Below are 40,769 nucleotides of genomic sequence, written 5' to 3' on the forward strand. Positions count from 1 at the left end.
AGGGATTGAACCTGTGACCCCCGCCGTGTGAAGGTCAGGGTTATTTTTACCTATCTTATTGTTTTTGCTAATAAGTTTTATGAGAAAGCCATTTTTTGCACGGAATTTGCTCATTTCTCTTTTTGCGCTGCGTTCAACCAGTTGTGTATCTCAACGCCGTAACTGTCTGGCATTTTTTTTGCGTAGCGCGTCACCATGGTGATCGTGCGCCAGCCCCCATCTTCTTTCAGTTTAAGCAAGTCTTTGTGTAGGCAGTAATGCCAGGTTGCAAAGGTGTGGCGTAGGCAGTGAGGAGTTATGTCCGGCACAAACTGGATTTTCTGTTTTTTGCTTCCTTTGGGCACCCATACGCGTTCGTGCCCAGGTAGTCCGGCTTTGCGGCATGCTATGGCCCACGCTGTCTTTATTTGCCCTCCACCAGTCCGGCCCGTATTATAATAAGAGTCTCCAATGACTTTGCCTCGGAGTGCCCCTGGTGGTTTCCGGCTACGGATTGGACGAAATACTCGCCCGGTCTGGGGTTCTATGTTTGCCAAAGCTTCAACCACAACCGGCGGTAGATCTATATGCCTTTCATCGCCTTGCTTTTGCCAAACCACCGCCCGTTGGCCTGTTAAATCAACGTCTTTCCATTCCAGTTCGAGCGCTTCCGACATGCGTGCGCCGGTGCCTATCAAAAATATAAGTAGCGGTTGAACGTGTGGCGCAGCTGCTTGCACCAACGCCGTGGCTTCCGCCGGACGCAAGAAGTGCATGCGTACTTGCTGGACTTTAGGGCGAGCAAACGCGGGTTTTGAGCACCAGCCACGTATGGCGGCAAACTCCAACACAGACCTAAGTGGGGTAAGCACTGCGCGAATTTTGGTAGCACCGCTGGCCATGGCCCCGTTGGTCAGGATGGCCTTGTATGCTTCATCCAGTTCCTGCTGGCCAATATGATCCAGTTTGGCAGTGCCAAAGTGCTCTAATAAATTCCGTAAGTGCCTAAGAGTGGTTGGTGTACGGCGCTCAGCCTCAAGATAGGCCGTAACTGCATGGGCAAATGTTACGACCGCCCGCTTACCATAGACTGACTCCGCCCAGAGGTCCGCTTCACGCTTGGCCCGGTAGGCTTCGGCTTGCTGGGGGTCAGTAGTTCCAGTGCTCTCATATACGCTTTGTCCGCGGACGGTGCCGCGAACGTAGAGCGCTGCCCCACCTTTGCGGCTGACGACTTTGAGTGACATTCAAAACTCTCGAGTAAGCGTTCATAGTCTCCTGCACGGAAGACAATCCTGTTGCCAAAACGACGATGTGTGGGGCCTCCCGCATATTCTGGCACTTGCTGCAAATGGGCGGTCAGCTTGCTGCGCCCTACAATGCCTTTCAGCCGTTCTAATACATCGGCAACGGTCAGAATTTCTTCCCTGCCCATTACATTAAGCCTTGTGCGTACAGCACAAGCAGGGTCACACCGTCTGCCCACGCCCCCAAAAGCCACCATCCAATTTCTGTGCTGCACAACAGAACAGAGCCAAGTGCCAGAAAAGCAACAACACGGGCCACTTCACCCACCATTGTTTGGGAGAGGCTTGCGTAAATGGCAGCCACGCGACCAGCTAGTGATGCCACGCTAATGAGTAACTTCTCGGCAGCAAGGGCTATAGGCGCATACTGGAAGTAGGCTTGTTTGAATGTTTTCATGAGCGTTTTCCTGTTATTTTTTCGGCCTTTACGGCAAATGCTTCAGCTTCAATCAGGTATATTTTGGCTATGCGCTGCCAGCAGGCGGAGCCTTCCGGGTTGTTGCTGGCGGCACAGGCACGGCTGAATTGCTCAATGCGTTCTGCTGCCACAAACAGCGTATCTGCCTGCGCGTGCAGTTGATCTGCCCGGTTTATGCGGATTTGCGTGGTCATGCTGTCACCTGTGGGGACTGTTTTTTAAACGCCATGTTTTTGGTGAAGTGCAGACGCTGCCCATATGGCAGGTTGCCTGTGCGAGTGTTCAGATGGGTGCGCAGCGTTTTCAGGTCAGCAAGCACGAGCTGAATATCAGCCGTGGCCATAGCCTCCAGATCCAGCTCAGTAGTGCGGGCGTGGCAGGCCCGTAGGAGCGAGCTTGTCAGATCAAAAATTTTGTTTCGAACGCGCGTTTCTTGTGACGGTGAATGGTCAACAACGCGCCGGATAACCCGCAAAAACGCTTTATTTTCATCCACGACTGTCACGTACCGCTGCGGCTTCTGGGCCTGTGTTGCTTTCACCCTGCATCTCCATCACGGGTTATGATGGGCTTATGTCACCTACACTAACATTAGCAGTCAACAAAAATGTTTGTATAGGTGACATTTTATTTCTCCAGTTGAAGTTGCCTGCAATCGCATACTAGAACAAAAAGAGAACAATCTGGAGGCTAAATTATGGCTCAAACGCAAAGAATTGTGTTTGTCCCCTACACGTGGAGGACAAAGGGAAAGGCTAGGTACCTTGAGCAGGGTGCGGCATTGCCCTGTCGCAGCGAGAGCGACGCCTTGAATAAGTTGGAAAAAATCCGTGCAGGCGTCATGACGGCAGCGGGTGGCCGAGCTTTTAAAATGCTGGTGGATGAAGCCGCAGGTGATTACGGCGATCCTGAGATTTTAGGTGAAGTGGGTGAAGTCCCGAGTCTGCAAGAGGCTTAATATGGCCTCTGTTCTAAATGCCGCTCAGTCCGAAGAACTAGGCAACATTGAGGCGAACAGCCTTCTCGATCATAGACAAAAGCAGCTCCCGTTGGCCCTCGTTCATCTCACGCCACAGCTCAATGAGAGCAAGCTCTTCTGCCGTATACGGTGCCTGACAATTAATATTCGTGCTCAAAATAGTGGAGGTTTCTGCTCTGCCCGAAAAAAGGTAGTCCAAGGAAACGTCGTAAAACTTCGCCAACTGAATAAACGTTGAGAAGCCCGGATCAGCACCAAGTTCAACTTGGGTTATGTGCGATCGGCTGACATCTAAAGCCGCAGCAACATCGACCTGCGTCAAGCCTTTAGCTTTTCGCAATTCTCTTAATCTGCGGCCCATGGAGTTCTTGTCAGTCATCATGACATTGTGCCGCAAAACGCCGAACTTTGAGTTTTGTATACTGACATTTTTGATTGACCAATAATGTTAGTATGTGTGACATTGCCCGCATGAAACCGTCTGAGCTTAGAAAACGTGTGGGTGGGTGCAAGAAGCTGGCCGAGGGCATAGGCCTTCGCTCGCATTCTGCCGTTCTGAAATGGAGTAAGATCCCGGACAAGCACATTGTAGCGATTGAGGAAGCGTTCGGCATCCCGCGTGAAGAACTGCGGCCAGATCTATACAGGCGTCCAGAGCAGGGAATGGCAGCATGATGTCTCATTTTGAGAAGCATGCTGCGCATCACAACGCATGTCAGGCGAATGATGTTCGGTGGGAAATTACTCCGAGTGAGCTCAATTTGGTCTCGAGCCGCCAGTATTTGAGAGAGCAATGCTTGCAGCATGCACAAGAGCCTGTCCAATTTCCTGCGCTTGTTGCGGCGTCATCATTAACTGGTCTGTCTTGTCCCCATTGGGAATATGCTGAAGGCCAGTGGCAGAAACAACTTGCAAAAACACCATCATATTGCCGGCAACGCTGGTGGAATAGCCTGTTACATTGCTTGCATCGACGGTACCGTCGGCTTTCAACTTTAATTTGGTCTTATGTCCAGACCTTAGAATCTCCATTGTGTTGTGTTGACAGGAACAGAATGGACGATGGCGGGCGGTGCGGCAACGTACCGCCCGGGGCCATAGGCGGCAAAGTTCCTGAACAAAAAATCAGGAGCTGCTGAATGATTCTTCCTGAAAACAAAAAAGCAATAGTGTCCGGGAGCTGTAATGTGCCTGCTAGACGCTCAAATTATACGCTTATTTGCGTAGAATCTTGGTTCGATCTAGCAAACGGTGCTTCTCGGTTAAGAATTTGTATTCCGGATCCTTACGGTCTGGAGGCGTTTGACGTTGCTCTAATCCCTGGCGATGCAACACTTCAGGTACGTTTTGAATTTCTGACCACTATCCAAGGCCGAAACATTTTTGAAGCAACTGCATTACATCGTGAGTGTGGTTCAGGCCAACCTTCACCAGTTCCGTCATGCCGGCTTTTAGGGCCGTTTCAGGGAGGGCGTCCAGTTGCTTCCTAATCAACCCTTTTTCTTCTTCGGGGGCATCGGACTCTTCAAGTTTGTTCGCAATCAGCGCTTTTATCGTATTTGCTTCAAACCTTACCGTCACAACATCAAGAATAGCGCCCAACCCACCGTCATCTGCCAGAAAATCAAGGCCTTTTGCCGTAATGCGTGGAGGGTATATTTCCATTCCGGCCATACCCATTTCTCCGAGCGTGTCGGTTTCACAAAGTCCGTGTTCTTTAAGGTACATTACGTTAACAACAGTATGTTTGTCTCCGCGGTCAAAGCCTTCAGGGAAGTCGCACAAAACTTGTGGGTAAGCATCGGCCATAGCATGGAGGAGAACGCGCTGCGCCTCCCGATCAATTTTGGCCGGTTTGTCCCATCCTGTTCGCATTTCAAATCGTCTCCATTTGGTGTTGTGAGAAAACAGAGAATGGACGATGGCGGGCGGTACGGCAACGTACCGCCCAACCCCTTGCAAAAACACAAGACTGAACAAGAAAAAATCGGTGGTCGCAATACTACTGAATACGGGAGCAAAAGATGATCCCGGTTTATTCTCAGCGGTTTCTGGGGGCTATAAAGTCAGCCACAGTGCAGGTTTTGTCGGTCATAGGCTGGAACCTGCAATCTATTGCTGACTCTACGCGTGTGGAAAAAACTCAACTCCATGCTTACCAGGACCGCAATAAGGCGAGCGTGATACCGTTGGATGTTGCCATAGATCTGGACAAATTGGCCCAAAGGCCAATTTTGCTGACGGCATTTGCGCACGCTCTTGGGTATGAAGTGATACCCAGTGACATCGGCCCCGGCCATTTTGGCCGTGATATGGGTGACTTTGCGCTTTGCGCGGGTGATGTCATGAACACCGCCATGCGTATTTGGGCAGACCAGACCATAGACCCGCATGAAGCAGATGAAATTAGCCCAAAGATAGCGCATGCCATTCATGTTTTGCGCCGCTCTCAGGCTGTCATCAATAAAGTTCAGAAATCAAAGCAGCCCTACACAGTCAGCACTATTGGTGGCCGCCATGACTAACGCTGCGCGATATTTTGGGGCAACCGTGCTCCTGCATACACAGCCCAAGCCGGTACAAAGGGGGCACTCATGACAAATAACCGCCCACAACTGGCGAGGTTTGACCAAGGGGCTGTAACACCTCTCAAAATGCTGCGCTCCATGCCAGCAGAACTACGCGGCGTTGTGACCAACCTGCATGAAGCGCTGAAGGAAATACGCTCCTGCGTGTTTCGGGCTGGAACTCTGGTGCTGACGGATGAGCAGGTGGCGCTTCAGGCATGGCTGGACGGAGCAACGCTGAAGCGTACTCTGCCCATTATCATTCAGGCAGGCTTCATGGCGCGGGATGATGCCGGAGCACTGTTTAGCCCGCACCTGTATGACCGCCTGTTGCGAAAGGAAGAGCGGGCGGCCCGTAAGGCGCAGGCGGAAGCTGACCGCGCCCAGTGGGTTGCTGAGGCTCAGGACCGTGGGGATGCACCACAGGGTATGACGCCAAAGCAGATTGCCAGCATCATCAATGGCCGCAAAGGTGGCCGCCCGCGTAAAAATCCGGCCCCGGCAGTTGGGCAAAAGAACATGCCGTTTTATGGCGTGGTGGGTGGCACGGAAAAACCCGAGCAAAAAAATAACACGTCTTGGGTTATGGAAAACGAGCTTACGGGTTCCGTGGGTTCTCTAGAAGAAGAGAGAATATATACTAACTTAAATAATACTCTTTCTTCTTCCTCTAACTCTAGAGAACCCGAAATCCCGAAACCTGACACAGCCGAGGTCAGCCACATTGCGCAGAAGGCGAGGGAAGCAGGCGGCATAGGGGCAGACCAGCGCACCTATGCCGAGAATTACGTTCGGGACTGGCTGCGGGCCGGGGCGGATGAAGCGCTGATTGTGCGGACTATCGCGCCACTGCACGGGAAAGCACACAAATTTGTCTATTTTGATGCCCCGGTAAGGCAGGCCATCCAGCAGAAAGCCACCGAACCTGCAGCAAAACCCGCCATTCCGAAGGATGAGGCCGAACAGCAGGCGCAGGCAGTATGGAAACGCGCCCAGCCTCTGTGGGCCAGAATGATGCAGGAAACGCGGGATTTAAGCGCAGTGGACCGAAAATGGCCCTCTGTTGCGCAGGAGCATGACTTGCCCAACTGTCCGCCGAGATATGACGCTTACGTGGCGTATTTCAGGCAGCAGGCCAACGGCACAAGGGCTGCGGCATGAAGCCGGGCAGGCTGAGCATGCTGGTGCGTAACCTTCGCTTGCGGGCAGAAGGCCAGCCAAACCCCATTGATGCGATGGAAAGCCTGAAGGCCGCACTGGCCCAGGAACAAAAGCGGCGCGCAGAGGCTGAATTGGAAGTCACCACCCTGCAGCGCCGTTTGCATGCACACGAGAAACCCCGTGACGCCAATGGACGGTACACGAGAACAAACGGGGCAGCAACGTGCGTGAGATTAAACCAACACCGGAAAGACTGGCCAAAGGCGACGTAACGGAAGTTTACGTTGAAGAGCAGAAGGGACAGCCGCCACAGAGGCGGTTTCGTTCATCCGGGGCACTGTATGCGCTGCGCCGGGCTGGTACCATTACAGACGCTCATGTGGCGGCTGCGGAGCTATGGGCGCGGGACTATGAGACCGGCGTGCTGGGCGCCAGAGACCCGGAAGCAGGCCGCAAAGGCGGCGTAGCAGACCCTCACACCATCATGCTGGCCCGCGCTGCTGCCGTGCGCCGGTGCGAATACGTGCGGAAAGCCCTGGGCTCAACAGGAGAAACCCTGCTGCGCCGGATGATGCTGGACGGCATGAGCGTGCAGGCTATTGCAGAGGCTCAGACCACCCATAAACTGCGCGTTTCAGGCGCTTTAGAAATGCTTTTAGACCAGTTGATTGAGGTATATGATCTGATGCCAGGTCTGTTGTGGATGACATAGCCCTTTCACTCATAATTTTTGGTGCGTATTGCTTAAGCAATAATGCCATTGTTGCGTTTTTTTCATGAAAATCGCAATTCATTGCTTCCCATTCCGGATCTTCATCGAAGTCTTCATCGAAGCGTTCTAATCTATATAGAGTCATCTTATGGAGAATATCTTTTGGATTATTGAGTATCTCAAAATCATCAAAGGAAAATAGAAAAATAGATCGTTCATATAAAGCCTGAAAAATCAACAAATCATTAGTAATTTCATTTTTTTCTTTGTATTCATTAGCAACAATTTTGTTATAATATTCTTGATATGCGTTGAATACATCAAATCTTTTATCAAAAACATCTACCTCTAATTTTGTTTGAGCAATTTTTTTTTGTTGTTCAGAAATCAGTCGCGCTTTTAAAGCTAGATTAAACGTAACTATAATACCTGCTGTAGAGATCCCGGCGGAAATTACTGCCGTGATTAAAGGGGCATATGGTAGAATATGCTCCCAAACTCCATGTTTCTCTTGAGAAACAGTAATCTGATTCAAAAACGGCAAATCCGGGCTGAATAGCTGCCAAGTCATATCTAAATATCTCCGAAGCGTAAAAACGCGCTTCAAAGCATGATTCGGTTTTTCGGACTAACGCTAAAAAAGAAGAGGGCCTAAGCCCCCTCATGTGTTGCATAGGTGACCACCACGGCGTTTGAGCCGTCGGGGGAGGGGGTGACTTCTTTCTCCACCATATGGAAGCGGCGGGCTGCCGCCTGTTGGGAGCTTTCGCCTTTGCGGGGTCGGCCGCCGAGTGATCCGTTGTGGCGGGAACTGATGCGGGTTGCAGGGGTGGATTGGCGCTGGCCTGCTGGCTCGTTCGGCAGGACACCGGGCGGGAGGTCCAGTGCGGCTTCCATTAGCATCCGTACCGCCTGCTTGCGGGGCATGGGGAAGAGCGGGCCGAGGGTTTGCCAGTCTTTCCGCGCGGCGTCCTCGCCCAGAGTGTCCCACAGGCACAGGATGCGGGCGAAGAGCGTGAACCACTCCTGCGGCCTGGTAGGCAGGCCGTAGCTGCCGGTTTTACGAATGGCGGGCAGCACCTCGCCCGTCACCCACTTGCGGAACCGTCTGGCCTCCGGTTTCCGGCTGGTGAAAATGAGGTTGTAGAGGCCGCTTTCATTGATGATGCTCATTTCCTGCCGGCCGCCAAGGGTGTCGGTAGTAACGACACCCTTTTCATCTTCGTCTAGCCGGTTGGACGCATCGCGATTGTTGGCAATATCCAACACACTGCACACATCAACCAGCACGAACCACGGCTCATCGTTACGGGTCAGCGCTCTTACTGCATGTCCATCAAAGCTGAATGGAATGACGTTGCTCATGCCGCGTTCCCCCGCACTAGATCCCGCGCCAGCGAGAGAACAAGCTGCGTCTCTCCGTCCATTTCGCTAGTGCGCAGGCGCTCCGGCAGAAGTGCTAGAATGATTTCGGCCTTCAGGCGCTGGCCCTGCGGGGTGAGGGCGGGAATGGCCGCCAGTTCTTCCAAACGGTCACACTCTTCAAGCACCAACGCATCAAACCGCGCCTCGCAAACATCGGCCTCCGGCGTGTTGCCGGTCGGCTCAGGCTGATTACTCATTGTGCGCACAGCCGAATACGCGGCCTGAAACCGCTGATGGCTGGCAAACAGCGGCGCATCGCCCAACTGGGCGGCGGCTCCGGCTGGCGTGATAGCCAGCAAAGGTGCAGCCATGATTCCGGTAAGCACACAGCGGCGTTGTGTGATAGATAAGGCGTTAGCCTTTGGCATGGGGTTCTCTCCCTGCTTGAGGTTAAGGCCGGTTGGAAGTTGGCGCTTCCTTCCGGTCTGCTTTTCTGGTAACCGATAAATATGAACGCGTCAATAAATGGTAACCAGAAAAAAAGAGGCCGTCCCGCAACTGGGGAAAGGTCACATATTGCTGCACGTGTAAGCGAAGAGGAAATAAAGGAAATTGATGAATGGGCCGCGAAGCGTGGAGTGACGCGAGCTGAGGCCATTCGGCAACTGCTCCAGCTTGGGCTCAAGGTTGAGCAGAAGTAGGCATGCTCGTAGATCAAGTCTCAAAAGGCGAAAAGGGGCCGTTTAGCAGTTGGGAGAGAGCTGATAGTGAGCGCGAGAAACTAGATCGCGATCACGATTGGACTCCGCCGACACCGTAAACAGCAGAACTGTTTCAGTGCACTGGGAACATCAATACTGAATAGCCAGTGCACTGATTTTTTAGATTGGCCGCTTAGAGTTTGATAAGTAAAGATCTTTTTTAATAATCGATTCAAAGAAATCTTCATTTAAAAATTTAAGTAAAACCCTCAATTTCTGCTTGTCTTCAGGAATTAATATTTTTCCTTTATCATCTATATTTATTTCTACTTTATATTTTTTTGCATCGGCGCATATATTTTGAACATTCAAAGTCCCTAAATGTCCAGATTTTAAGATTTCGGTTATTTTTTTTCTAATAAACTGATTGTCTATAGCGAGAAATTTTGCCTGATCAGCAATAGAAAAAGCTTGGATATTAGCAAATTCGGCCATTTGGTCGTTAGTTGCTTCTACAAAATATTCTGACATATCAAAGACTTGCCTTACAGAGTGATAACTCCGAAACACTAGAGAGGAATCTGGCTCAATAGCAGCGCAAATATTGTCGTCAATAGTAATAGCATCGTCATTTGATTTAACAAATGTATCTCCAGAAAAAAAGAACATGTACTTCTTTGTTTCTATAACATTTTTCTTATTAAATTTCTGTATTAATATGCGGTTATTTTTTGTTGAGCTGCCACAAAAAATGGCTTTTATTTCTGAAAGGTTATGTAGATTTTTGTCGTAGAGAGGAAAGCTCATTGGTTGTTTAATGGCTTTAGGTAGATCGTAAAGTGTAGAAAACTGATCTATAGTGAATGCTTCATCTGCTTCAGCTTTCCATGCGCCGCAAAAAGGTAATAACTCTTCAATTCGATTAAAAAAATCGGCCTCTTGGCGATTAAATTCAGTCTCTAAATTTGTTTGAAGATCTGCACTCAATGGAAGTCTTAAAATGTTATCGGATGAAGCATGAGTAATTGCAAAGAGATTCATTTTTAGAAATATTCCTTTATTATAGTTCTAGAATTCCGTATTCGCCGATTTGTACAACCTGATTGATTTGCTGGACATTAGAGATTCGCTTTTTTGTAATTAAAACATACCCTACGCCACTTCCTGAGTCGACTTCGTAAAAATGATAGCCAAGAATGCCTAGAACGGGATTAGCGGGCATTGCATCAGTGGTCCAGAGAACAACAAATAAAATCAAGGAGGCAACCAGCCAAGTTTCAATATTTGAAACTGAATTTGCTCTAAAAATTATAGGTAGTGCATATGAAATACAGAAACTTATAACTTCTTTATCTGTTGTTTTTGCTTTTGTTATAGTTATTGGTATTTTTTCAAGTTTTTCTTTTGATTTTTTTATTACGCATTTCGCAAAAAAAACCACAACAAAAAATAAAAATAAGAAGAAATAACAGTATGTATGTTTTCCATTTTTAAATTCGATATAGGCAAGCGATATAAATACTGGGCATACAGCAGTCAGCGAGAGCATAACTCTAAAAAACCGACCAAGCACTGTAAATCTCCACTTTTCATAAAACTACATTAAAGACATTTTTTTAGACAAAAAGGATCAAACACAAGGCTCATCGTTTGGTTGCCCACATATATACAGTATGACCAGTTAATATGAAAATTAGTGCTCAACGGCTTATGTCTTGACGCTTACCCCCAACCCACAGTAAACAGTCAAAATCTTCAAAGTCGTGTGTCCAATAGGGCCCACGGCTTTTTTTATGTCTCCAGAAAAGTGAAGAAGCATGAGCCATCATGAGCAGCCCGTCTGCTGTGGGGCCGTTGTGCTGCGCGGAAAATGGCCGGTCCTTGTGGTGGCTGTTCGCGGTGCGTTGTGTGCGGTGGTGCCACTGGCAGCGCCGTGCCTGCCGCATCACCGGGCAGATGTGCCGTTGTCGGGCTGCTCTGCCGTGCGTGGTCACATCGCCCGTTGCGGTGCGCCGGTTCTTGTCGGGACAGGGAGCCTTACCGGCATTCTCGGCACAGTGAGCGCGGAGTGCCTGCACCGGGTGGATGCCGCTCTGGCAGCGGAACAAACGGCCCGCCAGTTAGAGCGCCTGCGTCCTGGCGTGGTCCGCTGCGCTCTAGCTCGTGGGTATCGACCCGGCAGCAAAGGTCGCAAAGTCGGCGGCGCACCCCACGCAGAATAACGGCCCCCATGCCGGTTAAAACCGACATGATAACGCAGAGTTATCGGACACGGTCTATCCGGCAAAGTGTCAGATAACCCGCAAACACCCCCTCAAACCCGTCAGATAATGTCTGTTATCTGACGCTTTTTGAGGGGTAAAATACACCCTATAACGTAGGAAATTCAAATGGTTAGCGGTGATCAGCCCAGATCGACCGCGCCAGCAGTGCCAAATGAGGCGTTTGTACCAGCCGATATTATGCTGGTCAGAACCTGGCTCCATAACCGCAGCGAGAACACGGTGCGGGCCTACCGTGCAGACGTTGCGGAGTTCGCCCGCTTCACCGGAAAGCCGATGGCTGAGGTGCAGCTTGCCGACCTTCAGGAGTGGCACGACAGCATGAGCGGTGCGTCAGACGCCACGCGACGGCGGCGCATGAGTGCGGTCAAATCCGTTCTTACGCACGGCGCAAAGTTGGGCTTTCTGCCGCATGACGCGGGTGCCGCGTTCCGTCTGGAGCGTGGGCGCGACAGTCTGAACGAACGCATCCTCTCGCGCCCGCAAGTGCTGGCCATGCTTTCGGCGGAGAAAGACCCGCGCCGTCATGCATTGCTGGCGCTTCTATACGGCACAGGTCTGCGGCTTTCCGAGGCATGCGGCCTGCGCTGGCGCGACATGACACGCCGCCAGTCGGGCGGCATAGCAACGGTATTCGGCAAGGGCAGCAAGACCCGGCATGTCCAGGTCTCTGCGTCATTGTGGAAAGAGATCGTGGCCGTGAAGGTCGATGGCGGGCCAGATGCGCCCGTAATCCCCGGCCATGATGGCGGTCCGCTTCACGTTCGCGCTGCTCATCGCGTGGTGAAGCGGGCCGCGAAGCGTGCGGGATTGTCTGATGATGCTTCAGCGCACTGGCTCCGCCACGCTTTTGCGTCTCACCAACTGGATGCCGGGCAGCCGGTCCATTGGGTGCAGGCGCAGCTTGGTCACAGTTCGCTGGCCACCACGACACGCTACAGCCACGCCAACCCGGATGCGGTTGGCGCGGATCTTCTGGCCTGACGCAACGTGCGCGGGCAACCCTGACAATGACGGAGAATGACGATGCAAACCGTGCCTGACGGTTTCATGATGGACAGTCGCGGGCGGTTGGTACCGGAAGCCAATGTGCGCCCATCTGACAAGCTGCAAGATGACCTTGTGCGTCGCCTGCACCAGCAGGGCGACCCGGTGCGTCAGTTTATGCGGGATTTCAAGAAGCTCTGCTTCACGGAAGTTCATGCGTTTCTTGAGCTGGTGGCCGACCAATACGGCACCAAGATTGGCGGCGAGAAAGGCAACGTCACGTTGTCGAGCTATGACGGAACGCTGCGCGTCACAGTGGCTGTGGGCAACTGCATTTCATTCGGCCCCGAAATTCAGGCGGCCAAGAGCATCATTGATGGCTTGCTGACCCGGTGGTCTGAAGGTGCCAATGCCAACCTGAAAGCCATCGTGCTCGATGCGTTTGATGTTGGGCAGGCAGGCAAGCTGCAAGCAGCGAAGATCCTGGCATTGCGCCGTCTGGAAATTGATGACGCGGAATGGCAGCGCGCCATGACCGCCATTTCCAACAGCGTGCGGTTGGATGTGACCAAAGACTATGTGCGCCTACACAAACGCTCAGGTGCGGAAGACAAATGGGAACTTGTGTCTTTCGATATGGCTAAGCTGGACACATGAGCCGCAAACAAGCTGCCCTGACGTGCCTGAAGCCGCTTGTAGGTTCTTTGGACACAAGCATAGCCAAGGAGCCACCAAAGCGCGCTGACAGCTTCTATACCGGCCCTGAGTGGCGCGCTCTGATGAAAGAGATCAGGGCAGAACGGCCAAACTGCTGTGAGCGGTGCGGCCGTGACGGCACGCGCCTGTTCGGGGATCATATCGTGGAACTGAAGGACGGTGGCGCTCCTCTGGACAAGCAGAACGTCCAGCTTCTGTGCGGCTCCTGCCACACGGCCAAAACAGCGCGGGAGCGGGCGAGGCGGAACGCGGTAGAATACTGAAAAACGGCAGTTTTCCGTCATTATTCGACTGCATGCACACCGGTGGTAGGGGGGGTGTCAATCTTGAGATGAGATCAGGCACCGGAACCGCACCAGTCCCACGCGTGAAAAATTTTCCGTTTCTGAGTTTTTGAAGTGCGCACTTTGAGCGCAAGGGGAGGGGCTATTGGCCAGAAAAACCGCTATCAACTGGGCAGCGGTCGAGACGGACTTTCGCGCTGGACGTCAATCAAACCGCCAGCTTTCGGAAAGATATGGTGTCTCTGAAAGTGCCATCCGCAAGCGCGCCAGTGCAGAGAAATGGGTGCGCGCCAAAGCGGGAAAAGTGCGCACTTCCACGCAAAGTGCGCACCATCCCGTGCGCACCACCGCGCCATCCCCCGAAAAGCCCCGTTCCACCCCGACTGAACCTGTCGATCATTTCCTGAATGAGCGCATGAGCGCCCTGGCATCGCGCCTGCTCGGTGAGCTGGAAGATACGACAGCCCATCATGGGGAAATTGCTCAGGTCATTGAGTCTGAAACGGCAGATGACAATAGTGAGCGCCGCCGGAATGCCATGCTGAAAGCCATCAGCACCAAAGACCGTACAGAGACGCTGCGCACCCTGAAACAGATCCAGCAAATGGAGCAGGGCAAGACTGGCAAAAAAGGCGTGAAGGAAGAGCGGAAAGAGGCAGCTGAAAAGGCTGCATCAGGCCGCTTTGCTCGCATGTCCTCTCCCAAACTAGTTGTGAGTAATGGTAAGTGACACGCCAAAGGAGCCTGTAAGGGCTCGCCGTAAAGCTGCAGTCACCTCCAAAACCAGCAAAGCCGCGCCACGCAAGCGCACATCGACGGCCAAAACGGAGAAAACCGCTGGTCCGATATGGACCACAGCTTGCCCTGACTGGGAAAAACGCATCAAGGCCGGAGAGAGCCTTGTACCCTGCAAACCGCTGTTTCCTGCGGCGGCAGAGCAGGGCATGGCGGTGTTCAACGCGCTCAAAATCGTGGACGTGCTGCATGAGCCGACTATCGGGGAGTCCTGCGAGGACTGGCTGAAGGACTTTGCAGCGGCAATTTTCGGCTCCTACGATCCGGATACCGGTACACGCCTGATTACAGAGTTCTTTCTGCTGGTCAGCAAGAAGAACACCAAATCGACCATCGCAGCCGGTGTGATGCTGACGGTGCTGATCCTGAACTGGCGGCAATCCGCTGAGTTCCTGATTCTGGCACCGACCAAGGAAGCAGCAGACAACGCCTTCAAGCCTGCCCGTGACATGATCCGGGCAGATCCTGAACTTGAAGCCCTGTTCCATGTGCAGGACTACACGCGCATCATCACGCATCGGGAGACCGGGGCGACGCTGAAGGTCGTGGCGGCTGACGGATCTTCCGTGGTCGGCAAAAAAGCCACCGGCATTCTGGTGGACGAGTTGTGGGAGTTCGGGAAGAAGCCCGCAGCGGAAAACATGCTGATGGAGGCCACAGGCGGCATCGCCTCGCGTCCGGAAGGGTTTGTAATCTACCTCAGCACGCAGGCGGACGAAGAGCCAGCAGGGGTATTTAAAAGCCGTCTGGATTATTCCCGCTCGGTGCGGGATGGGAAGATCATCGCGCCTAGGTTCTTGGCTGTGATCTATGAGTTTCCCCAGTTCGTTCTGGATGAACAGGGTCAGCACGATCCGGACAACTGGTACATGACCAACCCAAACCTAGGGGTGTCAGTTTCGGAAGAATTCCTGCGGGACAAATATGCGCAGGCCAAGGAGGCCGGTGAAGGCGTCCTGCGGGTCTGGATGGCCAAGCATCTGAATGTTCAAGTCGGCCTGTCCCTGCGGGAAAAAGCATGGGCCGGGGCCAAATACTGGGAACGGCGGGGCGATAAGGTTCTGACGCTGGAACTGTTGCTAGACTGCTCTGACCTGATCGTTTGCGGCATTGATGGCGGTGGACTGGATGACTTTCTCTCTCTGGCTGTCCTTGGCAGGTCTGAGGAAAGCGGAGACTGGCTGCACTGGCAGCGCAGTTGGGTCTTTCATGATGTGCTGAAGGACCGGAAGGAAGAGGCTCCGCGCTATCTGGACTTCGAGAAAGAAGGTGATCTCGTCATCCTTAAGGATATGCGGGAAGACAACCAGCAGTTGGCGGATGTGGTGAAAGAGATCGACCAGACAGGCAAGCTCTGCATGGTCGGTCTGGACCCGGCAGGCGTGGCGGAAATTGTCTTTGCCCTGCATGCCGCAGGCATTGAGCAGGAACGCATTTTCGGCATCAGTCAGGGCTGGAAAATGACCGGTGCCATCAAAACTCTGGAGCGCAAGCTGGCGGATGGCACGTTTTTTCATGGTGGGCGGCCCATCATGGCTTGGGCTGTTGGGAACGCAAAAGCGCAGGCCAAGGGCAACAATGTGGAAATTACCAAGCAACTGGCTGGCGGCAAGAAAATCGACCCGCTGATGGCTCTGTTTGACGCTGTGTCCTGCATGGCCCGCAACCCGGAGCCACCCAAGCGCAGCATTTATGATCGGGAGGAATTATGGGAGTCCTGAACAGGCTGTTTGGCAGCACGCAGGCCCCGCGCACGGAACGCATAGAGCCGAGGTTTGAGGCTTCTGGAAATCTGGAAAACCCCACGACACCGCTGAGCGAGATCAACAGCCTTTCGGAATTTCTCGCTCAGGGGCAGGATCATCAGGACTGGGCGCCGCGTGTGACAGAGCAGACGGCAATGGCCTGCTCAGCCGTCTATCGGTGCGTGACGCTTGCAGCCGGGGTAATTGCAGGCTTGCCGCTGAAAATCTGGAAGCGGGAGAAAGACGGGCAGCGGGTGGAACAGCCAAACCACCGGTTGGCTCCCTTGCTAAACGTCATTCCCTATCAGGGCCGGTCTCTGACGGCTTTTGCGTGGCGGGAGCTGTGGGGCATAAATGTCCTGCTGTCCGGAAACCATTTCAGCGCCATCCGGTATGACGGCGCGGGCAGGGTGGTCGGGTTTGAGTGCTTCCAGCCATGGCAGGTGCAGGTGGTGCGGGTGCCCAGCATCCGGGGCGTGAATTTTTACGTCTGCACCCATCTGGACGGCACAACCGAGACCTTCACGCAAGACGAGATGCTGCACATTCCCGGTCCCGGCTTTGACGGAATCAAGGGTTTGTCGCGCATTCAGGCGTTTGCGCGGGGCTCCATCGGTCTAGCGCGCACTATGGAAGAGCGCACCGGCCGCATGCACCAGAATGCGGCCCTCCCCAGCGGGGTGATGCAGGTGCCGGACAAAATGAGCGACCCCGCCTTTCGCCGTATGCAGGCGCAGCTCAGGCAGAATTATGCGGGTGTCAGCAACTGGGGCCGCACCATTATTGTGGACGAAGGAGCGAAATATACCCCGTTCCAGCTTAGCCCGCAGGATCTGCAAACCATTGAGGCGCGCGGGTATCAGGTGGCGGATATTTCCCGCTTTTTCGGCACCCCGCTCCATCTTCTGAACCAGACGGAGAAAACAACATCATGGGGCACGGGCCTTTCAGAAAACACGCTGGCCTATCTGATTTTTACGTTGGATGCAGACCTGAAACGGACTGAGGCGGAACTGAATGCAAAGCTGTTTGCCGGGTCTGCCTGCTATGCGGAGTTTGACCGCGAAGGCCTGCTGTCCATGGACCCGCTGAAGGCAGCACAGGTTACGGCGCAGGAAATCAGCAGCGGCCAGATTACCATTAACGAGGGCCGGGCCAAGCGCAGCCGGCCGCCGGTTCAGGGGGGCGATACTGTGCTGGTCAACAGTACCAACGTTCCGCTGGAGCAGCAGGCGGTTAAGCGACCAGAGGCAACACCAAACGACTGAAAACGACGAAGCCCCCGGCTGTGGAAGCAGCGTGGGGGCTTCTTTTATTCACCCCTGAAAAGAGCAGGAATGAACGTGGCAGAAAGTAGCAGGGACACGATGCGCCTGTACAGTAAAAACTTTGGAATCAGCTTGGTAAGTCAATTCTCGAAATGGGAAAGATTTTGTTTAGGAGTAGCCGTTTTACTCGTGGCCGTGGCTGTGCTGATTGGCGTAGCCACCCCGCTTATTGCGTGTTTGTGCCATTATGGACTTATCAGCCGGTGAGATTTTTATCTCATTTATGCGATCGTTTTTAAGACCTTATCGGTTCCATCAATAAGGTCCGTGACTTGCTCAGCTGTAGGTTCTTTTTGCTTGTTATGGTCGCAGAGGTTTCTGTAATCGCCCAACAAGGTAATGTGACGCCACTGCGGGACTTCAATGATAGCATTCTCCTTGAGCAAGTTGTTCAGATCTGAGATTCCCGGATGTTTCTTTACAATTTTAATTTTATGATCCTCGCAAACCTGCCGAAGGTGCTTTTCTAAAACAACACCAGTAATAGCACCTGCTGCGCGGAAAAACTTATTCTTCAATAACTCACGAGCAGCATCAAGTTCGCTATCAAACAAATCAGCTTGAACAATTTGTTTGATCTCGAAAAGTGAGCTTTTAAAACGTCTTTTCGCTGCAACCAGGATTGCTATTTGTTGCCGAAAATGAGGAACGGCAGCTTTAGAATCAACTACTATTTCTCCAAGTCCATTTTTAATAATTGCGCCTTTAAGAGCATCGGATATTCGATAAGACGTAAAAGATAGTGATTTTCTTCCTTGCGGAATTTCAAAATGACTTTTAAAATCTTGAAAACGATCGGGGAGAAGTTGCTTTACCACAGCCAATGCTTCCGAGTACCACGACTCATAAGCAACATCGAACCATGGAAGATCATGAAAGAATTTTGCGGTCCGATCGTCAGGTATTTCAAAAATTTCTATTGTTTTTTCTTTTCCATAGGCTTTGAAAAACAAAGCCTTTCGCAAATCCTCTCCTTCATCAACAAGTATTTCCAAATCGGTTTCAAATTTTTTCATATTAAGAGACATAATTAAAACACCTTATTTACAAGAATGGGAACGTAAATATTTTTCCCGGAAATCAATTGCATTCTACATCAAGTCCCAACTGAATAAGACGGCGAACAGCTTCTGAACGCGAGACACTATAGCGTTCAGCCCATTCTTCGACAGCCACGATCATTTCAGCAGGAACTCGACCTGCCAGCATCGGGTCTTTACCCGTTGCCGGTCGACCTCTTTTTTTAGGTATAGCCTTTTTTATTGACGCGCTCATATTATGGGTATACCTAAAAAAACAGACCGAAGCAAGGTAGCAGCCTCGCTTCGGCCCTAACCATAAGCCGGGAGATCACCCCATGCCTAAGGCTAATGCCTTATCTAGCACACATCGGCGCACTTTGTTTACTAGTGCAATAGCCGCTTCAATTTTTTCTATGGCCTTCACCAGCAGCGCGCAAACCGCAGCAAATAAGGATTCAAAGATCCTCTTCTTATGCGAGCAATATTGGTATTTGGATAAGGCGTTGTTTTCTGCCGAATGGGAGCAAAGCGGAGAAACCGCAGCACAAGAGTCAATAATAGAACAGAAGATTAACGATATTGCTAACAACAGATACGCCGTTATTGATCAGATAACTGCATGCGCGGCATCAACAATGGCTGGGTTTCAGGCCAAGGCCAAAGTTATAAAAAGCATTCTACCCGGTTCTGTTGATGCATTTAATCTTACGAATGACAGTGAAGAAATCCGGCTTGTCATGTCCCTGATGAATGATCTGGCAAAGGGGTGCACAGTATGACCGAAAACCTTATTCCCTTCAGCTTTGAAGGAACCGAAGTACGGGTTCTTGATCGGGACGGGATTCCTCACTGGATTCTGTCTGATGTGTGCAAGGTATTGGAAATTGCCAACGCTCCACATGCAGCAAACCGGCTTGATGATGATGAAAAGGCGACTATCGTTAATAGCGATAGTCACGCCGGTAGCGGCGCTCAATCCTATACCATCATCAATGAATCTGGCCTCTGGTCTCTCGTACTCACCAGCCGTAAGCCAGCGGCCAAGCGGTTCAAGAAGTGGATTACGTCAGAGGTCATTCCCTCCATCCGCCAAACAGGCGGATACATGGCAGCCACGCCCGAAGAAACGCCAGAAGAACTAGCACTGAGGGCCATGACCATCCTGCAAGCCACGGTGGAGCGGCAAAAACTGCAACTGGCCGAGGTATTGCCGAAAGTAGAGGCTCTGGAAAAAATAACCGGAGCGGAAGGTTCTTACGCCCCAACGGATGCCGCCAAAACGCTTGGCATTCGGCCCACTGTTTTGTTCAAATACCTTCGTGGGGAGGCCCGCTGGCTGTATCGTCGGCCCGGCATGTCTGAGGATATTGCTTATCAGGAAAAACTTCAGCGGGGCCTTATGGAGCACAAAATAACAATAGTGCAGCGTTCGGATGGGTCGGAAAAAACAATCACCCGGGCACGCATCACACCCAAGGGCCTGTGCGCTCTGGCCCAGATTTTTAACGAACCGGCTGCATGACCGTCCACCAGTTAGGCAGGGAATTCGTCCAGATATGGGAAGGACGGCTCCCAGAAACCGGAGAAGTTCGGTGGCTCCTCGATTGGCACATGGCATCCGGCGGCGTGATCACGATGTCTGACCGCGCAACCGAGGCAGAAATTGAGGCAGACGCCAAAGAGTTCGGCCTTCCTATCGTCAGGAAGCAGCCGGACTACTAAGCGGCGCAACGCGCCCTCCCGCACGGGGCACAGGCTCCGTGCGGTTTCAAACAACAAGGTCAACTTTGCATGTATCGCTACAATGCACAGGGCGCACGGTTTTCCAGCCGTGCGCTTTTGGCGTTTGCCCAAACTGGGCTGGCGCAAACGCTGGAGGTGCGCCCACGGGCCGCCAGTCAGCCAGCGGAACTCCTGCTGTATGATGAAATTGGGCTTTGGGGTGTAACCGCCAAAGCCTTCACGCAGGCGCTGGCCACAGCCGGGCCGGGGCCGCTTACGCTCCGCATCAACAGCCCCGGCGGTGATGTGTTTGACGGCTTGGCCATGTTCTCGGCCCTTAAACAGCATGATGGGCCAGTGAACGTTGTTGTGGATGGGCTGGCGGCCTCGGCAGCCTCTTTCCTCGCGCTGGCAGGAAGCACCATCAGCATGGCCCCAAATGCCTTCCTGATGATCCACAACGCATGGGGCGTGGTGGTTGGCAACAAGTCAGATATGGCAGACACAGCAGGCGTCCTGACCAAGATTGATGGCCAGCTTGCCAGCCTTTACGCGGGTAAAACCGGGCAGGGGACGGATGTCATTGCCCAGATGATGGATGCCGAGACATGGTTTACCGCGCAGGAAGCCAAGGATGCCGGGTTTATAGACACCATCCTGCCTGCCAGCCAGAACAAGTCCGCCCCAACGCTGAAAGCTGGGGTTTTTGAGCACCAGCCAAAACCGCCCGCCCATACCCTTTCCATTCCGGACATTGCGGCCCGCCGCCGCACACTCCGACTGGCCGAAGCCGAAGGCTGACGCCGCTTTCCATTCCCGGAAAGTACCCCCACTTTTTCCCTCACCGGAGACAATTTGATGACTTCCAAGGAACTGCGCGCCAAACGGGCGAAGCTGATTGAAGACGCACGCGCCCTGACCAGCGCTGAGAGCATGACGGCCGAACAGGTGACCCAGTTTGATGCCATGATGGCTGAAGCCAGCCAGATCATGGCTCAGATCACTCGTATGGAGCAGGCAGACAATGCGGCCAAAACACTGGCTGAAGGCATTGCAGCCCGTGCGGAAGAGGGCGGCGTAAGCCCTGATCAGCAGGAAAGCGAAGAGCGGCAGCAGGAGCGCGTGTTTGTCGCATGGCTGCGGGGCGGTATTGATGCCTTGAACACGGAAGATCGTACCATCGCCATGCAGCGCGTACAGGCCTATCAGGCCAGCTTCCAGAACGACATGGGCACCGGTACCGGCCCAGGTGGCGGCTACCTCGTCCCGCCAGCGTTTTCCGGGCAGTTGCTTGTCGCGCTGAAAGAGTATTTCACCGCGCTCAATCTGTTCGACATGATCGAAACCACCTCCGGTGCAGATCTGCCCTGGCCAACCAATGACGACACGGCCCGCCGCGCCAAAATCATTGGTGAAAACCAGCAGATCAGTAAGGGTGATATGAACTTCGGGCAGGTCAGCCTGAAAGCCTTCCTGTACGCGACTGATGCCATTCTGGTGCCATGGACGCTGTTTCAGGACAGTTTCATGGATCTGGACGGGTTCATTCGCAACGCCATTGCCACGGCCTTTGGCCGTACTCTGGCGGATGACCTGACAACAGGCACCGGTGTTGGTATGCCGCAGGGTGTTCTGACAGGTGCCGCTGCAGGCCCGACCTCCAAAGCTGCTGATCTGGTTTATGATGACTTTGTCGAGCTGATCCACAGCGTGGACCGCGCCTACCGCACCGGGGCCACGTTCATGATGAACGACAACACGACAAAGGCCCTGCACCTGCTGAAAGACCAGATTGGCCGCCCTCTCTGGGTGCCCAGCCTTGTCACAGGGATGCCTGACACGTTCGCCGGGTATCCGGTCACAGTCAATGAGAGCATGCCGGACATTGCAGCCGGTGCTACGCCTATCCTGTTTGGCAACCTGAAGAACTACAAGTTCCGTATGGTAAAACAGGTTTCCGTAGTGCGCCTGAACGAGCGGTATGCGGATTACCTCCAGACTGGCTACTTCGGTTATGCCCGCTTTGGCGGCGGCTTGCCGACAGCGGCCGCACCGCTCAAAAAACTGGTCATGGCCGGCAAAGCAGGGGGCTAATAGCCTGTGATCAGCCTCTCTCTTGATGGTCCTGCCGATGCGGTCCCGCTGGCCCTGCTGGCGGACCTCAAGGCAGATCTTGCTATCTCTGACAGTAGCAGTGACGGGCGGCTGGCACGTCTGCTGCTCGATGCCTCCAGTATGGCGTTAGCTTTTATAGGCCAGCCCATCCTGTTCGGGTTATGGACAGAAGAAATCGTAATCGAACGGGCGGACCACCTGCGGGAAATCGTATTGTCTGCCCGACCACTTCTCTCCATTCAAAGCCTGAAACGTAATGGTGCAGACTGGTCAGCGGAACAGCTTTCTGGCCTCATCCCGGACTGTAAGGCAGGCCTTCTGTCCTGCCCGCAAGTGGGGTCACAGAACTGGAAATCTGGCCATTATGTGCTGACATACAATGCCGGCTATGTGCCACCGTCCGTTGAAACCGCAGGCACAGTACCACCCATCATCAGCAGGGCCGTTATCTTAACCGCTTCCGCTCTTTGGGCGGCAGGAGATCGAGACCCAAACCTCAAATCAGAAAGTGTGCAGGGCGTTGGGTCAACCAGTTGGGCCACCGCAGCAGGAACAGGCGGCATGCCGCAAAGTGCGGCGGACATGCTGGCACCGTTCAGGGGGTAATAATGGGCTGGATCACAACATCACGCCGCCGCCAGATCCGCACCAAGGGCCGCCAGATGATTTTGGAGCACAGCGGCATCAAGGTGCCTCTTTTGGCTTATGCCCCGCCACCCACTGCTGCAGACATCCAATCGGGGGTGGCGCAGGCCTCGTTTGTAGCTGAAATTCAAGCAGATGAGGTGCAGGTCGCAGGCATTACGCCAGCCGCCAGCATGGAAATTGTCGATGGCAGCAAGTTCTACACGCTGACAGATGCAATCCCGATCTATGACCGGCAGACTATTTGCGGCTGGCGGCTGATTGCCGCAGGGGGGCAGTAATGACCTCAGAAGCTGCCTGGAATGATACATTTGCCCGCGCAAAGAGCGTTTGCCAAAGCACGGGCCTCCAGTTGATTGACCCACTCATTGCCTCTGTTGATGGCAGGCCAGACTGCTATTGGGTGCTCGATATCGCCAGCTCCACAGACGACCGGCTGGGTATGGGTGAAGCAGAGCAGGAAGAAACCGGGCAGATCATGCTGCACCTGATGGTGCGCAGGGCCTCCGGCATAAACACACCTAGCGCGCTGTCTCATCTCAAAAGCATGAGCAACGCATTCCGGGCAGAAAAAGTCGGACAGACCCCGCAAAACTGGCCTTCTGGTCTGTTCTATCGGGGTCAATCCACAAACCCGCCTAATCTTGATGATGCAGGCAACTGGTACGTGTTCACGCTTATGGTGGACTACACCTATCAGGATGCCATGGAGCAAACCCCATGATGAAATTCTATCCTCTTGTTGAAACTGCCGCCGGCTCTGGCAAATTCATGCTGTCGAGTGGTGCGCCGGTACAGACCGCCAATACCAGCGCAGCCTTGGCTCTCATTGCCCCAACGGTCGGTGCAGGCCTGCGCTTTGGCGCATGGCTGAACCGGGAAGTGGCGGGAATGCCAGAGTTCAGCCCCGCGCCCGCAGCGGAAGTCGGTAAAAGCTACTCTGTTCTGATTGAAATGGGTGGTGCAGACCAGCCTTTCACGCTGAGCCAGTCCGTGCAGGTCTCCATGCCGTTTGATGCGTCCCTGCTGTGCCTTGCTATGCAGCAGGGGGCCAATATCCGTTACGGCCTCATGACCCTGGGCCAGCAGCCTGTACCTGCAAAGCCGGAGACGCCTGCGGCAGTAATCAGCGCTGGTTCATCTTCAGCAGATACCGCAGCAACTCTCAGTAGTGGCTCTGTGTCATCCGGAGGCAGTGCCACGGTCACGTCTGGCGGCCTTGCGGGGTAACTCCCAGCCCACACTTTCACAGCCCTGTCAGCAGGGTTTTCACTAATTCAGCCGCCGTATGGGCGGCTTTTTTTATGGGGTAAACCATGGCGTTTACAGGTGCCACATCCGGCCTTGCTGCTGGCGCACAAACTAACGATACCGTTCTGGACTACGCGCAGGAGGTCAATTATGGCGTGCCGCCATCTGGCAATTACCAGCTCATGCGCATTACAGGGGAAACCCTGACTAGCTCCCAGACAACCGCCCGTCCGGATGAAATCAATCCGGTCAAGGAAGTGGCGCAATCTGTTGTCACTCAGGTACAGGCCTCCGGGTCTATTTCCGGGGCGCTGTCCAGCCAGACGTTTGATGATATGCTATCAGCGGTTATGGGGAATGATACGGGGAATATTCTAAAAAAATATCTACCAGCAAACGAAACATTTGTTCTTGTATCTAAAGATGCTGGGAATTCCGGTCAGGACTCGGTCTGGTGCGGAAATTCGACAAGTGGCGCAGTAAATGGTTTTTTCTCAGAATACAATGCTGGTAACGCGGTTGCGATAACTGATGCAAATTCTGGGAAAGTCTACTCGTCAGTTATAACCCAGATATCAGCGGACGGAGCTACTGCCCTATTTTCTCCCGGATCATTGGGGCTGGATAAGTCGGTTACGTTGTCGGGAAATTCCACAGTATCTGTTGCTGGAATTGTAAACGGCAACATTGATAAAACATACACATTCCGCAAAAAACTGCTGAGTGGCTGGCTGATGTATTCTGGCTCCTTGGTCACGCAGGTGCAGATCCAGCTTCAGCAGGGGCAGTTCGGAACGGTCAGTGTTGATGTCACCTCTAAAAGTGAAACGCGCTCAACCTCGGATGTGTCTTCTGGGAGCCTGCCTGCTCCAACCGGTATCGTTCACAACACGGTAAAAAATTTTCTTGGGGTCACGATTTTTGGCAAGGTCCCGGCAGGGTGTGTCACGAACTGTTCCATTACACTTGCGCGGGACGGTTCGGGAAATGATTACGGGAACGGTCATGCCGATGCCTGCGGCGCTCGCTCCGGCTCGTTCACAGCCAGCGGCTCCATCGAATTCTATTTCCGCACATGGGATGAGTACGATGCCATGCTGGCGGGGACTCAGGGGCCTATCGTTATCAAGTCTGTCGATGATGATGGCAACGGCTATGCCTTTACGTTCCTGAATGCAGCTTTGCGAAATGGCAAGGTCAACACAAGCCAGAAAAATCAGACTGTGAAAGCTACCTTCGATATTGAGGGCAACCCTCTGCCCGGTGGCACCACGTTTGCAATTTCGCGCATCACGCCTGCGGCCTGATTTTTCATCGCTTCCACACAGGGCCGCATTGTGCGGCCTTTTTTTGTTTCTTCTTTCCATATTCTTGAAGGGTTTTTCCCATGGCACGTCTTTCCCGCTTTACTCGTGACGGCAACGCTCTGAACAATGGTCAGGCTATTCTTGTCGGGCCGGAAGGTGAGCAGTTCACCATCACCACACGCGGGTTCACAGCGGATTATGCTGACCGTCTGGCCGCTTTGCAGCGTGCTGCTGCAATCAAAATCAACACGGGCTTGACCCCGGCCTCTCCTGACCGCGTTACGCCCGATACGCTTCCGCCGTCTGTCGCAGACAAATGCCAGGCGCAAGCTCTTGCTGAGAAATGCATTCTTGGCGTCACCGATCTTGTAAATGATGACGGTTCGGAAATGACGGTTGAGCAGTTCAAGGAAGCTGTCCAGCAGCGGGAAAATACCGGCCTGCTCATTATGGCACTTCAGGCCGCAGGCAGTGTTGGTCTGGCCCGTAAGGCTCTGGTTGAGGATGCGGAAAAAAACTTACCGCAGCCCTCAGTTGGCTGATTGATGATGCTCCCGTTGTTGCAAAATACAATGGGTGCCCCATCCCAGAGTGGGATTGGCCTGCTGTCGATGCTCAGGCCCGCTATGTTGAGGTGCTGCCGTGGCTCATCACGCCATGGCGGTGCTGGAATGACCTAGCGGGGGAGCGGCTCCATCAGCCGGAAGTCATCGGCGCTGGTATGGGGGCCATACGCGGCTTTACCAAGCCTCAGCCGCTTCCTTATCGCGCCATACAGGAATGGTGTGACCGCAACCGCCTGAACGGTGAAAACCGGGAATTTGTTGTTGAATGCGTCAGCATTCTGGACCGGACCTACATCAGCCTGCGCAATGATCAGATCAAGCAGGATCTCGAAACAGCATTTAGAAAGTAAATCGCATGGCACGGCAGCGCATGGCTGAAGTCTTGTACGGTCAGGTTGCAACGATCCGTGCCAACACGCTGTCTTCTCCGGAATTGCGGTCTATGGCAGCAAATAGCTGCCGTGCCATGCGTGACAGCATCATTCAGGATGGACGCGCCTCATCCGTCTATATGACCAGCGTGGATGGACGCTTTAGGGAGCGTGAAGAGACCGTCCGGCTAGACGGGGGCATGGTCCGCTATGTCTTCTCCTATCTTGCGCAAGCAGCGGCCTATGCTCTGGCTCACTGCCAGGACCGTTCTCCAGCCCGCAGCGGCGCTTTTCGTAAAGCATGGGTTGTGCGTGTGAACGATAAGCTCTGGACCCGTCCACTGGCCGCAATACAGCCGGGGCAAAAGGTCGAAATCGTCAACACCATGCCCTATGCCCGCAAAATCGACACAGGCGGCCAGATCACCAGTGTGCCGCCTGGTATTGTAGAGGCGGCCCGCCAAGCAACCCTACGCCAGTTCTCCACCCTGTCAGTGCAGCGCAAATTCATTGTGTTGACCGAGGGGCAGGACGCACGTGGCGGCGCGTTGCCTTACATATTGAAGGCTCAGGGCATTGATAGCGGCCTAAGCTTCTCAAAAAAGACCGGCTTTGAGCGCCTGCGCCCGCGCAGCGTCACACGCCGGAAGGACCGCGCCGCCGGTCAAGCCCTTACTTACCCCGCCCTTGTTCTGACGGAGACTGATGATGGCTAAAGCCAGCCAGGTGAATGAAATCATCACCAAATTTTTGGTTGAAGATCAAACTGGTCAGGCCGCCGCCAGTATTGGGTCTGCTTTAGACGCACTGACAGACAAAGCAGACGCACTGGCAGATAGTGGGCAGCAGATAAGCGCTGATCTGGCCAAGGGTTTGACTACCGTTAAATCTGCCGTGCAGGACTCTGTTGCGTCTAGCCTATCTGGTGTCAGCAGGCTCATGGCCAGTACGGCCCACCTGTCTGACGGCATTGATCAGATCAGCCACGATATCAAAATCGGTGCGGGCAATGCTGAAAATGCTTTAACGGGTGTGCAAGAAGCTGCTGACCTCACCGCAAACTCTGCCTCAGCCATCAGCACGGCATTCAAAAACAGTCTCGGCGGAGCAAAAGGCTCTGCGTCTGATCTAATCACGGTCATGACGCAGGAAGCCGCTACAGTTGACAAAAGCTGGCAGAATGCTGCGGCACGGGCCGGTGATGGGGTGGCCAAGCTCCAGCGTCAGATCCGCCTCGCCCTTAATGAGTATGACCGTCTTAACGTGCGCGGGCAGGAAGCTGTAGCAAATGGTAGCACGCAACCGGCAGATGTTGACCGTACTTTAAGCGCAAAAAAACAACAGATTGACAGCCTCATTCAGCAAGAAGCCCGTCTGCGGGTGGATCTGGTGGCCACGGCAGATAGCTTCGCTGACATGGCTGAAAGCGGGGCCAGTGCAAGTGAAGTCACGTCCCGTCTGACTGCCGCACAAGCAGCAGAAATTCTGTCTCTCCGCACCCTGAAAAGCGCCTATGACACGGGCAATTTGTCCCTGTCTGGCTACCAGAAAGGTGTGGAAGACGTCACCACTGCTTATGAAAGTCTGGGCACGGCAGCAAATGCAGCCTTGCAGCGTCTGTCTTCCGGTACACAGCAGAGAATAAACACTGTCACAGGTGTCTCAGCATCGGCTCCGGAAACAGACAGCCGCAAGGGCGATTTTGAAGCTGCCGCCGCAGAGGCAGATAAACTGCGGGCTGAACTGGTCCCGCGTGCCGCTGCCCAGCGTGATTACACAGCAGCGCAAGAGAAAGCGGCGCAGGCTCTTGCCTCAAATATCATCTCTCAAAAAGAATATGATGACTATGTAAGCAAAGCCAAAACGAGCCTGGACCGGCAGAGCGCATCACTTGGCGGGAACGGAGCGGCAGCAAAGCTCACTGCGTTCGAGATGGGTATTCTTGCGGATGAAACCCATAAATTCTTTGACCAGGTGCTTGCCGGTGGCAGCGCCATGCAGGCTGCGTTCTACCAGGTGCCCAATATGGTGCAGGTCATGGGCGGCCTGCGGGCCAGCATTGGCCGTGTCGCCAGTGCTTTGCTGGGTCCAGGTGCCTTAATCGCTGGCCTTGCGGCCGGTGGGGTAGCACTCGGCGCGATGGAATATGCAGCAGAGGAAGAGGAAGAGCGTCTGGCGGGTCTTGGCCAGCGCCTGCGGGCTACGCGGCAGGACTATTCCGATATTGCCACGGCATCTGAGCAGGCGGCACGCAAACTGCATAAAGATGAAGATGGGCTTTCTTTGTCAGATAGCCGCACTGTCGTGCAAACCATTGTCTCTGTTCCCACTGTGGATCGCACCGAAATTGCCCGTCTGACAACAGACGCCCGGAATCTGTCCACTATTCTGGGCACTACTGTTCCGGAAGCAGCAAAGACGATGGCGCAGGCTCTGCAAGATCCCGCCAAAGCGGCGCAGGACTTTGCGCAGCAGGGATTGCAGGGGTTTGATGCCGGTCTCATCCTGTCTGTGCAGCACATGCAGCAAATGGGCGACCGTACTGGGGCGCTGAGTGCTGTGCTCAAGACGTTGGAAGCCGACACGCAAGGCGCAGCAGACCGTGCGCTGACACCCCTTCAGCAGGCACTGAAAAAACTGAAGGATGAGACTGGCGGTGTCGGTGATGTTCTGACGTTCACGTTTGAGCATATCGGCAGCGGTATTGTCAGCATGGCCGCCACGAGCGTGAGCAAGCTTAACGAGATCATAGAAAAGCTTGAAAAACTGAAAACAAGCACTGCGGTTTCCACCGTCTCTGGTTGGGGGGCATGGCTGTATGGCGAAGTGGAGGGCGCTGTAGAGCATCTTGTGCCCAGCACGCTTGCGCATGTCATGCAGCAGGGCAACACGTCTGACCCGCAGTTCAAAAGTCCAGCGGAAGCAGTCACTCCCAAAACTGTTACAAACCAGACAGATGCCCAGAGCGCCCAGGCGGCCAAAGCAATGCTGGACACGGTGGCTGCTGAGCAGGGTTTGAGCAGTGATGCGTCCTGGTTGCTGCACAAAATCCAACCGCAGGAAAGCAGCACAGGCCAGTATAAAGCCGGGCAGCTCGTCCAATCGTCTGCCGGTGCAATCGGGGCGTTGCAGGTCATGCCAAGCAATGCTGCTGGTTTTGACCTGACGGATCTGCACGGCAATGAAAGTGCCGCAGCAAAGCTGCTCAAGGGCTATTACTCAAAATATGACGGTGATCTCACTCTCACCGCCATGGCTTATAACTGGGGGCCAAAAAATGTTGATAAATGGCTTCAGAATGGTTCTGACCCCAATGCGTTGCCGCAGGAGACACAGAACTATGTAGCCAATACAACAGAGGGAGCAGCCTACGGCCCGCAAACTCTGGCAGGTTTTCGCGCTCAATCTGATGCCTACATCAGCAAAGGGGATTCCAGTACAGCCGGGCAAATGGCTGACTTGCAGCGTACGTACGCAGGACAGAAAACTGCGCTGGATGCTCTCAATAAAGCTTACCAGGCGGGCGATCCACAGATTACGGATTATGCCGGGTCTGTAAAAATCCTGAAAGACCAGATGGACGCAACCAGCGCTGCCATCGCCAACCTGCGTAACCCTGTTGAAGAACTGGATCATACTCAGGATCTGGCGGCCCGCAGTGCTGCTGGGCTGACTGGCTATCAGCGGCAGATGATTGCCGTGGCCCAGCAGGTTGACCAGGCGCAGCTCTCCCTGAACGGCACGCACGCTACAGCAGCGCAAGTGCTTGCGGCTCAGGCACGGGCTGAGCAGATCCTTACGGAGCAATGGCAAGCCGGGAACGCTGCCCTTGCCACACAGACTGAGGGGCAAGAGAAAGCTACAGCGGCTTATAAAGCGGGTAGCATGACGGCTGAGCAGGCTACTGCTTATGCTCAGGCATACGCTGAGGCATCCAACAGTTTTGCCAAAGGCTCTCCGGAGTTCAGGCAGGCGATGGATACGCGGGTTGCTGCCATGTCAAAAGCGACAACAGCCCAAAAAGCCTTCCAGCTTGCCCAGCAGAATGACAGCTTGCGCGATAATCTGACGATGCTCAAGGCAGAGACCGATAGCCTTGGCCAGAATGCTGATGAGCGGAAAGTCTCTCTTGCAGTCATGCAGAAAGACCTGGAACTGCACCGCGAATATGGGGCGGTTCTGCCGGAGGCGGCACAAGAAAACCTTGCTCTGACCCGCAGTGTGACGCAGACAACTGCTGAATACGAGCACCAGCAGCAGGTTTTGCAGGATGTCACGGGCAGTTTGTCAAGCATGACAGACCAGCTCACAGACGGCATCACACAGGGCTTTCTGCAGGGCACTTCGTCCGGCATGTCGTTCAAGAATGTCTTGAGCGGCATTGAAACGCAGATAGCAGGCCTTGTCATAAAGATGGGCTTGATTAATCCGCTACTGAACGAGATTGACGGCGGCACACGCTCTACGCTGTCAGATGTCAATAAGCTGTTTTCGGGTTCATCGTCTGGCAGTGGTTCTGGTGACTTCTCTCAATACCTTGGTGGCAGTAGTGCTGGCATTACAAGTTCTGGCGAAGTCATCGGCAGTTCAGGCCTGACTGTAAAAGACGCGCAGGCGTTTTTCGGCAGCGGCGCAAGTGCTGGATCTGGGGGCACTGTTCAGCACAACGGCTCTCTGTTCAACACGGGTGCATCCGGTGTCGGGCAAGTGATCAGCAATAGCGGCTGGGCTGGGAACATCGGGCAGATGTTCAGCGGCGGTTCGGCGCAATCTAGCACTGCTGGCGTTGGCCAAGCTGTTGGAGATAGCGGCTGGGCGTTTACGGGCGGCCAGTCGCTAGACAGCACAGCGCAGACCCTGGGCGGTTCCGGCATCAACACTAGCGTTAATTCCGGCTTCGGCTCAATGTCGGATATGTTCTCCGGAAATGGCGGCCTGATGAGCAGCGGCGGCATGCAAGCTGCGGGCACTGTAAGCGGCGCAGCAGGGCTTGCCGGTGGGGCTCTTGGCGGCCTGACAACTGGCTACAGTGTCGGCAAGAAAGCCTCCAATCTTACCGGCGGTGGTAAAGGCGGGAAGATTGGGGCTGCTGTTGGTGCTGGTATTGGCACCGTGGTGGGTGCTGTTTTCGGCGGCCCTATCGGCGCCATGATCGGGGGAGCTGTGCTTGGTACCGTCGGTGGGGTGATCGGCGGTCTGTTCAATAAAAAGCACTATGTTTACGATAGTGTCGTCGGGTCAGACGGGCAGCTCAGTATTGGTGGCTCTCGTACAAAACATGCGTCTGATGATGTGCGTGACGGCCTGCAAACCGATCTTGATACAGTCAACTCGGTCTATAGCGATGCCGGAATTACAGTGTCTGCTGGTAATTACGGTGAAGTGGGGCATTATCACAAAGGCAAAAAGCGCAGCAGCACATCATTGTCTGACTTGCTTGGAGGAATTGATCTAAGCAGCGATAAGGCAAACGAAAACCTTGCGCTGCAACAGATTATGCCCAAAAAGTTTGATAGTATCAGTGACTATACGCAGGCTGTTGAAAGCCTTGTGCAGCTGACTGATACACTTGATGCACTGCACGTCTCAGTCAGTAAGTTTGACGATGCAACGCATGTGACAGTTGGCAATATCACAGGTTACACAGGCGATGTGCAGAAAGTTCTGTCTGGGTTGAGCGGAAAGGAGCTGTCTACATCAGCGCTGCAATCTGAAATCAGCACCGTGAAAGAGCTCGTAGGTGTCACTGCGGGCAATGCCGAAAGTCTTGTCGATCAAGTTGCTGATCTGCGGGACAAGTATGCACAAGCAGCTGATCAGGCAAAGCGCTACGGGCTGGATTATCAGGTTATCTTGGATAAAGGCAACGCGATAGCACAACAGATGCTGGCTGCTGAAACAACGAAGCTCACGCAGGCAGACCAGTCCGTTCAGGCCCGTTATCTTGCAGCAACCGGAGACCAGGCTGGATCTGATCTTGTTAATTTCGATGTGTCTGCGGCCCAGCAACGCCAGCAGCTGCGGGATGAGTGGCAAAGCTATCTTGGTGACAGTTACGCTTCAAATTCTGATTATTCTGCGCAAATGCTGGACCTTGATAAAACGCTTGCTGCTGAAAGGCTGAAAATTCAACTGACTTATGCTGACCAGTCCTTGGCGAAGCAAAAGGCTCTGGTGCAATCAGATCAGTCTGTAAAGGTCCGTTATCTTGCTGCAACCGGAGATCAAGAAGGATCAGATCTTCTGAGCTTCGACTTATCAGCGGCTCAGCAGGAACAGCAGCTTCGGGATGAATGGCAGAGCTATCTCGGTGATAGTTACGCTTCAAATTCTGATTACTCCGCGCAAATGCTGGATCTTGATAAAACGCTTGCTGCTGAAAGGCTCAAAATTCAAAACACATACTCAGGGCAAACTTTAGAAAACCAGAAACAGGCGCAGCAGTCTTTATCCAATACCTTTGGAAGCCTTCGGGACTATGCAAAGAGCCTATCTTTGTCTGATGCGTCTCCTCTCTCGGTTTCTGATCAATATAAAGCTGCAAACGATAACTTGCAGACCGACTATGGCAAGGCTTTGGGTGGTGACAGCACGGCACTAGCTTCTGTCCAGCAGGATATGCAGTCCTTCTTGAGTGTATCGAAAAAACTGAATGGTGGCGGGATTGGTTATGTTGTGGACTACAAACAGATCCAGGCCATGCTGCAAAGCCTTGGCAGTATGAATACTGACAAGCTGACGGCAGATGCCATGCGTCTGATTGTACAAGACAGCACGACAACACTTGCAACAATCCTCCAGCAGATATTGCAGGCTGTTGCGAAAAACACCACGGAACTGAGGTTCCAGACTGCTAAAGCAGCAGCGTAAGGGGCACTATGCAGCAACGTGCTTTTATGGGGTCGCTCTCAGTCTCGGGGGCGACCTCTTATTTTTCTGATACCGGCTTTGTAGATACGCAAGCGGGTATCAGCTACCCACCCATTTTATCAGAATTACCGGATGTTGACCGGGAACTGGATATCTCGCTGTCTGGCAGCGGGATGACACAGTCATTCGGGCAGTTGACACTCAACCTTGATGTGGGCGTGTCTGATGCGTTCAATGTGCGCAACCATACGGCGCAGATTAGCCTGAAAATAGGTCTGCGCACGTATGATGCGGCGCGAGGCTGGTGGTCGGACCCTGCGTTGAGTAGCTGTGTGCCTCTCTTTTCTGGATCAGCCACAGCATGGCGTGTGGGAGATACACAGGGCACGCTAACCCTTGCAGGACCTATTGAGCTAAGCCGTAAACTCCCGCTCGCAACTTATGCGGGCACAGGTGGTATTGAGGGAGAGGCAAGCCTGGCAGGCCGGGTAAAACCGCGTCTGCGGGGCTTTGCCTATAACTTCACGCCTGTGTGTGTCGATAGCGTCAACCAGATCTACCAGATCTCTGATGCGCCGCTTCAGACAACGTCTGACGGTTCGCCAAACCTCACAGTTTTGGAAGGTGGCCTGCCGGGTAGCTGGAATGACACATCAACAGCCGGTAGTTGGTCATATCATGGATGGGTCAGCGACATTACTGCGGCCAGCCCGCCAGCAGGCCACTACACAATAGAAAGTGGAAAGCGGGGCGCATTTTTTCGGTTGGGCGGTACGCCTGTTTATGAAATGACATGCACAGGGTCTGGCGCGTTTCCTGACTACAGCAGCCCTCATAGGCTACATGATGTTGTGCGGCAGGTTCTGATACAAGATGTAGGAATAGCGGCCAACACTCTTGCGCCCGATTGGTCAGACCCATTTGACCAGAACGGCAAAGCGGTTGTGAGCGATGCAGGGTGCTTTTGGGATGGCAGCCAGAGCTATACCGGCTCTGATATGCTGGCGGAACTGCTGCAAGGCACCATGCGTAAGTTGACGTATGATAGAGACGGCACGCTACGGCTTATCGGGATCACAGCAGCATTTTTAAGCCAGACTGTCTTCAAGGGCGCAAAAAATGCCGTCATGCCAGAAGAAATTCTTACTCTTCGGCAGGCTGATATGCCGTCTGAGCTGGTTCTGCCGCTGACATGTGGTCGGTGTACATACGCAAAAAACTACACCGTGCTGTCTGGCAATCAGATCAATCCCAGCGCCATCAGTTCATCCCTTAAAACTGCCCGTTCTGCTGTAACGGTTGGCACTGACAGTCCTACAGCGGAAGTTGTGAGCCCGCCAGACGTTCTAACCTCTTTGCAATCAGCTGATGCGGCGCAAGTTGTTGCACAGGCCATCAATGACCTTTGGGCAAAAGCTGAGCGGCGTCTGTTTTATGTGACGGTGCCCTTCCATCGATTGGCCGATTTTAAAATAGGATCAAGCATGGTGCTTTTTGCACATGTGGATGGCCTGAGAAATGGATTGCCAGGGCTTGTGGTGGGTGAATCCTATCGCGGGTCCAGCGATGGCGAAATAACATTTACGGTGTTGGTATAATGGCCAATTGTGCCTTCGGGCTGCATAATAAAGTTAATGCCACGGCAACTCTTACGGGTAGCCCGCCACGTTACACAGAAACCGCAGGGAGCCGTGCATTTGATGTAACGAATTTGGCAAACCCGCAGGGCAACGCAACCGCCGCCTTCTGGTGCTACAAGAAGGATACTGTCTGGTTTGATGTTGCCTACTGGCCCGCAGAGCTTGTCCAGGCGTTCTATGTTGGGCGTACAAATCTGGGGCAGGGGGCCACATGGACCATTACTGTGAAAAACGGAGACACACAGGTCTACCAGGCGTCCGGTGCCTTCGCGACGTTAGGCGGTATCGGCCCTGTGCAGTTGGTGCACGTTGCACCGCAACCTATTTCGGCCACGGATATTCGGGTTGAGATCAGCCACAATGGCAGCGTTGCGGAAGACTATGTGGCACTTGGCCTAGCCTACATAGGGCCGCTTTGGCAGCCAGTGCGCAACATGAGCACCAAAAGCACAACAGCGGTTGACGCTAACAGCACAGTCAATACAGGCCGCGCTGGAGGCGAGTTTGTCACGCCCAATTTTATCCGGCGCAAAGCGGTTGTAACGCATGAATCTCTGGATCTAGCTGACGTGCCGGTTCTGGAGCAATTTCCGCTGTTAGAGGCCGCTGGCACCAACATTCTGTTTATTCCGGACCCGGCAGCAGACCCGCCAACGCTAAACCTGCGCACCTTATTTGGCCGGGTGCAGCGGGGGGACCTGTCAAACCCCTATGGGGCGGCAGCGCGGCAACAAACCACATTTACCATCACAGAGCGGCTTTAAGCCGCTTTTTTTATGCCTAAAGGACAGAAGATAATGTCTGACACTAACATGATCACACGCCCGGAATTTCTGGCTTATCAGGCTGATGTTGACAGGCAGTTTGCTGGGGTCCGGAAAGGGATCTCTGATTTAACCGCACTGGTCAAAAAGCTCAGCACAACGCGGACTGTCGTGAATGGTGGTCTGACAATTCTGGGGAGCGCTCTCGGAAGCGGGATTGTAACGGCCCTGCATAGTCTGGGGCACTGACAAGCGCAAAGCCGCATTTTGTCAACCGGACCGCAAAAGCTCTTCCAGAAACTAGTCCAGCCGCAATGGCGGATTTCCGGGGCTTTTGTGGTCCGGTGGACTAATTCTTCCTGACCTTCAGTAAACTCGTCCACCCACGGCCGCGCATGACGCGGCCTTTTTTGTATCTGGAAAACTGAATGGATGATTCTATTTCCCTTGCCGCCGGTCTGGCGCGGCAGTTTGAAGGGTTGCGGCTGCGGCCCTACATATGCCCAGCCGGTTACTGGACCATCGGCTACGGCAGCCGGTGGCTGGCCAACGGGGCCGCCGTATGTAGCCGCACAGCCCCCATTACTCCGGCTGAGGCAGACAACCTGCTGCTGACGGCGCTCCGGGCGCTTCAGCCCGAGATCCGTAAGCTGGTGCGTGTGAGCCTGAGCACGGGGCAGGAAGCTGCGCTGCTGGATTTCACCTTCAATATGGGGGTGTCAGCACTGGCTGGCTCTACCCTGTTGCGGCAGTTGAATGCAGGGCAGGGGGCTGTGGCCCGGAACCAGATCCTGCTGTGGAACCACATGCACAAAAATGGCGAACTGGTCACTTCTCCGGGCCTGACCCGGCGGAGGCGTGCCGAATGGCTGGTGTGGGCTGGTCTGCGCGTGCCCTGATGGCCTTCAACTCTTTAACGAAAAAGGAAATGCCTTGGACTGGCAATCTCTTCTGGCATCGGTTCTGCCGATGCTGCCCGCGCAGTATGCGGGCGACCTTGTAACTGTTGGCACCTTTCTGGTGGCGCTGTGCGCTTTGCTGGCGCGGTTCTGGCCGCGCCCCGCTGAAGGCTCCCGCTGGATGAAGCTGTATGCGCTGGTCAACAGCGTGGCGCAGAACAAAGGCCACGCGACCAACGCTGCCGATTCTGACGGCAAGCCTGCCTGATCTTCCTGCCTGTAAGAGGCGTGATAATAGCAGCCCCCTTTTTTTCAGCCGCCGCCTGAGGCGGCTTTTTTATTGGGATATGACCATGAAACTTTCTTTCCTGCGGTACAAAGCCGCTACCCTCACGCTTGCACTGCTCCTGCCGCTGGCTTTGACCGCCTGTGGTACAGGTCAGACCGTACAGCGCCAGCAGGCTGTTTATGGCCTCAGCCTCTCCTTTGCCGCGGCGGCACAGCTTGCGGCGGCCTATGAGAAGAACCCAGCGGCAGACCCGGCTGTGGTGGCGAAGCTGAAGCCTGCCTTCCAGAAGGCCTATGAGCAGATCAAACCGCTGGATGAAGCGGCGCGCAAAGGCGACCCACTGGGAGAGGCCGCTGTGGAAGCCGCGCAGGATGCGCTGAACGCAGCGCGGACGCTGGTGCCTGCGTCCTGACCCCACCCATCACGATACCGCAACACACCGAGGAAAACTGACCGATGAACTATACCCAGATTGCCATTTCCGCCGTGGAAGCCCTGATCCAGAATGGCCCGATGATTGTGGCGGACATTAAAGCCCTGCTGGCCCCGATTAAGGAAGGGCGCGCTCCGACAGATACTGAGTGGGTGTTTGCAGAGCAGCAGATAGATATTGCAAATACAACCATTCAAACGATATCAAAACGTTAATTTCACTGAAAGATATGATACCATTTTTTCTTAGCAAGAAATGTATCAATCTCTATTTTTAGCTCTCCACATATGCTCATTGTTTTCATTATGGCCTCCGGAGAAACTTCTCGATCTTGGGCGATTTCGAATTGACCTCCGCTACTTGCTTGACGCAGGTTTGTTATTGTTTCTCTAATATTAGTATAATCATTTGAACGAAAATTTTTCTCTATATTTGTTATTATTTTATTTATATTATGATTATATGATTTTATTTTGCACTCTTGTTGAATATCTATCCCACCTCTATCTACCTCAAGCACATTTCTTGACCAGTATTCCAGAGAAACTGAAGAGAGTTTTTCAATTTCTTCTTTAATGTCAGATATATGGTTCTGTAAGCTGGTTTTTCTATCAGCTGCAACTTTAAGGATATAGCCAACCCAAACGCTGAATAGAGTTACGGCAGGTTGAATGAGCATTTGCCAAGAAGTCATTTTAATAACCTTCTGATTTAATTATTACCTTTTATTAGCTAGAAAAGCATCATGAATATACTGTTTGGCTTCATCCACGTATGTTTGGTAATCGCTTGAGTAGGCTTTAAGGACTAATCTTTCCGAAATATCTTCTTTGCTCAAGGTTCCCAATCTGACTAAGCCTCCAAACGCTTCTTCCAAGAAGGAAGAACCATAACCTTCAGCACCATCAAAGATTATTTGAAATTTCTCGCGAGGATTTTCTCTTAATTTTCTTACCAATAAACCACGAAATTCTTCACCACTAGCTGGGCCTAGTTTTTTGTGCCTTCCTCCGGGCGTACGAGAAAAATCTGTTGCTATTTTTATTTCTTGCATTTTATTTCCCGATCATACTAGTGGATTTTGGTAGGTACATAAATATACCATCTAATGAGTGTCCCTAAAAGAGGATGATGAGAAGATAGAATTGGGGAAAATGGCTTATCAGGATTTGTTCCACTAATCATGGCATAGCCATTTCTACTAATCACACTTACAGAATTTTTTTGATGCACTTTAGCTGGAGCTATAATGTTTTTAAACCCTTTTCCACGAAAGGACTGTAGTGTAATTGTAATTCCATATTTTAAAGCGCATAAAATCAAAGTATCGTCAGTGATTTCTTCCATTTTTTTAGTATCATTAGCATATATATTATGACCGTTCCATCTCGGCGATGTTCTTAAAGATTTTGGAATAGTTAGACCAAGATCTAAAAAAACTATTTCAACAGTTGATGTTGCTCGATTGAAGGATGCACACATCCACCACCTTTTCCCAAAATATTCATTTGAAATTTCATTATATATATTTTCTTCATAGGCGTGCTGTATAGAATTTTTCATACTCTCTATTAATGGCTCATAAATTTTTAAAAAATATTCTTTGTTTTCCTCCCTTATTATTTTCTGTAATTTTTTCCTTAGCATGCTAGCTAAATGACCCGATGTGTTTTTTCCTGTAATAAATGGTATAGTAATAACTTTACTTGATTTTTTTATATGTGGTGCAATATCTGTTTTTAAAATTCTAAAAAATCCTATATTTCTTAGAAATTCCACAACTGATTTGTCCCATTCGTTTACCGTTCTTGGTACTAGTTTAACCCCTAAAAGTCTTTGATATCTATCCAACTCCGCCACGAGAATCAAACCAGAACTCAAATCTAAAATACGCAAAGGACGAAAATCCACGTGTAAACCGCAATTTTCTTTTATTGCTCCATCAATACATTTGCGCAAATTACAAAAAAACTCTAAAGTTCCTTCTATATAATTCTCTCTATTTGTTAATAATATTTCAGGGGTTTTTATATTTATTACACTAACATACGGTTTCATGTTTTTTATATATTTTCGAGAGGCTTTACGTCTACGATTTAGACGATTACTAAATGCTAATTTCATAGATTTAAGATACTTTCTAAAATATTTGTTTAAAAGATTTAAGATTTCCTATTGATATATAGCTTTTTTACGTTTTTCCAACCCCAACTTAATAAGCTGCCGGACCGCTTCCGCTTCTGACGGTAGCCGGTTGTCATATCGATAGTTACTTATTTCCTCTGCCAACTCACGCGGCATAGAGATAAGTTTTTGAACCGTTTTTTCTTTGTTAATCGCCATATAGGTGAAATAACCCATTTCATCCATTGCCTGCAAGAGCGAATGGTTATATCACCATTAGGCAGCTGAGCAGGAGCTACAACCTTCCTGCTCAGCTTAACCTCAAGCAGGGAGATAACCCCATGCCCAAGGCTAACGCCTTATCTACCACACAACGCCGTTGTGTGCTTACCACAATCATGGCTGCACCTTTGCTGGCCGTCGCACCCTCTGCGGGCATAGCACGACGGCCCGACGATGCACCGTTATTTGCTTGCCATCAGCGGTTTCAGGCCGCCTATTCTGCCGCACGCGCCATGAGCCGCCAGCCGGAGCCAGCCTGCAACACGCCAGAAGCCGATGCTTACGAGGCCCGGTTTGATGCGCTGGTGTTGGAAGAGTGTGCCCGTCTGGAAGAACTCGCGGCCATTCCCGCCTTTACCCCGCAAGGCCAGCGCCTGAAGGGCAAAATCATTCTCGCGCTTCTGCCGGAGCACCTGCGTTATAGCGAAATTGACGGAGAGACACAGCTTATCCTCTCTCTGGCGCGGGATCTGGTGCGGGAGAACGCTGCATGAGCGCCGTAATGCCATTCAGCTTTGAGGAACATGCCGTGCGGGTGCTGACCCGTGAGGGTGAGCCGTGGTTTGTGCTGGCCGATGTGTGCGACGTTTTGGACATCGGCAATCCCACAATGGCAGGCAGACGGCTCGATAATGATGAAAAGGGGGTCAATACTATTGAGACCCTTGGTGGCCCCCAAGAAACCACCATCATCAACGAAAGCGGCCTCTACACCCTCATTCTCACCAGCAGGAAGGCCGAAGCCAAACGCTTCCGCAAATGGGTCACGGCGGAAGTTCTACCGTCCATCCGCAAAACGGGCAGCTACGCCCTGCCCACCAGTAAGGCGGAATGGTTCAGCCGCTTCGCCCGCGTGCTGTGCCTGTGGGATGCAATAGGGGAGGCCGCCGCGTATCAGGAATGGCAGAACTGCGGCCTGCCGTTTCCCATGCCCCGCAAGCAAGGCGTGCGTATTTTAATGGAAGCCACGCTGGACATGCCGGTTCTGGACGCCGGGCCAGACCGGTCACCGTCAACAGCCAAAATCATTGCTTCCCGGCATAATGGCGCACTGGGTGGCCGGCCACGCAAAGGGGAAACCTCAATAGAGGCCCGGCGCCGTAAACTACATATGGTGGATTCAGAAGTTATCCCGGCACCAG

55 protein-coding genes are annotated in these 40,769 nt (G+C 52.9%); 37 read left to right on the forward strand and 18 right to left on the reverse strand.

The window, feature by feature from the left end:
• Window positions 1–110: 110 nt before the first annotated feature.
• From Abci_RS13020 to Abci_RS13035, 4 genes are all read right to left on the reverse strand, one after another.
• The gene (locus Abci_RS13020) at window positions 111–1,226 is read right to left on the reverse strand and encodes a tyrosine-type recombinase/integrase (protein WP_048839613.1); all 1,116 of its coding nucleotides are present in this window, start codon (window positions 1,224–1,226) and stop codon (window positions 111–113) included.
• Between the two features lie 187 nt (window positions 1,227–1,413).
• Window positions 1,414–1,683 (reverse strand): hypothetical protein, encoded by a 270-nt coding sequence (locus Abci_RS13025; protein WP_048839614.1) that lies wholly within the window; start codon window positions 1,681–1,683, stop codon window positions 1,414–1,416.
• On the reverse strand, window positions 1,680–1,898 hold the full coding sequence (locus tag Abci_RS13030; RefSeq protein WP_048839615.1) for a hypothetical protein: 219 nt from the start codon (window positions 1,896–1,898) through the stop codon (window positions 1,680–1,682). Before Abci_RS13030 ends, Abci_RS13025 begins: the two co-directional genes overlap by 4 nt.
• Window positions 1,895–2,245: a hypothetical protein gene (locus Abci_RS13035; protein WP_048839616.1), complete on the reverse strand. Its 351-nt coding sequence runs from the start codon at window positions 2,243–2,245 to the stop codon at window positions 1,895–1,897. Before Abci_RS13035 ends, Abci_RS13030 begins: the two co-directional genes overlap by 4 nt.
• A gap of 156 nt (window positions 2,246–2,401) precedes the next feature.
• On the opposite strand from Abci_RS13035, the gene Abci_RS13040 reads away from it, so the two are divergent.
• On the forward strand, window positions 2,402–2,662 hold the full coding sequence (locus Abci_RS13040; RefSeq protein WP_048839617.1) for a hypothetical protein: 261 nt from the start codon (window positions 2,402–2,404) through the stop codon (window positions 2,660–2,662).
• A gap of 37 nt (window positions 2,663–2,699) precedes the next feature.
• Here the strand turns inward: Abci_RS13040 and Abci_RS13045 are convergent, their stop codons facing one another.
• Window positions 2,700–3,065 carry a helix-turn-helix domain-containing protein gene (locus Abci_RS13045; RefSeq protein WP_048839618.1) on the reverse strand — a complete coding sequence of 122 codons (366 nt, stop codon included), beginning with the start codon at window positions 3,063–3,065 and terminating at the stop codon, window positions 2,700–2,702.
• A gap of 53 nt (window positions 3,066–3,118) precedes the next feature.
• Between Abci_RS13045 and Abci_RS13050 the strand changes: the two genes are divergently transcribed.
• Window positions 3,119–3,358: a YdaS family helix-turn-helix protein gene (locus Abci_RS13050; RefSeq protein WP_146807003.1), complete on the forward strand. Its 240-nt coding sequence runs from the start codon at window positions 3,119–3,121 to the stop codon at window positions 3,356–3,358.
• Between the two features lie 81 nt (window positions 3,359–3,439).
• Here the strand turns inward: Abci_RS13050 and Abci_RS13055 are convergent, their stop codons facing one another.
• Entirely contained in the window at window positions 3,440–3,676 is a 237-nt protein-coding gene (locus Abci_RS13055; RefSeq protein WP_146807001.1) for a hypothetical protein, read from the reverse strand.
• A gap of 369 nt (window positions 3,677–4,045) precedes the next feature.
• Window positions 4,046–4,558 (reverse strand): hypothetical protein, encoded by a 513-nt coding sequence (locus Abci_RS13060; protein WP_048839620.1) that lies wholly within the window; start codon window positions 4,556–4,558, stop codon window positions 4,046–4,048.
• 149 nt (window positions 4,559–4,707) lie between these two features.
• Here Abci_RS13060 and Abci_RS13065 point away from each other — a divergent pair, with 149 nt between their 5' ends.
• From Abci_RS13065 to Abci_RS13080, 4 genes are all read left to right on the forward strand, one after another.
• A complete protein-coding gene (locus tag Abci_RS13065) occupies window positions 4,708–5,208 on the forward strand; it encodes a hypothetical protein (RefSeq protein WP_048839621.1) in 501 nt (166 codons plus the stop codon).
• A 69-nt stretch (window positions 5,209–5,277) separates the two neighbouring features.
• Window positions 5,278–6,411 (forward strand): hypothetical protein, encoded by a 1,134-nt coding sequence (locus Abci_RS13070; protein ID WP_048839622.1) that lies wholly within the window; start codon window positions 5,278–5,280, stop codon window positions 6,409–6,411.
• Window positions 6,408–6,683: a hypothetical protein gene (locus Abci_RS13075; protein WP_048839623.1), complete on the forward strand. Its 276-nt coding sequence runs from the start codon at window positions 6,408–6,410 to the stop codon at window positions 6,681–6,683. The genes Abci_RS13070 and Abci_RS13075 overlap by 4 nt, the downstream gene beginning before the upstream one ends.
• Window positions 6,635–7,123, forward strand: coding sequence for a hypothetical protein (locus Abci_RS13080; protein ID WP_048839624.1), 489 nt, complete (start codon window positions 6,635–6,637; stop codon window positions 7,121–7,123). Before Abci_RS13075 ends, Abci_RS13080 begins: the two co-directional genes overlap by 49 nt.
• On the opposite strand, the gene Abci_RS13085 is transcribed toward Abci_RS13080, so the two are convergent.
• From Abci_RS13085 to Abci_RS13095, 3 genes are all read right to left on the reverse strand, one after another.
• Window positions 7,008–7,694 (reverse strand): hypothetical protein, encoded by a 687-nt coding sequence (locus Abci_RS13085; protein ID WP_146806999.1) that lies wholly within the window; start codon window positions 7,692–7,694, stop codon window positions 7,008–7,010. The genes Abci_RS13080 and Abci_RS13085 overlap by 116 nt on opposite strands.
• Before the next feature lie 80 nt (window positions 7,695–7,774).
• The gene (locus Abci_RS13090) at window positions 7,775–8,488 is read right to left on the reverse strand and encodes a BRO-N domain-containing protein (RefSeq protein WP_048839625.1); all 714 of its coding nucleotides are present in this window, start codon (window positions 8,486–8,488) and stop codon (window positions 7,775–7,777) included.
• On the reverse strand, window positions 8,485–8,916 hold the full coding sequence (locus tag Abci_RS13095; RefSeq protein WP_244877692.1) for a hypothetical protein: 432 nt from the start codon (window positions 8,914–8,916) through the stop codon (window positions 8,485–8,487). The genes Abci_RS13090 and Abci_RS13095 overlap by 4 nt, the downstream gene beginning before the upstream one ends.
• An 81-nt stretch (window positions 8,917–8,997) precedes the next feature.
• Here Abci_RS13095 and Abci_RS13100 point away from each other — a divergent pair, with 81 nt between their 5' ends.
• Window positions 8,998–9,189 carry a ribbon-helix-helix protein, CopG family gene (locus tag Abci_RS13100; protein WP_048839626.1) on the forward strand — a complete coding sequence of 64 codons (192 nt, stop codon included), beginning with the start codon at window positions 8,998–9,000 and terminating at the stop codon, window positions 9,187–9,189.
• A 180-nt stretch (window positions 9,190–9,369) separates the two neighbouring features.
• On the opposite strand, the gene Abci_RS13105 is transcribed toward Abci_RS13100, so the two are convergent.
• Window positions 9,370–10,230 carry a Kiwa anti-phage protein KwaB-like domain-containing protein gene (locus tag Abci_RS13105; protein ID WP_048839627.1) on the reverse strand — a complete coding sequence of 287 codons (861 nt, stop codon included), beginning with the start codon at window positions 10,228–10,230 and terminating at the stop codon, window positions 9,370–9,372.
• A gap of 19 nt (window positions 10,231–10,249) precedes the next feature.
• Window positions 10,250–10,762 carry a hypothetical protein gene (locus Abci_RS13110; RefSeq protein WP_146806997.1) on the reverse strand — a complete coding sequence of 171 codons (513 nt, stop codon included), beginning with the start codon at window positions 10,760–10,762 and terminating at the stop codon, window positions 10,250–10,252.
• Window positions 10,763–11,006: 244 nt separating this feature from the next.
• Here Abci_RS13110 and Abci_RS13115 point away from each other — a divergent pair, with 244 nt between their 5' ends.
• From Abci_RS13115 to Abci_RS13145, 7 genes are all read left to right on the forward strand, one after another.
• Window positions 11,007–11,411, forward strand: a complete 405-nt coding sequence (locus Abci_RS13115; RefSeq protein ID WP_048839629.1) for a hypothetical protein — start codon at window positions 11,007–11,009, stop codon at window positions 11,409–11,411.
• Between the two features lie 168 nt (window positions 11,412–11,579).
• Entirely contained in the window at window positions 11,580–12,455 is an 876-nt protein-coding gene (locus tag Abci_RS13120; RefSeq protein WP_048839630.1) for a tyrosine-type recombinase/integrase, read from the forward strand.
• Between the two features lie 36 nt (window positions 12,456–12,491).
• Window positions 12,492–13,115: a DUF3164 family protein gene (locus Abci_RS13125; protein ID WP_048839631.1), complete on the forward strand. Its 624-nt coding sequence runs from the start codon at window positions 12,492–12,494 to the stop codon at window positions 13,113–13,115.
• Window positions 13,112–13,438, forward strand: a complete 327-nt coding sequence (locus Abci_RS13130) for an HNH endonuclease signature motif containing protein (protein WP_048839632.1) — start codon at window positions 13,112–13,114, stop codon at window positions 13,436–13,438. The genes Abci_RS13125 and Abci_RS13130 overlap by 4 nt, the downstream gene beginning before the upstream one ends.
• 166 nt (window positions 13,439–13,604) lie before the next feature.
• The gene (locus Abci_RS13135) at window positions 13,605–14,189 is read left to right on the forward strand and encodes a hypothetical protein (RefSeq protein WP_048839633.1); all 585 of its coding nucleotides are present in this window, start codon (window positions 13,605–13,607) and stop codon (window positions 14,187–14,189) included.
• Window positions 14,179–15,975, forward strand: coding sequence for a terminase large subunit (locus Abci_RS13140; RefSeq protein WP_048839634.1), 1,797 nt, complete (start codon window positions 14,179–14,181; stop codon window positions 15,973–15,975). The genes Abci_RS13135 and Abci_RS13140 overlap by 11 nt, the downstream gene beginning before the upstream one ends.
• Window positions 15,963–17,267 carry a phage portal protein gene (locus Abci_RS13145; protein ID WP_048839635.1) on the forward strand — a complete coding sequence of 435 codons (1,305 nt, stop codon included), beginning with the start codon at window positions 15,963–15,965 and terminating at the stop codon, window positions 17,265–17,267. Before Abci_RS13140 ends, Abci_RS13145 begins: the two co-directional genes overlap by 13 nt.
• Window positions 17,268–17,548: 281 nt before the next feature.
• Here Abci_RS13145 and Abci_RS13150 read toward each other — a convergent pair whose 3' ends face one another.
• Both Abci_RS13150 and Abci_RS14075 read right to left on the reverse strand, forming a co-directional pair.
• Window positions 17,549–18,355, reverse strand: a complete 807-nt coding sequence (locus Abci_RS13150) for a HEPN domain-containing protein (protein ID WP_048839636.1) — start codon at window positions 18,353–18,355, stop codon at window positions 17,549–17,551.
• Between the two features lie 52 nt (window positions 18,356–18,407).
• Complete coding sequence (locus Abci_RS14075) at window positions 18,408–18,536, reverse strand: ribbon-helix-helix protein, CopG family (protein WP_219810315.1); 129 nt, start codon at window positions 18,534–18,536, stop codon at window positions 18,408–18,410.
• A gap of 148 nt (window positions 18,537–18,684) precedes the next feature.
• On the opposite strand from Abci_RS14075, the gene Abci_RS13155 reads away from it, so the two are divergent.
• The 21 genes from Abci_RS13155 to Abci_RS13255 all read left to right on the forward strand — a co-directional run bounded on the left by Abci_RS13155 (window position 18,685) and on the right by Abci_RS13255 (window position 37,436).
• Window positions 18,685–19,128 carry a hypothetical protein gene (locus Abci_RS13155; protein WP_048839637.1) on the forward strand — a complete coding sequence of 148 codons (444 nt, stop codon included), beginning with the start codon at window positions 18,685–18,687 and terminating at the stop codon, window positions 19,126–19,128.
• Window positions 19,125–19,871 (forward strand): phage antirepressor KilAC domain-containing protein, encoded by a 747-nt coding sequence (locus tag Abci_RS13160; protein ID WP_048839638.1) that lies wholly within the window; start codon window positions 19,125–19,127, stop codon window positions 19,869–19,871. The genes Abci_RS13155 and Abci_RS13160 overlap by 4 nt, the downstream gene beginning before the upstream one ends.
• Window positions 19,868–20,071: a hypothetical protein gene (locus Abci_RS13165; RefSeq protein ID WP_048839639.1), complete on the forward strand. Its 204-nt coding sequence runs from the start codon at window positions 19,868–19,870 to the stop codon at window positions 20,069–20,071. The genes Abci_RS13160 and Abci_RS13165 overlap by 4 nt, the downstream gene beginning before the upstream one ends.
• 69 nt (window positions 20,072–20,140) lie before the next feature.
• Window positions 20,141–20,872, forward strand: a complete 732-nt coding sequence (locus Abci_RS13170) for a head maturation protease, ClpP-related (protein WP_048839640.1) — start codon at window positions 20,141–20,143, stop codon at window positions 20,870–20,872.
• Between the two features lie 57 nt (window positions 20,873–20,929).
• Entirely contained in the window at window positions 20,930–22,165 is a 1,236-nt protein-coding gene (locus Abci_RS13175) for a phage major capsid protein (protein ID WP_048839641.1), read from the forward strand.
• A 6-nt stretch (window positions 22,166–22,171) separates the two neighbouring features.
• Window positions 22,172–22,792, forward strand: a complete 621-nt coding sequence (locus tag Abci_RS13180) for a hypothetical protein (RefSeq protein ID WP_048839642.1) — start codon at window positions 22,172–22,174, stop codon at window positions 22,790–22,792.
• Window positions 22,793–22,794: 2 nt separating this feature from the next.
• Window positions 22,795–23,112 carry a hypothetical protein gene (locus Abci_RS13185; protein ID WP_048839643.1) on the forward strand — a complete coding sequence of 106 codons (318 nt, stop codon included), beginning with the start codon at window positions 22,795–22,797 and terminating at the stop codon, window positions 23,110–23,112.
• Complete coding sequence (locus Abci_RS13190; RefSeq protein WP_048839644.1) at window positions 23,112–23,555, forward strand: hypothetical protein; 444 nt, start codon at window positions 23,112–23,114, stop codon at window positions 23,553–23,555. Before Abci_RS13185 ends, Abci_RS13190 begins: the two co-directional genes overlap by 1 nt.
• Window positions 23,552–24,061, forward strand: a complete 510-nt coding sequence (locus Abci_RS13195; RefSeq protein ID WP_244877693.1) for a hypothetical protein — start codon at window positions 23,552–23,554, stop codon at window positions 24,059–24,061. The genes Abci_RS13190 and Abci_RS13195 overlap by 4 nt, the downstream gene beginning before the upstream one ends.
• 86 nt (window positions 24,062–24,147) lie before the next feature.
• A complete protein-coding gene (locus Abci_RS13200) occupies window positions 24,148–25,389 on the forward strand; it encodes a phage tail tube protein (RefSeq protein ID WP_244877694.1) in 1,242 nt (413 codons plus the stop codon).
• A gap of 80 nt (window positions 25,390–25,469) precedes the next feature.
• Complete coding sequence (locus tag Abci_RS13205) at window positions 25,470–25,931, forward strand: hypothetical protein (RefSeq protein WP_048839645.1); 462 nt, start codon at window positions 25,470–25,472, stop codon at window positions 25,929–25,931.
• 92 nt (window positions 25,932–26,023) lie between these two features.
• A complete protein-coding gene (locus Abci_RS13210) occupies window positions 26,024–26,305 on the forward strand; it encodes a hypothetical protein (RefSeq protein ID WP_048839646.1) in 282 nt (93 codons plus the stop codon).
• A gap of 5 nt (window positions 26,306–26,310) precedes the next feature.
• Window positions 26,311–27,042, forward strand: a complete 732-nt coding sequence (locus Abci_RS13215) for a hypothetical protein (protein WP_048839647.1) — start codon at window positions 26,311–26,313, stop codon at window positions 27,040–27,042.
• Complete coding sequence (locus tag Abci_RS13220) at window positions 27,032–33,196, forward strand: phage tail length tape measure family protein (RefSeq protein WP_084597682.1); 6,165 nt, start codon at window positions 27,032–27,034, stop codon at window positions 33,194–33,196. Before Abci_RS13215 ends, Abci_RS13220 begins: the two co-directional genes overlap by 11 nt.
• Before the next feature lie 8 nt (window positions 33,197–33,204).
• Window positions 33,205–34,794 (forward strand): hypothetical protein, encoded by a 1,590-nt coding sequence (locus Abci_RS13225; RefSeq protein ID WP_048839649.1) that lies wholly within the window; start codon window positions 33,205–33,207, stop codon window positions 34,792–34,794.
• Window positions 34,794–35,600, forward strand: a complete 807-nt coding sequence (locus Abci_RS13230; RefSeq protein WP_048839650.1) for a hypothetical protein — start codon at window positions 34,794–34,796, stop codon at window positions 35,598–35,600. The genes Abci_RS13225 and Abci_RS13230 overlap by 1 nt, the downstream gene beginning before the upstream one ends.
• A gap of 33 nt (window positions 35,601–35,633) precedes the next feature.
• A complete protein-coding gene (locus Abci_RS13235; RefSeq protein WP_048839651.1) occupies window positions 35,634–35,849 on the forward strand; it encodes a hypothetical protein in 216 nt (71 codons plus the stop codon).
• A gap of 179 nt (window positions 35,850–36,028) precedes the next feature.
• Window positions 36,029–36,499, forward strand: coding sequence for a lysozyme (locus Abci_RS13240; protein ID WP_048839652.1), 471 nt, complete (start codon window positions 36,029–36,031; stop codon window positions 36,497–36,499).
• A gap of 34 nt (window positions 36,500–36,533) precedes the next feature.
• The gene (locus Abci_RS13245; RefSeq protein WP_048839660.1) at window positions 36,534–36,767 is read left to right on the forward strand and encodes a hypothetical protein; all 234 of its coding nucleotides are present in this window, start codon (window positions 36,534–36,536) and stop codon (window positions 36,765–36,767) included.
• An 85-nt stretch (window positions 36,768–36,852) separates the two neighbouring features.
• A complete protein-coding gene (locus Abci_RS13250) occupies window positions 36,853–37,200 on the forward strand; it encodes a hypothetical protein (protein WP_244877695.1) in 348 nt (115 codons plus the stop codon).
• 44 nt (window positions 37,201–37,244) lie between these two features.
• Window positions 37,245–37,436 (forward strand): hypothetical protein, encoded by a 192-nt coding sequence (locus Abci_RS13255; protein ID WP_048839653.1) that lies wholly within the window; start codon window positions 37,245–37,247, stop codon window positions 37,434–37,436.
• Between the two features lie 2 nt (window positions 37,437–37,438).
• Here Abci_RS13255 and Abci_RS13260 read toward each other — a convergent pair whose 3' ends face one another.
• Genes Abci_RS13260 through Abci_RS13275 form a run of 4 tightly spaced genes read right to left on the reverse strand, consistent with a single transcriptional unit; the run spans window position 37,439 to window position 39,591 of the window.
• Complete coding sequence (locus tag Abci_RS13260; protein ID WP_048839654.1) at window positions 37,439–37,915, reverse strand: hypothetical protein; 477 nt, start codon at window positions 37,913–37,915, stop codon at window positions 37,439–37,441.
• A 24-nt stretch (window positions 37,916–37,939) separates the two neighbouring features.
• Window positions 37,940–38,275 (reverse strand): STAS-like domain-containing protein, encoded by a 336-nt coding sequence (locus Abci_RS13265; protein ID WP_048839655.1) that lies wholly within the window; start codon window positions 38,273–38,275, stop codon window positions 37,940–37,942.
• A 17-nt stretch (window positions 38,276–38,292) separates the two neighbouring features.
• Window positions 38,293–39,345 carry a hypothetical protein gene (locus Abci_RS13270; protein WP_146806995.1) on the reverse strand — a complete coding sequence of 351 codons (1,053 nt, stop codon included), beginning with the start codon at window positions 39,343–39,345 and terminating at the stop codon, window positions 38,293–38,295.
• 48 nt (window positions 39,346–39,393) lie between these two features.
• Window positions 39,394–39,591, reverse strand: coding sequence for a hypothetical protein (locus Abci_RS13275; RefSeq protein WP_048839656.1), 198 nt, complete (start codon window positions 39,589–39,591; stop codon window positions 39,394–39,396).
• 95 nt (window positions 39,592–39,686) lie between these two features.
• Between Abci_RS13275 and Abci_RS14245 the strand changes: the two genes are divergently transcribed.
• A complete protein-coding gene (locus Abci_RS14245) occupies window positions 39,687–40,121 on the forward strand; it encodes a hypothetical protein (protein ID WP_244877696.1) in 435 nt (144 codons plus the stop codon).
• The coding region (locus Abci_RS13285) for a BRO-N domain-containing protein (protein ID WP_048839657.1) at window positions 40,118–40,769 on the forward strand (652 nt) is incomplete at its 3' end. The genes Abci_RS14245 and Abci_RS13285, both read left to right, overlap by 4 nt.

Source organism: Acetobacter cibinongensis, assembly GCF_000963925.1.
GTDB classification, from domain to species: domain Bacteria; phylum Pseudomonadota; class Alphaproteobacteria; order Acetobacterales; family Acetobacteraceae; genus Acetobacter; species Acetobacter cibinongensis.

Excerpts from the sequence above, each read along its gene's own strand:
- Abci_RS13020 (WP_048839613.1), bottom strand. The coding sequence starts at position 1,226 with ATGTCACTCAAAGTCGTCAGCCGCAAAGGTGGGGCAGCGCTCTACGTT.
- Abci_RS13025 (WP_048839614.1), bottom strand. The coding sequence starts at position 1,683 with ATGAAAACATTCAAACAAGCCTACTTCCAGTATGCGCCTATAGCCCTT.
- Abci_RS13030 (WP_048839615.1), bottom strand. The coding sequence starts at position 1,898 with ATGACCACGCAAATCCGCATAAACCGGGCAGATCAACTGCACGCGCAG.
- Abci_RS13040 (WP_048839617.1), top strand. The coding sequence starts at position 2,402 with ATGGCTCAAACGCAAAGAATTGTGTTTGTCCCCTACACGTGGAGGACA.
- Abci_RS13045 (WP_048839618.1), bottom strand. The coding sequence starts at position 3,065 with ATGATGACTGACAAGAACTCCATGGGCCGCAGATTAAGAGAATTGCGA.
- Abci_RS13060 (WP_048839620.1), bottom strand. The coding sequence starts at position 4,558 with ATGCGAACAGGATGGGACAAACCGGCCAAAATTGATCGGGAGGCGCAG.
- Abci_RS13065 (WP_048839621.1), top strand. The coding sequence starts at position 4,708 with ATGATCCCGGTTTATTCTCAGCGGTTTCTGGGGGCTATAAAGTCAGCC.
- Abci_RS13070 (WP_048839622.1), top strand. The coding sequence starts at position 5,278 with ATGACAAATAACCGCCCACAACTGGCGAGGTTTGACCAAGGGGCTGTA.
- Abci_RS13075 (WP_048839623.1), top strand. The coding sequence starts at position 6,408 with ATGAAGCCGGGCAGGCTGAGCATGCTGGTGCGTAACCTTCGCTTGCGG.
- Abci_RS13085 (WP_146806999.1), bottom strand. The coding sequence starts at position 7,694 with ATGACTTGGCAGCTATTCAGCCCGGATTTGCCGTTTTTGAATCAGATT.
- Abci_RS13090 (WP_048839625.1), bottom strand. The coding sequence starts at position 8,488 with ATGAGCAACGTCATTCCATTCAGCTTTGATGGACATGCAGTAAGAGCG.
- Abci_RS13095 (WP_244877692.1), bottom strand. The coding sequence starts at position 8,916 with ATGCCAAAGGCTAACGCCTTATCTATCACACAACGCCGCTGTGTGCTT.
- Abci_RS13100 (WP_048839626.1), top strand. The coding sequence starts at position 8,998 with ATGAACGCGTCAATAAATGGTAACCAGAAAAAAAGAGGCCGTCCCGCA.
- Abci_RS13105 (WP_048839627.1), bottom strand. The coding sequence starts at position 10,230 with ATGAATCTCTTTGCAATTACTCATGCTTCATCCGATAACATTTTAAGA.
- Abci_RS13115 (WP_048839629.1), top strand. The coding sequence starts at position 11,007 with ATGAGCCATCATGAGCAGCCCGTCTGCTGTGGGGCCGTTGTGCTGCGC.
- Abci_RS13120 (WP_048839630.1), top strand. The coding sequence starts at position 11,580 with ATGGTTAGCGGTGATCAGCCCAGATCGACCGCGCCAGCAGTGCCAAAT.
- Abci_RS13125 (WP_048839631.1), top strand. The coding sequence starts at position 12,492 with ATGACGATGCAAACCGTGCCTGACGGTTTCATGATGGACAGTCGCGGG.
- Abci_RS13130 (WP_048839632.1), top strand. The coding sequence starts at position 13,112 with ATGAGCCGCAAACAAGCTGCCCTGACGTGCCTGAAGCCGCTTGTAGGT.
- Abci_RS13140 (WP_048839634.1), top strand. The coding sequence starts at position 14,179 with ATGGTAAGTGACACGCCAAAGGAGCCTGTAAGGGCTCGCCGTAAAGCT.
- Abci_RS13145 (WP_048839635.1), top strand. The coding sequence starts at position 15,963 with ATGGGAGTCCTGAACAGGCTGTTTGGCAGCACGCAGGCCCCGCGCACG.
- Abci_RS13150 (WP_048839636.1), bottom strand. The coding sequence starts at position 18,355 with ATGTCTCTTAATATGAAAAAATTTGAAACCGATTTGGAAATACTTGTT.
- Abci_RS14075 (WP_219810315.1), bottom strand. The coding sequence starts at position 18,536 with ATGCTGGCAGGTCGAGTTCCTGCTGAAATGATCGTGGCTGTCGAAGAA.
- Abci_RS13155 (WP_048839637.1), top strand. The coding sequence starts at position 18,685 with ATGCCTAAGGCTAATGCCTTATCTAGCACACATCGGCGCACTTTGTTT.
- Abci_RS13160 (WP_048839638.1), top strand. The coding sequence starts at position 19,125 with ATGACCGAAAACCTTATTCCCTTCAGCTTTGAAGGAACCGAAGTACGG.
- Abci_RS13165 (WP_048839639.1), top strand. The coding sequence starts at position 19,868 with ATGACCGTCCACCAGTTAGGCAGGGAATTCGTCCAGATATGGGAAGGA.
- Abci_RS13170 (WP_048839640.1), top strand. The coding sequence starts at position 20,141 with ATGTATCGCTACAATGCACAGGGCGCACGGTTTTCCAGCCGTGCGCTT.
- Abci_RS13175 (WP_048839641.1), top strand. The coding sequence starts at position 20,930 with ATGACTTCCAAGGAACTGCGCGCCAAACGGGCGAAGCTGATTGAAGAC.
- Abci_RS13185 (WP_048839643.1), top strand. The coding sequence starts at position 22,795 with ATGGGCTGGATCACAACATCACGCCGCCGCCAGATCCGCACCAAGGGC.
- Abci_RS13190 (WP_048839644.1), top strand. The coding sequence starts at position 23,112 with ATGACCTCAGAAGCTGCCTGGAATGATACATTTGCCCGCGCAAAGAGC.
- Abci_RS13195 (WP_244877693.1), top strand. The coding sequence starts at position 23,552 with ATGATGAAATTCTATCCTCTTGTTGAAACTGCCGCCGGCTCTGGCAAA.
- Abci_RS13200 (WP_244877694.1), top strand. The coding sequence starts at position 24,148 with ATGGCGTTTACAGGTGCCACATCCGGCCTTGCTGCTGGCGCACAAACT.
- Abci_RS13205 (WP_048839645.1), top strand. The coding sequence starts at position 25,470 with ATGGCACGTCTTTCCCGCTTTACTCGTGACGGCAACGCTCTGAACAAT.
- Abci_RS13215 (WP_048839647.1), top strand. The coding sequence starts at position 26,311 with ATGGCACGGCAGCGCATGGCTGAAGTCTTGTACGGTCAGGTTGCAACG.
- Abci_RS13220 (WP_084597682.1), top strand. The coding sequence starts at position 27,032 with ATGATGGCTAAAGCCAGCCAGGTGAATGAAATCATCACCAAATTTTTG.
- Abci_RS13225 (WP_048839649.1), top strand. The coding sequence starts at position 33,205 with ATGCAGCAACGTGCTTTTATGGGGTCGCTCTCAGTCTCGGGGGCGACC.
- Abci_RS13230 (WP_048839650.1), top strand. The coding sequence starts at position 34,794 with ATGGCCAATTGTGCCTTCGGGCTGCATAATAAAGTTAATGCCACGGCA.
- Abci_RS13235 (WP_048839651.1), top strand. The coding sequence starts at position 35,634 with ATGTCTGACACTAACATGATCACACGCCCGGAATTTCTGGCTTATCAG.
- Abci_RS13240 (WP_048839652.1), top strand. The coding sequence starts at position 36,029 with ATGGATGATTCTATTTCCCTTGCCGCCGGTCTGGCGCGGCAGTTTGAA.
- Abci_RS13250 (WP_244877695.1), top strand. The coding sequence starts at position 36,853 with ATGAAACTTTCTTTCCTGCGGTACAAAGCCGCTACCCTCACGCTTGCA.
- Abci_RS13255 (WP_048839653.1), top strand. The coding sequence starts at position 37,245 with ATGAACTATACCCAGATTGCCATTTCCGCCGTGGAAGCCCTGATCCAG.
- Abci_RS13260 (WP_048839654.1), bottom strand. The coding sequence starts at position 37,915 with ATGACTTCTTGGCAAATGCTCATTCAACCTGCCGTAACTCTATTCAGC.
- Abci_RS13265 (WP_048839655.1), bottom strand. The coding sequence starts at position 38,275 with ATGCAAGAAATAAAAATAGCAACAGATTTTTCTCGTACGCCCGGAGGA.
- Abci_RS13270 (WP_146806995.1), bottom strand. The coding sequence starts at position 39,345 with ATGAAATTAGCATTTAGTAATCGTCTAAATCGTAGACGTAAAGCCTCT.
- Abci_RS13275 (WP_048839656.1), bottom strand. The coding sequence starts at position 39,591 with ATGGATGAAATGGGTTATTTCACCTATATGGCGATTAACAAAGAAAAA.
- Abci_RS14245 (WP_244877696.1), top strand. The coding sequence starts at position 39,687 with ATGCCCAAGGCTAACGCCTTATCTACCACACAACGCCGTTGTGTGCTT.